The sequence below is a fragment of the Mesorhizobium sp. B3-1-6 genome (genome assembly GCF_006439555.1).
Classification (GTDB): domain Bacteria; phylum Pseudomonadota; class Alphaproteobacteria; order Rhizobiales; family Rhizobiaceae; genus Mesorhizobium.
This window is the reverse complement of sequence record NZ_VFTM01000001.1, coordinates 171,121-226,831: the sequence shown is the minus strand read 5'-3', so window position 1 is coordinate 226,831 and position 55,711 is coordinate 171,121. Positions and strand designations below refer to the sequence as shown.

Below are 55,711 nucleotides of genomic sequence, written 5' to 3'. Positions count from 1 at the left end.
CAATCATCCGCTCTTAGGGAACAGGAAATGCTGCACAATTCGGCTCGGGCAATCGACATGAGGCTGCATCTGCATTCGCAGACGGACCCGCGGCGGCACGAGCAGGATGGGCCGCTGATCATCTCGGGCGGCGACGGCGTCTATGTCCGCGATGATGCCGGAAACCGCTATATCGAAGGCATGGCCGGCCTGTGGACGGCGTCGCTCGGTTTCAACGATCGGAGGTTGGCCGCCGCTGCGGCTGCCCAATTCGCCAAGCTCGCCAACTACCATACGTTCAACCATCGTTCGAACGAGCCCTGCATCGACCTGGTCGAGCAGCTCGCGGCGGTCTCGCCAATTCCAGACTGCAGGATATTCCTGGCCAATTCGGGCTCCGAAGCCAACGATTCCATGGTCAAGCTAGCCTGGTACCATCAGGCGGCGCGCGGCAAGCCTGAGAAGCGGCGCATCATCAGCCGCAACGGCGCCTTCCATGGCAGTACGGTGATGGGCGCAGTGCTGAGCGGCCTGCCGCATATGCACCGCTCGTTCGGCATGAACACCGATGACGTCCTCTTTGGCGGCAAGCCGCATTTCTACCGCGAGGCGCGGGACGGGGAGAGCGAGGAGGCGTTCGCCGACCGGCTGATCGCCGAACTGGAGGCGATGATCCTAGCGGCCGGCCCCGAGACGATCGCGGCGATGATCGCCGAGCCGGTGATGGGGGCGGGCGGTGTCGTCGTGCCGCCGCAAGGTTACTTCCCCAAGCTGCGCAAGCTGCTCGACGAGCACGACATCCTGCTTCTGGCCGACGAAGTGGTCTGCGGCTTCGGCCGTACGGGCAATTGGTTCGGCAGCCAGACTTTCGGTTTCAAGCCCGACATGTTCTCGGTCGCCAAGGGTCTGTCCTCGGGCTACCTGCCGATCGCGGCGGTGGTCGTGTCGGACGCGACCTACCAGGCGATCGCGGACGAAGGGCACCGGAACGGCGTCTTTGGGCACGGCTTCACCTATTCAGGCCATCCCGTCGCCTCGGCCGTCGCCGCCGAAGCGTTGCGCATCTATCACGAGATCGATGTCGTCGGCCGTGCCCGGACGCTGGGCGCGCAGATGTTGGAAGCGCTTCGCAATGCGCTCGCCGACCATCCGATGGTCGGCGAGATCCGCGGCGTCGGCCTGCTGGCCGGCATCGAGCTGGTCGCCGACCGCCGCACCAAACAGGGTTTTCCGGCCGAGGCCAGGGTTGGCGCGCAGGTCGAACGCGCTTGCCGGCAACGCGGCATCATCCTGCGCAACATGGGCGACGTGTTGGCGCTCTGCCCGCCTTACATCATCGAGCCGGACCAGATCGACGAACTCGTCCGCGCGCTTTTTCTCGCCATCGAAGACACAAGGGAGAGCCTCTCGCTCTGAGGCTTGGCTGCTATGACAATCACCATCAGACAGGACAAAAGCATGTATCCCGAAGTCGAGCTTTTCATCGACGGCAAATGGGGACCGGCGGCTGGCGGCAAGACGCTCGAGGTTCGCAATCCCGCCACTGACGAAGTCATCGGCTCGGTTGCGGTGGCTGGCGCCGCCGATCTCGACCGGGCACTCGCAGCAGCCGAACGCGGCTTCAAGGTCTGGCGCAAGGTCTCGGCCTTCGAGCGCGGCAAGGTGATCCGAGAAGCCGCACGGCTGATGCGCGAGCGTGCCGGCAGGATCGCCGGCCTGCTCAGCCTCGAACAGGGCAAGCCGCTGAGCGAGGCGACGATCGAAGTTCTTGCCTCGGCCGATATCCTCGACTGGTTCGCGGAGGAGGGGCGTCGCACCTATGGGCGCATCGTGCCGGCGAGAGCCAGCAACGTCCATCAATTGGTCGTGCGCGAGCCGGTCGGGCCGGTCGCGGCGTTCACGCCGTGGAACTTCCCGGTGTCGCAGACGATCCGTAAGATCGGCGCCGCGCTCGCCACCGGATGCTCGATCATCGTCAAGCCACCGGAAGAAACGCCTGCCTCGCCCGCCTGCCTCGCCGACGCCTTCAAGGACGCTGGGCTTCCAGACGGCGTGCTTAATCTCGTCTATGGCAACCCGCCGGAGATTTCGAGCTACCTGATCCCGCATCCGGTGATCCGGAAGGTGTCCTTCACAGGCTCCGTCCCCGTCGGCAAGCAACTCGCGGCGCTCGCCGGCCAGCATATGAAGCGCGTAACGATGGAACTCGGGGGGCATGCGCCGGCGATCGTCTTCGACGACGCCGACCTCGACAACGCGGCGGCCCTGCTGGCGGCTGCCAAGTTCCGCAATGGCGGCCAGGTCTGCGTCTCGCCGACGCGTTTCCTTGTCCAGGAGAAATCCTATGCGCCGTTCGTCGACAAGCTCGTCGGCCATGCGCGCGCTATCAAGGTCGGCGACGGGCTGACCGAGGGCACCCGCATGGGGCCATTGGTCAATGAACGGCGGCTGCAAGCCGTCGAGGCGATGATTTCCGAAGCGGTGGCCGAGGGCGCCAAGCTCGAGACCGGCGGCAAGCGCATCGGCAACAAGGGCGCTTTCTTCGAGCCGACCGTGCTCAGCGACCTGCGCCCCGGGATGCGCATCATGAACGAGGAGCCATTCGGTCCGGTGGCGCTGGCGATGCCGTTCGCGACGTTCGACGAGGCGGTGGCCGAGGCAAACCGGCTGCCCTACGGGCTCGCGGCTTACGCCTTCACCCGTTCGCTGAAGACGGCGACCGAGCTTGGCGCGGAGATCGAGACCGGCATGCTGACGACGAACCATCTCGGCCTGGCGCTGCCGGAAGTGCCCTTCGGCGGCGTGAAGGACAGCGGCTACGGTTCCGAAGGCGGCTCGGAAGCGCTGGAAGCCTATCTCGTCACCAAGTTCATCAGCCAGGCGGGATTCTAGTGGTTCGCGCCTGGGCTAGGCGAACATCTCGGTGTGTTGTTCGAGCTGCAGGCGGGTGCGACGGATGTGGCCGTAGAGAATGAGGCCGGCCTGTTCGCCGTCACGCCGCTTCAGCGCTTCAAGGATCAGTCGATGCTCGTGATGCACCGCCGCCATGCCGGCCTTGCCGACCGATGCGGCGAAAGCGCGGCGGTATTGCTGGGTGGTGTTCCAGAATTTGTGGATCATCTGGGTGAGCTGAGGCATCCGCGCGCCCTCATAGCTCAGGAGATGAAACTCGCGGTCGAGCTGCAGGAACTCGTCGATGCCGTCAGCGGCCTCGATGCGCGAGACGAGGTCTTCCAGGCGCGCAAGCGTTTCGGGCGAAAGGTTGGCGCTGCTTTCGGACAGCGCCAGCGGCTCCAGCCGCTCGCGGATCTTGTAGATCTCGATGCATTCGGCGCGGTCGAGCTTGGAAATCCAGGCGCCGCTGTTGGGCACGAGGATGACCAGCCCCTCGCTTTCCAACTGCCTCAGCGCCTCGCGCACCGGAATGCGGCTGATACCGTACTCTTCGGCGAGCTCCTCCTGGCGGACGCGGCTGCCCGGCCGCAGCCGCCCCGACAGGATGGCGTCGCGCAGCGCATCGGTGACTCGGCCGCTGGCCAGGGCGGCGCCGTTGCCCTCGGTTCCGCCGCTTGTGCGTCTGCCGGCCATGATCTCAATTCCCCGCATCGTGTCGATCCCGAAGATGTTAGTGCATCGGCGAGCGGGTGGGAATCGGCACGAACCAACCAATCACAGGTGAGGGCTGGCGGGATGCCAGAGCCGGCGGTCCGTCTCGCGCTCATAGGCCTTGCCCTCGGGGAAGGAGACCAGCTCGAGCTGCATGCCCCAGGGGGTCAGGAAATAGACCCAGCTCTGACCGGCGCTCGGCCCCTCGATGCGCACCGTCGGCTCGCCGAGCACGCGCACGCCATGCGATCTGAGATAGGCGACAGCCTCGCCGATATCGTCGACATAGAAGGCGAGGTGGTGTCCGCCGACGTCACTGTTGCGGGGCTGGGCGCCGTTCCGGCCGGGGGCGGAATATTCGAAGATCTCGAAGTTGGAGCCGTGACGGCAGCGCAGGAATTTGAGCCGCTTCATCACCGTCCGGGGGTGGACGTTGAGATGGGTTTCCATCCAGTCGCCGTCGGACTGGAAAGGCCCGAGCTCATAGAACGGCTCGCAGCCGATCACCTCGACGAAGAAACGGACGGCTTCGTCGAGATCGGGCACGGTGAAACCGATATGCTCGGTGCCGCGCAGTCCGGGCAGGCCTTTCATGGTATCCGTCGCTTCCATGCTCATGATCGGTACGATGTCTCGCAACTCCTGCGGAAACGTATCCAATTGATGATCGTTGGCAAGAGAAATAGCCGTTCTGGCCGAATAAATCGAAGTCATTGTATCCAATACTAGCGCCGCTTTGGAGGAGGTTTGCATGCACGACAGGACAGAATACGATCCCGCATTGGGCATAGCCTTCGTCAACGGAAGCTACGTGCCGCTCGCCGAGGCCATGATCCCGATCACCGACCGGGGTTTCGTCCGGTCCGATTCGACCTATGACGTCACCCATGTCTGGAAGGGCCGCTTTTTCAGGCTCGACGATCATCTCGAGCGCTTCCTGGCTTCCATGCGCGGCCTGCGCATGAGCCTGCCGCTGTCCAAGGCGGAAATGGCCGATATCCTCGTCGAATGCGTGCGCCGCAGCGGACTTCGCGACGCTTATGTGCAGATGACCTGCACACGCGGCGTGCCGCCGGCAGGCACGCGCGATCCGCGGCTTTGCCAGAACCGGTTCTATGCCTTCGCGCAGCCTTTCGTCTGGATCGCCAATGACGAGCAGCGCCGCGACGGGCTGAAGATGGTGGTGAGCTCGGTGCAGCGCATCCCGCCCGAATCGCTCGATCCGCGCATCAAGAATTTCCACTGGCTCGATCTCACCATGGGCATCTTCGAGGCCTACGACAAGGACGCCGTCGTCGCCGTGCTCAACGATGGCAAGGGCAATGTCACCGAAGGCGCGGGCTTCAACGTCTTTTCGGTGAAGGGCAATGTCATCGCGACGCCGGACCGCGGCGTCTTCGAGGGCATGACGCGCCGGACGGTGATCGAGATGGCCGGCGAAGCAGGCGTGACCTGTGAGGTGCGGCCGCTGCCGATCGAGGAACTGCGCGACGCCGACGAGATCTTCATCTCGAGCTCCGCCGGCGGCATCATGCCGGTGACGGTGCTTGACGGCCGCATCTACGGCAACGGCAAGCCCGGACCGATCACCAACCGCATCCACGATCTTTACTGGGCAGCACACAGGGCGGGTCCGCTCTGCACGCCGGTCAGTTACGAGACGGCCGCATGAGCGCGCAAGCGCAACGCGTCTTCCTGGTGACCGGCGGCACGCGCGGTATCGGCGCGGCCTGCGTCGAGCGGCTGGCGGCGGATGGCGCGCGGGTCGTCTTCACCGGGCGCGACCGGGCCGCCGCCGATGATGTGATCGCCGCGGTTCCCGGCGCGGTCTTCGCCGCCGGCGACGCGACCAGCGAGGCCGACTGCAAGCGGGCGGTCGACGTCGCGCTGGAACTCGGCAGGGGGTGTATCGCCGGCCTGGTCAACAATGCCGGCGCCGGCGGGCGCGGCGCCTTCGACCAGACGACGCTCGACGATTGGAACAGGACGATGACGGCCAACGCGACCTCGGCATATCTGTTCACGCGTCATGCGCTCGCGGGCCTGCGGGCCGCGCGCGGCGCCGTGGTGACGATCTCGTCGGTGGCCGGCCTGGTCGGCGAGGAAGGGCTTGCGATCTACACCGCCTCCAAGGCAGCGCTGATCGGCCTGACACAAGCGCTGGCGCTCGAATACGGCTCGGAGGTGCGCTTCAACGCTGTCTGCCCAGGTCAGATCGCCACGCAGATGATGTCAAAGACGCTGGCCATTCCGGGCCGGCGCGAGAAGCTGGAAAAGCGCATTCCCGCGGCGCGCCTCGGCACACCGGAAGATGTCGCGGAGGCGGTCGGCTGGCTGCTGTCTCCCGCGGCGGGCTTCGTCAACGGTGCGGTGCTCAGCGTCGACGGTGGCGAGACCGCCGGCTTCATGACGCCGCGCGACGATCCGAAGGCCTGACTTTCAGCCAAGCGGCCGACCTTGGTCGGCCATCGCCTGGCGCAAGCCGCGCTCGATATCGGCGGGCCGCGCGCATGCGGCGGCCTCAAGAACCTTGGAGATACTAGGCGAAGCCTCGCCGCCATGGACACGCTGGATCGGCTGGTCGAGCCAGTCGAAGCAGCGGTTCTGGATCTCGGCGGCGAGCAGGCCGCCATAAGACGTGCCGCGCGCGCCTTGCTCGACCACCAGCACATTGCCGGTCTTGCGGATCGAAGCTTCGATGGTCTGCCAGTCCAGCCCGGCGCGATCGAGCGAGCGCAGGTCGATGATCTCGGCGTCGACACCGAGACGTTCGACCGCTTCAAGCACTGGCCGCACCATGGCGAGGTAGGTGAGGATCGTCATGGCCGTGCCCTGGCGCACCACCTTGGCCTTGCCGAGAGGGATGAAGTAATCGAGGTCGTCGATCGGCGCCGGTCCGGTCGAATTGTAGAGATCGACATGCTCGATGACGAGCACCGGGTCCTTGCAGCGCAGCGCGCTGTTCATCAGACCGACATAGTCGAAGGGCGTCGAAGGGGCGACGATGCGCCAGCCGGGCGAGGTGGCGAAGATGCCGGCCGGATCCATGGAGTGCTGCGAACCGTAGCCGGTGCCCATGGCGACCTTGGTGCGCAGCACCAGCGGCACGTCGATATCGCCGCCGAACATGTGGCGCGCCTTGCCGATCTGGTTGAAGACCTGGTCGGCGGCCACCCACATAAAGTCGGGGTACATGAACTCGACAACCGGAATATAGCGTCCATCCATGGCGATGCCGCCGCCGAGGCCGGTGAAGGCGGCTTCGCTGATCGGCGTGCCGAGCACCCGGTCCGGGAAAGCGGCGGCAAGACCGCGCGTCGCGCCGTTCGTACCGCCCTTCAGCCGATGCACATCCTCGCCCATGATCACGATCCGGTCGTCCGTCGCCATGCGGCGCTGCATGACATTGGCGACGGCCTCGATGAATTTGGCGCTGCCGTCGATCGCGCCGCCGAAGGTTTCCAATTCCTCGGTGCGCGTCCTCGCGAATTCCGAGAGGTCGCCGCGTATGCCGTGGTCGCGGAAACCTTCGTCGGGCCAGAGCGCGGGCTTGATGCGGTTCTTGCCGTCCACCTGCTCGACGAGTTCGGCGGCGACATCGGCCATCAGCCCAAGCGCGCGTTCGCGCAGAGCGGCAACGCCCAAGCTGCCGATGATCTGACGCTGTTCCATTTCGCTCGCCAGCCGGTCGAGCGGGTCGCGCGCCCGCCAGGCCGCTTCCTCCGCCTTGTCGCGATAGCCGAAGGCGCTGCCGGGCAGAGGACCGTTCTGATGGAAGTAGCGATAGACGTCAGCCTCGATGATGGCCGGCCCGCCGCCGTTGCGCATTAGCTCCATGGCTTCCTTCGTCGCAAGATAGACGGCGAGGGGATCCATGCCGTCGACTTTCCAGGCGGGAATGGCGAAGGCCGATCCGCGTGCCGACAGGCGCGGCTCGGCGGTCGCTTCCTCGACATGGGTCGAGACGGCATAGCGGTTGTTCTCGATGAAGAAGCAGAGCGGCAGCTTCCAGGCGGCGGCGATGTTCATCGTCTCCAGCACCGAGCCGATATTGACCGCGCCGTCGCCGAAATAGGCAAAGGCAACGTCGCCTTTGCCTGCCCGCTTGTGCGCCCAGGCGGCACCGGCCGCCAGCGGCACGCCGCCTCCGACGATCGCGTTGGTGCCGAGATTGCCGGCCTCGGCCCAGCGCAGATGCATCGAGCCGCCGCGTCCCCGGCAAAAGCCTTGCGCCAGGCCGAGGATCTCGGCGAGCGACCTCTTGGCCAGACCGCGGATTGCCGATGAGAACTCCGCCGCGGGCAAGAGGCCGTCGGGCGCGATATAACGGATCGACTTGGCGAGAAACTGGTGATGCGCGCGATGGGATCCATTGATCTGATCGCCAGCGCGCATCAACGCGGCCGAGCCGACGGCGCCGCCTTCCTGGCCGACCGCGGAATGGGCCGGACCGTGCACTAGGCCATGGCCGGCGAGCTCCAGCACTTTCTCCTCGAAGGCGCGGATCAGATGGGCCGAAACAAGCATCGATTCCAGCGCGGCCGGATCGGCGTCGTCCCAGTCGGCGCGTGTCGTGCGCAGTTCGCGCCAGGGGGCTGATGGGGCCAATGTTGCGTAGTCGGGCATCAGGACTTCCTGGCGGGCTCGTGACTGGGTCGAGAAGCGTATTGGATACGATAGAGACGTTTATTGCCTTTTGAAAGGCAAAAAATGGCAAAATAGGTTTGCCATTGGATACAATGAATATGTCAGCTTTCGTCGCGGTAGGCGCGCGGGTGCAGACCGGCCTTGAATGCTGCGCGTCGGCGCCGTCAGTCCGCCTCAGGCGCGAGAATGCGTGTCACATGTTCGGCAATCGCCAGGCTGGCGGTCAGGCCGGGGCTTTCGATGCCGAACAGATTGACCAGCCCGGCGCTCCCATGGGTCGTCGCATCCTGGATGACGAAGTCGCTGGTTTCTTCGCCCGGGCCGGAGAGTTTCGGCCGAATGCCGCTATAGGCCGGCTGCAGGCTGTCGTCGGCCAGATCCGGCCAGTATTTGCGGATCGCGTCGTAGAAGCGGTTGCCGCGCGCCGGATCGACGCGGTAGTCGAGCGTGTCCGTCCATTCGACGTCGGGCCCGAACCGAGCCGTGCCGCCGAGATCAAGTGTCAGGTGGACGCCAAGCCCGCCCGGTTCAGGCACCGGATAGACCAGCCGCGAGAAGGGCGCCCGGCCCACCACCGAGAAGTAGTTGCCCTTGGCGTAGCGAAGCGTCGGCAAAACCCGCCGGTCGAAGCCTTCGAGCGAGCCCGCCAGCGCAACGGCGCCGAGGCCGGCCGCGTTGACGAGGCGCGACGTCGCGATCTCGAAACCCTCGCCGCTTGCCGTGTCCATCGTCTGGAGCACGATGCGGCCGGCATCGATGCGGCCCGAAACGATGCGCGTGTTGAGCGACAGCATGGCGCCGCTTTTCTCGGCGTCGCCGAGCAAGGCGAGCATGAGCGCGTGGCTGTCGATGATGCCGGTGGAGGGCGATAACAGGGCTTTCGTGCAATGAAGCGCCGGCTCCAGGGCTTGCGCTTCAGCGGCGGAAACGAAGCGCAAATCTTCCACGCCGCAGGCTGCGGCGCTGGCCCGGATCGCGGCAAGCACGGGTTCCTGGGCCTCGTCGGTTGCGACGATCAGCTTGCCGGAGCGCCGATGCGGGATCGCGCGTTCCGCGCAGTAGCGGTAGAGCATGTCGCGGCCGGCGACGCAGAGCCGGGCCTTCAGCGATCCTTGCGGATAGTAGATGCCGGCATGGATCACTTCCGAATTGCGCGAGCTCGTCTCGGTGCCGATGGCATCCGTCGCCTCGACGATGAGCGTGTCCAGGCCGCGCGCGGCCATCTTGCGCGCAATTGCAAGACCGACGATGCCGGCACCGGCGACGATGCAGTCGATCTGTTCCATTCTCAGCCTGCCTTGGCCGTGTCGGCGGCGCGCCTGCTGAACAGCCGTTCGAGAATCACGTTTCCGCCCTCGGTGATGTCGGCGATGATCGCATGTTCGGCGGCATCGGCATCCTTCCTTTCGACCGCGGCGAGCACCGCGTGGTGATTGTCGATCATGGCGCGGCCGCCTTCATGATAGGATTCCGCAATCAGGGGACCCATCTGCAGCCACAGCCGATTGAGGATGCCGCGCAGCACAACCATGTCGCCGATGTCGGCAAGCGCGAAATGGAAGGTCTGGTTGAGCTCCAGCGCTTCCGTCCAATTCCTCTCGGTAATGGCGCTTTCGTTGCGGGCAATCAGATCGCGCAGCCGCTCGACATCCCTGGCCGTCGCCTTGAGCGCGGCCTCGCGCGCGGCGAGGCCTTCGAGCTTCAGCCTGATCTGGCGGATCTCCCGATAGCGTTCCAGCGTGATGATGGGCACGCGCACCTCGCGCGCCGATTTCTGCACCAGCGCCTCGTCCTGGATAAGGCGCAGGATCGCATCCCGCACCGGCGTGACGCTGGTTCCGAGCGACTGGGCGAGGTCGCGGATGGTCAGCCTGGCATCCGGCGCGAAGCGTCCCTTGACCAGCGCCTCGGTGACGCGCGCATAGACGGTCTCGCCGAGATTTTCGCGCTCGAGCGTTTCGAAACTGAAGCTCGCCATGCCGTTCCCGTCCCGCTTTTTGGCCGCCGGCCCAAAAGGGCTTGACAGTATATCTTATAAGAAACATGATGCATCAAACAGCATAAAGCAAGAGGGAACTGCGACCCTTGGACGAGGGGCAGGGCAATTCCCGCTTGGACGCCTGCAGACAGGAGCCGTCATGGACGCCAGACCGAATTCCCCCGAAGCCCGCGACATCCGCTATCACCTGCATGGCTATACCAATGCCCGCAAGCATCAGGAGACGGGTCCGCTGGTCATCGAAAAGGGCGATGGCATCTATGTCGAGGACATTGCAGGCAATCGCTACATCGAGGCGATGGCGGGCTTATGGAGCGTCGCCGTCGGCTTCTCGGAAAAGCGTCTGGTGGACGCTGCGACAAGGCAGATGTCGAAGCTGCCCTTCTATCACGACTTCGGCTCGAAGGCGCATTCGCCGCTGATCGACCTTGCCGAGCAGCTGGTGCAGATGGCGCCGGTGCCGATGAGCAAGGCCTATTTCACCAATTCCGGCTCCGAGGCCAACGATACCGCGATCAAGATGATCTGGTACCGGTCGAACGCGCTCGGCCAGCCGGCGCGCAAGAAGATCATCAGCCGCAAGCGCGGCTATCATGGCGTCACCATCGCCTCGGCGAGCCTGACCGGGCTGCCCAACAATCATCTCTCCTTCGACCTGCCGATCGCCAATATCCTGCACACGTCGACACCGCATCATTGGCGCGACGCCCAGCCCGGCGAGAGCGAAGAGCAGTTCTCCGCGCGGCTCGCCGACGAGCTGGAACAGCTGATCCTTGCCGAGGGGCCCGAAACGATCGCCGCCTTCATCGGCGAGCCGATCATGGGCGCCGGCGGGGTCGTCGTTCCGCCCGCCGGCTATTGGGAAAAGATCCAGGCGGTGCTGTCGAAATACGACATCCTGCTGGTGGCCGACGAGGTCATCTGCGGCTTCGGCCGCACCGGCGAGATGTTCGGTTCGCAGACCTTCGGCATCAAGCCCGACATCATGGTGCTGTCGAAGCAGATTTCCTCCTCCTACCTGCCGATCTCGGCGCTCATCATCAACGACAAGGTGTTCGAGCCGATCGCCGACGAGAGCGACCGCATCGGCACCTTCGGCCACGGCTTCACCGGCGGCGGTCATCCGGTCGCCGCGGCCGTCGCGCTGGAGAACATCAAGCTGATCGAGGAGCGCGACCTGGTCGGCAATGCGCGCAAGGTCGGCGCGCATCTGCAGGCGCGGCTCAACAAGCTCGCCTCGCATCCGCTGGTGGGCGAGGTGCGCGGCATTGGTCTCATCGCCGCCGTCGAGCTCGTCGCCGACAAGGCAAGCAAGGCGCCGTGGGGCAAGCCAGCGGCGCTCGGCGCGCTGGTCAACGGCTTTCTGCAGCAGAACGGCGTCATCTCGCGCAATATGGGTGACGCGATCGCCTTCTGTCCGCCGCTGATCATCACCGAGGCGCAGGTCGACGCTTTGGTCGATGCATTCGAGCGATCGCTCGACGCCGCCCTACCGCAGGTTCATCCGCGGGGCTGAGCCAGCCTATGGCAGTCGAAACGCCCTGTCGGGTGACGGTCTATCGCGCATTGACACATAAGATATAAGATGTAAGTTGCAAATTACGCGACCTGAATAGGCTGAATGGATACATTTGCACGAAATTCAACGTTTGAAGTTTGAAATGCCAACGAAGAAGTGGAAGATTGGATACAAAAATGATCGGGCTAAACCGGTCGATCGGGTAAACAACTCCAGGCCCCCCAAGGGCAGCTGTTCAAATGGGAGACTGATATGAGTGGATTGAAGAAGTCACTGGCTTTGGCGCTGTCGGCGACGGTGCTGTCGGCCGGAATGGCGCATGCCGCCGACTGGTGGCCGTTCAAGATCGCCTCGGCGAAGGATGGCGACCTCAAGAACGTGGGAGAGATCGAATACAAGCCGCTCGACAAGGCAGAGAAGCCCTGGAAGCTCTGCGTGCTCTTCCCGCATCTGCAGGACAGCTATTGGGTGTCGGTGGACTACGGCATCGTCGAGGAGGCCAAGCGCCTGGGCGTCAAGGTGACGGTGCTGCAGGCGGGTGGATACACCGCGCTGCCGAAGCAGATCTCGCAATATGACGACTGCGTTGCGGCGGGCGCCGACGCCATCCTGATCTCGGCGATCTCGGAAGCCGGCGTGGCAGCCAAGATCAACGAGGGCATGGGCAAGGGCATCGTCAACATCGCCGTCGCCAATCCGATCCTGGAAACGCCGATCACCGCCCGCATCACGCCCGACTTCTACCAGAAGGGCTTTCAGACCGGCGAGTATGTGAAGAAGTATCTCGGCGACAAGCAGGGCACCGCCGTGGCGTTCCCGGGCCCGCAGGGCAGCGGCTGGGCCGAAACTTACATGAACGGCTTCCGCGACAGCACCAAGACCGGCAACATCAAGCTGGTCGGCGAAATGTTCGGCGAGGCCAGCGTGCCGGCGCAGCTCAAGCTGGTCGAGGATGCGCTGCAGACCCATCCGGACGTCAACGTCATCTGGGGCGGCGCGCCGACGGCGGAAGCCGCGATCGGTGCCGTCGCCGACGCCGGCCTGAGCAACGTGACGATCATGTCCTCCTACGAGAACCAGACCATGCTGAAGGCCGTCAAGGACGGCTCGGTGCTGGGCTTCGCCACCGAGTATCCGGTTATCATGGGACGCATCGGCGTCGACCTCGCGGTTCGCGCGCTGGAAAAGAAGGATCACGAGAAGGTCCTGCTGGTTGCCCCCGGCATCGTTACCAAGGACAATGTCGACAAGATCGACACGACCCAGATCTTCGCGCCGGACAACTGGCGCCCCGAGTTCTCGGTCGAATAGCGTAGCCGCTTACGCGGCCCGCACATCGCGGTTGGATCGCGATCCTCCCGGCCTGGCCGCTTCGTCGGAAGCGGTCAGGCGACTTAGCTCGCCAGCCTTGGGTTTTTGGATGCTGGAAGTTACAGGATTCACCAAGAGATTCCGCGGCATCGCCGCGCTCGACAATGTCGACTTCTCCCTCAATGAGGGCGAGGTCCACGCGTTGCTTGGCGAAAACGGCGCCGGCAAGTCGACGCTCATCAATCTCATCGCCGGTACCTTCCCGTGGGCGGAAGGCGTCTACCGCATCAATGGCCGCACCATCACCAGCCTGACGCCGCAGGTGGCGCAGGAAATCGGCATCGCCGCCGTTTTCCAGGAATTCAGCCTGGTGCCCGACCTCACAGTGGTCGAGAACATCTTCCTCGGCCGCGAGCAGTCGTCCGGCCTGTTCCTCAAGCGCAAGCAGATGCGGCAGGCGGCGGCGGAGCTGCTGGACAGTCTCGGCTTCCATCTGCCGCTCGACGAGAAGGTCGCCTTCCTGTCGCGGGCGCAAAAACAGATGGTCGAGATCGCCAAGGCGTTGCGCATGCGGCCGAAGGTGCTGATCCTCGACGAGCCCACGGCCTCGCTCACCGATGGCGAGGCGGAAAAGCTCTTCAATGCCGTGGCGCTGCTGAAAGCGCGCGGCGTCGGCATCATCTATGTCTCGCACCGCATGAGCGAGATCCGCAATCTCTCCGACCGCGTCACCGTGCTGCGCGGCGGCAAGAAGATCGGCACGGTTGTCACCGCCGAAATTTCGGACGAGGGCCTGATCGAGATGATGGTCGGCCGTCCGGTCGAGCAGCTGTTTCCGAGGATCGAGCACAAGCCCGGCCCAGTCAGGCTCGAGGTGCGCGACCTTACAACCGAGAAGCGCTCCGTCATCGGTGCTTCCTTCACGGCGCGGGCGGGCGAGGTGGTCGGCCTTGCCGGTCTCGTCGGCTGCGGGCGCAGCGAACTTTGCCGCGCCGTCTTCGGTCTCGAGACCATCGAGGCCGGCGCGATCATGCTGGGCGACAAGGCGGTCGAGCGGCCGACGCCCACGTCGATGCTCGCCGCCAATGTCTGCTATTTCCCGGCCGACCGCGGCTCGGAGGGTCTGGCGCTGGCGCGCTCGGCGCGCGAGAACGCAACCATGAGCTCGCTCGACCTGCCGGAACTGTCGTCCGGGCCGGTGCTGAAATTCTGGCGCGAGAACGAGACTATCAAGACGCCGCTCGCCAATCTTGCGCTCAGACCCATGGCGCCCGAGCGCAAGGCGTCCGCCTTCTCCGGCGGCAACCAGCAGAAGCTGATGCTGGCGCGCGGGCTGATGAAACCGTTCGACGTCTACCTGTTCGACGAGCCGACCGTCGGCATCGACGTCGGCGCCAAGGCCGATGTCTACAACCTCATCAAATCGCTGGTTGAGGCCGGCGCCTCGGTGGTGGTCTCGACATCCGAATTGCCGGAGCTGATCAATCTCGCCTCGCGTGTCTATGTCATGCATGAAGGCAAGGTGGTCGCCGAGCTTGCCCAGCACGAGCTCAGCGAAGCTCAGGTCCTGTCCCACTATTTCGGAGGGCGCGCATGAGCTCGGAAACGGCGACCATCACCGTTGCCAACGCGCCATCGCATCGCGCGAGCCGGCTCGACCGCTTCCTCATGCAGGGCGGCATCGTCATCACCTTCCTGATCGTGGCGGTGGTCGCGACCGCGCTGATCGAGCCGCGCTTCCTCAACCGGCTCAACCTGCTCAATGTCATGCGCAATTTCGCGCTGCTGCTCATTCCGTCGCTGGCGCAGATGCTGGTGATGACGGCCGGCGGCTTCGACCTTTCCGTCGGCGCGGTGGTGGCGGCGACCTCCGTGGTGACGGCTGCCGTGATGCTCGTCGGCAGCGGCTATTTCCCAGGCATGGAGCTGGTCGTCATCCTTGCCTCGCTGGTCATCGCGCTCGGTGCCGGCGCGCTTGTCGGGCTGGTCAATGCCGGGCTTGTGGCGACCTTCTCGCTCTCACCCTTCATGGTGACGCTGGCGATGATGTCGGTGCTGATGGGCATCGCGCTCTATTTCACGCAAGGCATCCCGATCTATGGCGTGGCCGACTCCTTCATCGCCAATGTCGGACGCGGCCAGTTCCTGGGCCTGCCGATCGTGCTCTGGGTCGGGTTGGCGGTGCTTGCCGCCTGCATCGTCATGCAGCGCTTCACCGCGCTCGGCCGCCATATCTATGCGGTCGGCAGCGACCAGCGCTCGGCGCGCTTGTCGGGTGTCGCCACCGGCCGCACGCTGATGGCGGCCTATATGCTTGCCGGCCTGCTCGCCGCGCTCACCGGCTTCCTGATGACGTCGCGGCTCGGCTCCGGCCAGTCGACGATCGGCGGAACCCTGGCGCTCGAAACCATTGCCGCCGCCGTCATCGGCGGCGTCTCGCTGCGCGGCGGCGTCGGCCGCGCAGAACTGGTGGCGCTCGCAGCGCTGTTCCTGTCGGTCATCGCCAACGCGATGAACCTGGTGCAAGTCGACAGCAAGTACCAGACGCTGGTGCTCGGCGCCGTCTTGATCATAGCCTTGGCCATCGAACGGCTTCTGCTGAGGAAGCGGCAGTCATGAGCATGGAGGCCAAGACACAACCGATGGCACAGAGCTCCGGCCTTTCGCTGAAAGAGATCTTGCGCGCGGCGCGCCTGCCGATCGCCATTGTCGTTGTCCTCATCCTGTTTGGCCTGGTCGAGCCGCGTGTTCTGTCCCTCGGCAATTTCCGCAACATCGCGCTGCAGGCGAGCTATCTTGCGATCTTCGCCATGGCGCAGACTATGGTGCTTCTGACGCGCGGCTTCGATCTTTCGCTCGGCTACACCGTCTCGCTGGTCAGCGTCGCCGCCTCGATGGCGATGGTGGCAATGGGCGGCGGCGATGTCTCGATCCTCTACGGCGTCGGCGCCGCGGTGCTGATCGCCGGTGCGATCGGCCTCGCCAACGGCGTGCTGATAGCCGGCATCGGCATCAACCCGCTGGTGACGACGCTCGGCATGGCCAACATGGTGCTGGCCTTCGCCTCGACGATCAGCGGCGGCTTCCCCGTTACCGGCCTGCCGAAGAGCCTCACCGCCGAATTCGCGCAGGGATCGCCGCTCTCGATTCCGATGCCGATCTGGATTGCCGCCCTGGTGTTCGTGCTCTTGTTCCTCGTGCTCAAGGCGACGCGCTTCGGCCGCAGCCTCTACATCATCGGCGCCAATCCAAGGGCGGCGGTCGCGGCGGGCATTCGCACCGTGCCGGTGCTGGTGCTGGCCTACACGCTATGCGCGCTGCTTGCCGCGCTCGGCGCGCTTCTGCTCACCGCGCGCACCGGCTCGGGTGAGCCCAATCTCGGCGGCAATCTCACATTGGAGGCGATCGCGGCCGCCGTGGTCGGCGGCGTGCGCCTCTCCGGCGGGGAGGGTGGCGTGGGCGCGGCCGTGCTCGGCGCGCTGTTCGTCACCGTGCTCTCCAACGGTATGAACCTCGTCCAGATCGACGGCTATCTGCAACAGATCTGCCTGGGCGTCATCATCATCGTCAGCCTGATCGTCAATCGCGACGAAGCCAGGCGCTGATACTCCAACCTCTTCGGGAAGCTCGTATGGCCTATCAAGTTTGCATCGATATCGGCGGCACCTTCACCGACTGCCTTGTCTCGAACAGCAAGGGCGAGATCGCCATCTTCAAGTCGCCGACGACGCCAGGCGAATTCGAAAAAGGCTTCATCAACGTGCTGCATGTCGCGGCTGAGGGCTATGGCCTGAGCGGCGCCGACTTCATGAAGCAGATCGACCTCGTCGTGCACGGCTCGACCGTGTCGACCAACGCGCTGGTCGAGCGCAAGACGGTCAAGGTCGGCCTCATCCTGACCGCCGGTCACCAGGACATACTGGTGTTGCGCGAAGGTCCGCGCAAAGGCGCTTTCCAGTGGCGGCTGAACTATCCCGATCCCTATGTGCCGCGCCATCTCACCAAGACCGTCGCCGGCCGTATCGATGCCCGCGGTCGCGAGCTCGCGCCGCTTTCGCTGGATGACGTCCGCAAGGCCGCCACCGAGTTTCGCGGTCTCGGCGTCGAGGCGATCGCCGTCGGCCTGCTGTGGTCGGTGGTCAATCCGGCGCATGAGCTCGCCGTGCGCGAGATCCTGAACCAGGAGTTGCCTGGCATCCCGGTGACGCTCAGCCATGAGATCAACCCGATGCCGCGTGAGTACAAGCGCATCATCGCGGCCGCGATCGATGCTTCCATCAACCCGATCGTGCGCACCTATATCGAGAAGCTGAAGACGGCGCTCGACGAGGAAGGTTTCGAAGGCGAGCTGCTGCTTGCCAACTGCGTCGGCGGCATGATGCCGTTGGCCGACATGATCCGGAAGCCGATCTACAGCGTCATGTCCGGTCCGACGCTGGCGCCGATGGCGGCGCTGGCGCTTTCGGACGAGCCCGACATCATCGTCGGCGACATGGGCGGCACGACCTTCGACGTCTCGGCGCTGCGCGACCACCAGATCATCGTCACGCCCGACAGCATGATCCACGACGATTCGCTTGGTATCCCCAAGGTCGACGTGCGCTCGGTCGGCGCCGGCGGCGGCTCGATCGCCTTCGTCGACGAAGGCGGCCTGCTGCAAGTCGGTCCGCGCAGCGCAGGCGCCCGACCGGGTCCTGCCTGCTACGGCCAGGGCGGCACCGAGCCGACAGTGACGGACGCCAATGTCGTGCTCGGCATCGTCGATCCGGATTATTTCCTCGGCGGCAAGATGCAGCTGAAGCGGGAGCTGGCGGAGGCGGCGGTCGACAAGATCGCGACGCGGCTCGGCGTATCGCGGCAGGAGGCGGCCTACGCGATCTACACCACCAGCAATCACAACATGGTGGCGGCGATCGAAGAGATCACGGTGCGCGAGGGCATCAATCCGCGCGACTCCTTCTTCGTTTGCGGCGGCGGCGCCACCGCCATCCACATCGCCGAGATGGCCGACATCCTCGGCTTGAAGCGCTACATGGTGCCGCGCTTCATGGCCGGCCTCAGCGCTTTCGGCGGCCTGATCTCCGACATCCGCTCCGAAGAGAGCGCGGTGCTGCTCACCTCCGATGCCGACTTCAACGTCGCCGGCGTCAACGATGCGCTGAAGCGGCTGAAGCAGGCCGGCAACAACTTCCTCTCCGAAGCCGGCGTCGCGGTGGAGAATCGTCAGTTCGAGTTCTCCTTCCTCGGCCGTTACGAATACCAGTCCTTCGAGATCGAGGTGCCGTTCGAGGCAAAGGACGGCATGGTGTCCGAGGGCGATCTGCCGGGTCTGGTCGAAGCCTTCCACAAGATGCATGAGCGCATCTATTCGATCCGCGCCGACAATGACGTCGTCGAGTTCACGGCCTGGAAGCTGCGCGCCATCGGCAAGCGCTCCGGCCAGGACATCTGGCAGAAGAACACGCTGCCCGACCAGGTCGGCGCCATCGACCTGAAGGCCAAGCGCGGGATCTACCAGCAAGAGAGCGGGCGTGTCGAAACGGTGCCGGTCTACGAACTTGCGCAGTTGCGCGCGGGTGCGCAGGTTGCCGGCCCCTGCCTGGTCGAGGCCGAGACCTTCACCGCCTATCTCAAGGACCAGCACCAGGGCCAGATCGACCGTTACGGCAATCTCGTCGTGAACATCGCCTAGTCAAATCTACACAAGGGAACGATCCTATGGACTCCATCAACAGGCTCGAACTCGACGTCGCGGAACGGCGGGTCGACCCCTTTCTGATGTCGGTGCTGAAAAGCCGCTTCGAGGCGATCGTGCGCGAGATGACGCTGGTCGTCATGCGCGCCAGCCGCTCGGCCGTGATCAAGAACGCGCGCGACTTCTCCTGCGCCATCCTGACCTATGATCATCGGCTGGTCTCGGTCGAGGACGCGCTGCCGATCCACGTCATGTCTATGGACATGGCGACGCGGCCGCTGACCGACCTGTTCGACGACATCACGCAGGGCGACATCTTCCTCAACAACTGCCCCTACACCGGCGGCACCCATCACGCCGACCTGATCATGGCGATGCCGGTGTTCTTCGACGGCGAGCCGCTGTTCTGGGTCGTGGCGCTGTCGCACCACGCCGATACCGGCGCGCCGGTGCCGTCGACCTATCTCCCTTTCGCCAAGAACATCTTCGAGGAGGGGATGCATTTCCCTTGCGTGCGCGTCGCGCAGAATTACGAGGAGAAGAAGGACATCCTGCGCATCGGCACGATGCGCAACCGCGTGCCTGACATGTGGCTGGGCGACGTGCGCGCGCAGATCGGCGCCTGCCGCACCGGCGAGCGCCGGATCGGCGAGCTGTTCGCGCGCTATGGCCGCGACACCATCCTCGGTTTCGTCGAGGACTGGTTCGACTACGGCGCGCGCTGCGCCAAGGCGGCGATCGCGAAGCTGCCGGCCGGCAGCTACAGCTACGAGACGCGCCATGACCCGGTGCCCGGCGTCGCCGACGAAGGCATACCGGTCAAGGTGACGATCAATGTCGATCCGGAAAAGGGCGAGATCGTCGTCGACGTGCGCGACAACATCGACAATGTGCCGGGCGGCCTCAACCTGTCGGAGAATACGGCAACAGGCTCCTGCCGGATCGGCGTCTTCAACAATCTCGACGAAAGCATCCCGCACAACGAGGGCGCGAAGTCGCAGATCAAGGTGCTGCTGCGCGAGGGGAGCGTCGTCGGCAAGCCGAAATATCCGGTCGGCACTTCGGTCGCCACCACCAATGTCAACGACCGCCTGATGATCGCCGGCAACTGCGTCTTTTCGCGCATGGGCGCGCCTTACGGCCAGGCCGAGAGCGGCTCGCACCTGCCGGCCGGCGTCGGCGTCACCTCCGGCGAGGATCCGTTCAAGCACGGCAAGTCCTATGTCAACCAGGTCTTCGTCGGCTATGCCGGCGGCGGTGCCCGCCATGGCTTCGATGGCTGGCTGACCTATTGCGGCCCGGCCAATGCCGGCCTCATTCAGCTCGACTCGGTCGAAGTCGACGAGTCGATGTATCCGATCGTCATCGAGCGTCGTGGCGTGCTGCCTGGATCGCAGGGTTTCGGCGAGTTCGAGGGCGCGCCGGCGACCGGCGGCGTCTTTTATCCGCTCGACCACGACATGACGATCGTCTACGCCGCCGACGGCACCAGCTTCCCGCCGCGCGGCGTGCTGGGGGGCGGCGACGGCAAGGAGAGCGAGACGATCAAGGTCCGGGCCGACGAGAAGATCGTGTTGCCGGCCTTCAGCGAAGAGACGATCGAGAATGGCGCCCGTATCGAGTTCACCGCCTGCGGCGGCGGCGGTTACGGCGACCCGCTGAAGCGCGATCCGAAGCGTGTCGCGGCAACCGTCAATCGCGGCTGGCTGAGCCGCGAGGATGCCGAGACGGTCTACAAGGTGGTTCTGGTCGATGCCGACGAGCCTGGCCTGCTCAAGGTCGACGAAGCCCGTACAGCCGCCCTCAGAACGGTTTGACTCCAAGAGGCCCGGAACAGGTCCGCAAGAGACCTCGAATTCCGGGCCGGTGGTGGTTGGAGAGGGAGCGCCTGCCCGGCGGTGTGCGATGCATGACGACCGACCCGTGCCGGGCAGCGGCCTGCCACCGATAGACGCTGCTCTTCTGCTCCTGGCAGCAGCGATCTATGGCGGCATCTTTCCGGTCAACCGGCTGGCCGCCGAGACGCAATGGCCGCCTGTGGGTTTCGCCTTTGCCCAATCGCTTGCGGCAGGCGTGATCCTGGCGCTGGCGGCGGTAGCCGCCGGCGGTCGGTTCGCCGTCACCGTCGGGCAGATGGGCACGTACCTGATCATGGGCGGCCTGGTGGTTGGCCTGCCGATCGGCATACTGGTGTCGGCCGCTCCGCATGTCGATGCCTCGGTGCTGACCCTGGTGCTCTGTCTTTCTCCCATATTCACCCTCGCCATTGGCGCGCTGGCGGGCCTTGATCGCTTCGATTGGCGCACTTTCGCCGGCATGATGCTCGGAGTGGCCGGCGTGGCTGTCCTCGCGCTGCCCGGTGTAGGCGTTGTCGGCTCGGACGGCATCGTTTGGTTTCTGGTGGCCCTCATTGCCCCGGTCATGTTCGCTGCCGCCAACAACTGCGCCAAATGGCTGCGCCCCGAAGGTGCGTCCTCCGTAATGATGGCGGCCGGAACGTTGCTGGGAGGGGCCGTCGTTGCCGGCGTCGTCATGCTTGCGCTTGGCGGCGCGGCGTTGCCTTCCGAGTGGACGGGCAGGACCGCGATGCCGCTCGTCCTGGCGACGGCGATCAATGCCGTCTTCTTCGTCCTGTTCTTCGTATTGGTCGCTCGTATCGGGCCGACGCGCTTTTCGGTCTTCAACTATCTGGCCGTGGCCGCCGGCATCCTCTGGAGTCTGGCCGTCTTCGACGAACGACCGGCCGCCTCGTTCTGGGTGGCCCTGTTCCTGATGCTTGCAGCCATGTACCTGGTGCTGTCGCGCAAGCTCGACTGACCATCTGGTTACCGCTGGTCGGCCACGGCCTTTCACATGATGCCGAAGGTCTTGTAAGCCTCCACCGCGCTCATTCCCTCGCGGATCGCCTTGGCGACGCGTTTTTCTCCGCGGACTTTTTCGAGGGCCAGGCGCACCACCTCTTCCTCGGCTTCAGCGGGGACAACAAGGACACCTTCCTTGTCGCCGAACAGCAGTGTTCCCGGCTCTATGCGCACGCCGCCGATTTCGAGCGCGCAGCGATAGTCGACGACCTTGCCGCGCACGCCCTGGTCCTGCGCGTAATAGCCGGTGCAGAAGCAGGGAAATCCCAGCGCCTTGATGCCATCCGTGTCGCGGGCGAAACCGTCGACCAGCGCGCCGCGCGCGCCAAGGATCTTCGCACGCGTCGACATCAACTCGCCCCACAACGCGTAGCGGGGCGAGGCGCCGCTGGCGACGTAGATCTCGCCGGGCTTCAAATCGTCGAGCGCTTCGAACATCAGCCCGAACGGCTTGCTCATCAGTGGGTTGTGCGTCGGTCCGTTGGACGGAAAGATATCGGTCTCGAGCACGGGCATGGCCCTGCCAAGCAATCGCGTGCTTTCGTCAACGGGCTTGAATAGCGGCGGCAGGAACTGATGCTGCAGCCCCAGCGTGTCCATCACGTCGCCGACGACCGCGACGAAGAGCTCCTTCTCGAACAGGCGGTACATTTCGGCGTCGTCGGCATAGAGGCGCGTCGATCTGGTCATCAGGCTTGCATCCGGATGTTGGTGGATTGAATGGTCCGCGAAGGTCCCAGCGCTGCGGCATTCTGCACCAGCGCGCGCATATAGCCGAGCGCAAAGGCCTTCCCCGCGTGCCAGGGCGCATCGCAGGACATTTCCGGCGTGTGGTCGGGGATGATGACGCCCTCATAGTTTTCGTCGCGCAGGATGCGGACGATCTCGGCCATGTCGATGTCGCCGTCGTCGACGAAGGTCTCGTGATAGTTCGGCACCTTGCCGCGCACGTTGCGGAAATGGATGTAGCCGATGCGCTTGCGTCGGGCGAAGCGCCGGACATGCCCGTAAATCTCGTCGGCGCCCGGCATTTCCTGCAGCGAGCCGAGACAGAGCTCCAGCCCGTTGGATGGTGAGTCGACGATGTCCATCAGCCGGTCGTATTTCTCCGGCCGGTTGACGAGCCGCGCCGCGCCCCGCAGCGCTTCGGCCGGCGGATCGTCTGGATGCGCGGCGAGCACCACGCCGGCTTCCTCGGCTACCGGAACGACTTCCCGCAGGAAGGCGCCGAGCCGCTGCCAGAGCTCATCGCTGCTCACCGTCACCGGCGCGGCGGCCGGTCGGCCGGCGCGGTAGCGCATGTTCCAGACCACGCCGTCGGGGAGGGGCAAATCGGGGTCGATGGCCGCAAGGTCGAGCCCAACCGACATAGCCTCGCCGCGCGCGAAGGGCCCGCGCGACCAGCCCCAGACACCGGCGATGGAGAAGTTGTAGCCGATGCACGGGATGCCGGCGCGGCCGGCATCGCGGATAAGCCGCTTCAGTCCTTCGATCTGCTTCGCCCGGTCGGGACCATCGAGCAAAATATCGGACCAGAAACGCGGCGAGAAATTCTCGATCGCGGCGATTTCCAGCCCGTTGTCGCGCACGGTCCTGACCAGGCCGGCGAAGTCCTCGTAGTTCCACAGCGCATCGGTGGAGCAATCGCCCCAGCCTTCCGTCTCGCTGCCGGCCGACAGCGAAGGATCGCGCCCGCGAAAATAGTTGGTGAGGTGAGCAACGATGTGGGTGGCGCCCGCCTGGCGGGCGAAGCGGAAATTGTCTGGAGTCAGCGACTCCCGGTAAAGGCCAAGTCCGATCTTCATGGTCATTTCACGCCAATGCCAGCGGTCAGGCCGCCATCTATTTTGTAGTCCGCGCCGGTGCAGAAGCCGGCCTTGGAAGAGCACAGAAAGGCGATGAGCTCCGCCACTTCCTCGGGCTCGCCGATGCGGCCGAGCGGATGGGCCGCGCCGAAGCGCCTGTAGGCTTCCTCGACGTCGGCATCGCTGCCGTTTTCGCCACGCGCGGCCTTCTCCAGGATCGGCGTGCGGATCGAGCCGGGGCTGACCGAATTGACCCGGATGCCGGCGGCCGCATAGTCGAGCGCCAGCGAACGCGTCAGCGTGTGGATGGCGCCCTTGGTGGTGGCATAGGCGGCGACGTTCTGCTGGCAGGCGAAACCCTGCACCGAGGCGACGTTGACGATCGCCCCGCCACCGCGCTTGATCATTTCCGGGATGCCGAAATGGGCGGTCAGATAGATCGAGCCGACATTGACCGTCATTGCCTTGTTCCAGGTTTCCCAGTCGGTCGTCGTCGCGGTTCCATAGGGATGGACCGCTGCCGAATTGACGATCACGTCGAGGCCGCCGAAGCGCTCGACGCCGACAGCGACGGCGTCGCGGACCTGGTCTTGCACGGAGACGTCGGTGTCCACGACCAGCGTGCCGGCCCCTGAACTTCCTAACTCCGCTCGCATCGCGGCATTGGCCAAGCGGTCGATGCCGCAGGCGACGATCGCGGCGCCGCCGGCGGCAAGGCGCCTGGCGGTCGCGAGACCGATCCCGGTCGTCCCTGTCACCAGCGCGACCTTGCCTTCAAAATCCTTCATTGCGGGAACTCCTTCATTCACGTGTCGGAAGCCGGCTCTTCCGGCAGGAATCGCAGGGCGAAATCGAGATGGCGGCTCACCAGGTAGGCGTAAGCCAGCCTGTCGCGTGCGCGGAGCGCGGCGATAATCTCGCCATGCGCGGCGCGGGTGTCGGCCAGCACCGGGCGCATTTCCTTGCCGATGGTCATGATCCGCAGGATCACGGGCGACAGGAAGGAATACATGTCGGTGAGCATGCGGTTGTCCGCCAGCCCGATCAGCGCCCTGTGGAAATTGAAATCGTTCTCGGCGGCTTCCTCGATCGAGCGGCTGTCGACGATCCGGGCATTGATCTCATCGAGCGCCTCTATCTGCTCGCTCGTGGCATTGAGCACGATGTGGTCGCCGATGCCGACCTCGATGATGCGCCTAAAACCCTGGATGTCGGCAAAGGACGAGCGCGAAACATCCATGTGGGCGGCGAAGAAATTCTGGATGGCGATGCTCTGCCCGTCGGCGAGCACCGCGCCGACGCGCGGTTTGGGCTCGATCAGTCCATAGGTGCGGATGGTGCGCAACGCCTCGCGCACCGTGTTGCGGCTGGCGCCGGTGATCTCGCTGAGCTCGCGTTCCGTCGGCAGCACGTCGCCGACATTGAGCTGTCGCGCGCGAATAAGGTCGAGGATCCGTCCTGCCGCAGTGTCGACCGCGGAACTGCCGCTGGCGCGGCGGGCGGCGACGTTATCGCGCAAGGCTTGCGAATTTTCCGGCATCGATCCTCCTAATTGTTGGACCAACATATCGTATGATCTGAGGAAAACAACCGGTTTTGGGGTTGATGTTGGCGAATTTTCGGGGCTTTCCCCGAGAGGTCAGCCATTCGTGAGCGCCAAATTTTAATTTGACTCCCGTTGTGGTCCAACAATAAGTTGCCGACTTCTCACGGAGGAAAGCGGCAAATGGAACAAACCTGGCGCTGGTACGGTCCGGACGATCCGGTGACCCTCGATCATGTCAAACAGGCGGGGGCGACGGGCGTGGTCTCGGCCCTGCACGGCATCTATGACGGGCGCGTCTGGCCGCTAGAAAATATCCTCGAGCGCAAGCGGATCATCGAGGCGGCAGGACTGACCTGGTCGGTGGTCGAGAGCATTCCCGTCCACAACTCGATCAAGATCGGTTCGCCGGAGCGGCTCCGCTATGTCGGCTTCTACAAGGATACGATCCGCGCGCTGGCGAAGGCCGGCATCGCGACGATCTGCTACAACTTCATGCCTGTGGTCGACTGGACCCGCACGGATCTGGCCTACCGCCTGCCGACGACAGGTTATGCGCTACGTTTCGATGCGATCGATTTCGCCGCCTACGACCTGTTCGTACTGAAGCGCCGGAATGCCGAGGCCGGCTACACGCCTGCCCGCATCGCCGAGGCGGAAGCGCGGCTGAAGGAGCTTAGCGACGAGAAGATCGACGGGATCGAGCGCAATCTCATCGCCGGCCTGCCCGCCACCGAGCGCGCCTACAACCGCGACAGCTTTCGCGAGGCCTTGGCCGACTACGATGCGATCGGGCCGAAGGAATTGCGCGAGAACCTGGCCTGGTTCTTGCGCGAGATCATTCCGGTGGCCGAGGAGGAAGGGGTGCGCATGTGCATCCATCCCGACGATCCGCCGTTCTCGCTCTACGGCCTGCCGCGCATCGTCTCGACCGCCGAAGATGCGCGCTTCATCCTCAATGCCGTCGACAGCCCGGCCAATGGCCTGACCTTCTGCACCGGCTCCTACGGCACGCGCGCCGACAACGACATCGTCGCCATGGTCAAGGAGTTCGCCAGCCGCATCCATTTCGTCCATCTGCGCAACGTCACCATCGAGGATGACGGCTCTTTCCACGAGGCCGAGCACCTCGAGGGCGGCACCGACATGGCGCATGTCATCCTCGCGCTGATGCAGGAGGAGGCGCGCCGTCGCAAGGAAGGCCGCGCCGACTGGCGCATCCCGATGCGGCCGGACCACGGGCATCTGCTCGCCGACGACATCGGCAAGACCAGGATCAATCCCGGCTACTCGCTGATCGGCCGGCTGAAGGGCCTCGCCGAATTGCGGGGCATCATGCGCGCCGTCGAGCGATTCGGGCTAGTTTGAGACGGTTTGCGTATGTAAAAACTATTTGCTCAGGTAAAAATACCTGCTAGTGGTTTGCGGACCGGGCACATGCCCGGTTTGCAGGGAGGAATTGCCGGATATGACAAGACTGCGCGGTCTTGCGTGGGATCATCGACGTTGCTGGGGTCCGCTGGATGCCAGTGTCGGGCCGTATCGCGCCGCCAATCCCGGCCTGGAGATCGAATGGGACCGGCGCAGCCTCTATGAATTCGGCGAGGGCGCGCTCGGCCCCGTGCTCTCGGCCTACGATCTGGTCGTGTTCGACCATCCCTTCATCGGCGACATCGCGCAGGACGAGCTGATGGTGCCGTTCGACGCTTATCTGTCGGCGGAGCAGGTCCGCTTCTTCGAGCAGGATTCCGTCGGTCCGTCCTGGCGGTCCTACGAGAAGAGCGGGCGCCAATGGGCATTGCCGATCGATGCCGCCTGCCACGTCGCCTCGTATCGCCCGGACCTGCTGGAACGCTACGCACCGGTGCCCCGCACGCATGAAGAGGTGGTCGCGCTCGGCCGGCTGGCGCGCAAGGAAGGGAAATGGCTCGGCCTGCCTTTCGTGCCGACGGACGCCATGTGCCTGCTGTTGACGCTTGGCGACCCACAGGAGGACGGCGAGCAATTCATCGCGACGGACATGGTCGAGCAGGTCGTCGGGCAATTGCGCGAGCTTGCGGCGCTGTCGCATCCGAACTCGTCCGGTTGGAATCCGATCCGCTGCTACGACCACATGGTCGCGCATGACGACGTTGTCTATGTGCCGTTCGCCTTCGGCTACGTGAACTATGCCGCGAAGACCGACAGGCCGTATCTGCGCTTTGCCGACGTGCCGACCCCGCGATCGGCCGGCGCCCTGCTCGGCGGCGCCGGCATCGGCGTCAGCGCCCAGTCGAAGCACAAGCAGCAGGCGATCGACTACGCGCTGTTCCTATGCTCGCCCGACTATCAGCGCGGCGACTATGTGAAGTCGGGTGGACAGCCGGGATCGCTGGCAGCCTGGAAGGACGCCGAAGTCAATCGTCTCTGCGCCGATTTCTTCTCCTCGACGCTGCGCACGATCAGCTCGTCCTATCTGCGTCCGACACATCCGGGCTTCATCGCCTTCTTCCGCGAATGCGCGCCGCGCGCGGCCGCGGCCATAGCCGGCGACATCGGCGCTGCGGAGCTCGCCAACCATGTGAACCGCCTCTATCGCGAAACCAGGCAACCGGAACGGAGCGTTGCGTGATGGCTGCCGGTATTGCCGAAACGCTCGAGGAAAGCGAAAGCGGCCGCAACGGATATCGCGTGCCGGCGGTGGAGAAGGCGCTCGACGTGCTGGAGTTCATGGCCTCCAGCGCCGATGCGATGACCCAGACCGAGATCGCGACCGGCCTCGGCAGGTCCATCCACGAAATTTACCGCATCCTGCTTTTGCTGGAGAAGCGCGGCTACATCTTCCGCACGCAATCGGACCGCTTCCGGCTGTCGCTGAAACTGTTCGAGCTGGCGCATATGCATCCGCCGGTGAACAGGCTCGTCGAATCCGCGCTGCCGGCGATGCGCGAATTGACCGCCAATGCCGACCAGAGCTGCCACCTTGTGGTGCGTGAAGGGCAGAACGCGCTGGTGGTGCTGCAGATCGATTCACCGCTGCCGATGCGCTATTCGGTTGCGCTCGGATCGCATTTCCCGATCCTGGAAACCAGTTCCGGCGCGGTGCTGCTCGCCCACTCGAACCGGGCCGAGCGCGACCGCATCGTCGAGCGCATCGTCGCCGCCGGCGAAGGCCAGGGAACGCGCGAGGAAATCGAGGCACGGCTGAACGAGGTGGCCAGGCTCGGCTATGAGATGCGCGCGTCGCTGGCCGTCGAGGGCTGCACCAACATCTCCATGCCCGTGCGCGACCATGTCGGCGCCGTCATCGCCGCGCTTACGGTCCCGCTGCTGCCGCAGAAGGCGGCGCGCTTCGACCGTCAGACCGTTTTCGAACGAACCCGGACAGCCGCCGAGAAGATATCGGCCGCGCTCGGCTGGGGCGAAGCCAACAGCTCTTCACGTGCCGACCCGGAACGGCGGGATTACCCGTTCAGCGACTGAGACAAACGAAAACCCTGGGAGAGAAAAAATGCACTGGTCCAAATCAATCCTGCTCGCATCCGCGGCCATGCTGGCCATCGGCGCGGCGGCGGCGCATGCCGAGAACATGCCCAAGCACATCGGCTACGTCACCAACTACGCCACGCATGAGTGGTACCAGAATGTCATCAAGGGCATGAAGGCGCATGGCAAGGAACTGGGAATCGAGGTCGAGGTGCAGGACGCCAATCTCGACATAGCCAAGCAGGTCGCCGCGGCCGAAGACTTCATCGCCAAGGGCGTCGACGTGCTGATCATCACCCCGGTGAATGAGGAAGGCGTGGTGCCGCTGCTGCGTCAGGCCAAGGCCGCCAACATCCCGGTGGTGCTCGAGGGCAACCCGGTCAAGGGCATGACCACGATGGTCGCCATCTGCGACTACGACACCGGCTATTTCTCCGGCGTCGAGGCCGGCAAATATGCCAAGGAAAAGCTCGGCGGCGTCGCCAAGGTGATGAATGTCGGCCTGCCGTTGCTGTCGGCGACGGTGCTGCGTTCGCAAGGCTTCATGGACGGGCTGAAGACCATCGTCCCCGACGCGGTCATGGTCCACGACCTTGACGGCGGCGGTAATCCGGACCGCGCGCTTGAAGTGTCGTCGGCCGCACTCGCCAAGAATTCCGACATCAACATCATCTACGGCATCAACGATTCGTCCTCGCTGGGCGGCCTGCAGGCCTGGAAGGCTGCCGGCAAATCGCAGGACGGCCTGCTGACGGTCGGCACCGGTGGCGAAGGACTTGCCTTCATCAACGCCATGCAGAACGAGCCGTCCTACCGCATCGAGGCCGCCATGTTCCCGGAAAAGGAAGGCTTCACGACCATCGACGCGGCGGTCAAGCTGTTCAACAACGAGCAGGTGCCGGAGCACATCGTCAGCCCGACCGCGCCGATGACTGGCGACGAGTGGAAGAAATACTATGATTATGACGGCACAACCCGCACTATCAAATGGGATGCCGTCAATGCGCTCCAGCCGCCGGCAAAGTGCATGAAGACCTCGGCCGACCTGAAGAAATAGGTCGATCGACACGGTCCTTCCCGCGTCGCGGGAAGGACCACCAGCCAGGCGCCGACGGCCAGCGAAAACACGGCGCCGGCGCCTGACCTTAGAGCCGGATGATTTCAGGTCTGTTCGACCTGAAATCTGAATCCGTCTCTAAATCCGAGAGATAGAGCATGATGTCGTCCGAAAACCGCTTCACACTTTTCGGCATCATGCTCTAGCGACGGGAACGGACTGATATGAGCGAGCTTACACACGCTTCCGCGCAGAAGCGTTTCATCGGCGGCCAGCTTCTCGGCAGCAGCCAGCTGGTGCTGGGTGGCATCCTGGCGGTGCTTTGCATCGCCATATCGATCGCGGCACCGCAGTTCTATTCGGAGGCCAACATCATCGCCATCCTGCGCCAATGCGCGCTGGTGCTGATCGTCGCCTCGGGCATGACCATGCTCATCATCACGGCGGAGGTCGACCTGTCGGTCGGCGCCTCGCTTGCCTTTGTCGGCTGCATCGGCATGGCGGTGCTCAATTCCACTCACAGCCTCGCGCTCGGCATGCTGGCGGCACTCGCCTTTGCCGGCGGCGTCGGCCTGTTCAACGGGCTCGTCGTCACCAGGCTCAGGGTGAATTCGCTGATCGCCACCATCGGCACCATGATGATGCTGCAGGGTGGCGTCTATCTGTTCACGCGCGAAGCGGTGCAGAACCACAATCAACTGGCAAGCTTCACCGATCTCGGCGCCGGGTATGTCGGCGCCGTGCCGGTCCCCGTCATCCTGGCGGCGCTGATCTTCCTTGTTGCCTATGTGACGCTGCGCTTCACCACGCTCGGCCGCTATCTCTACGCGGTCGGCGCCAATGAAAAAGCGGTGCGCCTGTCCGGCCTGCGTTCGGAACGGCTCAAGCTGCTGGCCTTCGTCGTCACCGGCCTGTGCGTCGGCGTTGCCGGCATGATCCTGTCGTCGTTGATGAATGCCGGCCAGCCGACCGCCGGGCGCGGCTTCGAGCTGACGGTGATCGCCGCCGTCATTCTCGGCGGCACCAGCCTGCTCGGCGGCCGCGGCTCGCTGTTCGGCACGCTGCTCGGCGTGCTGGTGCTGAAGGTGATCGACAACGGCATCATCATCCTCGGCTGGAACCAGGACCTGCAGATGGTGGTGCCGGGCATCGTCATCATCCTGGCGACCTATCTCGACATCATCCGGAACAAAGCCAATGTCCGTTGATTTCCTTCATCCCGGCGAAGGCGCGGCCATCGACACGAACGTGTCGGCGCTGGAGATGCGCGGCATCGGCAAGCGGTTTCCGGGCGTGGTGGCGCTGGACAATGTCGACTTCACCCTGGAGCCCGGCAAGATCCATGCCCTGATGGGTGAGAACGGCGCCGGCAAGTCGACGCTGATCAAGATCATGGCAGGCGTTTACGGCAAGGACGCCGGCACCATCCGCATGCGCGGGCGCGAGGTCGATATCAAGTCGCCGCGCGACAGCCTGAAGGAGGGCATCAAGGTTGTCTTCCAGGAGATCGCGTTGATCTCCGAATTCACCGTCGCGGAGAACATCTTCCTCGAAGGCTATCCGACCGGCAGGACCGGCTCGATCGACTGGAAGAAGATCCGCGCCGACTCGGCGGCGCTGTTCAATCGCATCGGCTTCAACGTCGATCCGGCGGCGCGGACGGGATCGCTGCCGGTGAGCCAGCAGCAGATGGTCGAGATCGCCCGCGCGCTCGCCCACGAGGCGCGTGTCGTTGTGATGGACGAACCGACATCCTCGCTGACGCCGAACGAAGTCTCGCTGCTGTTCACCGTCATCCGCCGCCTGGCATCGCTCGGCATCGCCGTGGTCTATGTCAGCCACAAGCTCGACGAGGTGTTCGAGATCGCCGACACGGTGACGGTGCTGCGCGATGGACGCCACATCTCCACCAAGCCGATCGGCGAGCACACCAACGACACGCTGATCCAGGACATGATCGGCCGCCGCATCGACAATCTCTTTCCCCGTCAGCGCGGCGTGGCGGGCAGCAAGGTGGCGCTCTCCGTCGAGAAGCTCAGCACGGCGAAGAAGCTCATCGACGTGTCATTCGAGGCGCGCGCCGGCGAGGTGCTCGGTTTCTTTGGATTGATGGGCGCCGGCCGGACCGAGCTCGCCAAGGCGATCGTCGGCTACGATCCGATCATTTCGGGCACCATCACGGTCGACGGTCAGCGCCTCGCGCCGCACGACACGCGCACCGGCGTGCGGCTCGGCATCGGCCTGCTCACCGAGGACCGCAAGAGCGAAGGCCTGATGGGCGAGCTGCCCGTCTACCAGAATGCCAGCCTCGCCTCGCTCGGCGCGTTCGCCCGATTGGGCTTCGTCGACAAGGCGAAAGAGCATCAGGCGGTGCAAGACTATGTCGACCGCTTCCGCATCAAGACGCCCAGCCTGTTCCAGCAGATCAAGAATCTGTCGGGCGGCAACCAGCAGAAGGTGCTGATCTCGCGCTGGCTGATGCGCGGCCTGAAGGTCATCGTCGTCGACGAGCCGACACGCGGCATCGATGTCGGCGCCAAGTCGGAAATCTTCGCGCTGATCGACCGGCTCGCCGGCGAGGGCCTGGCGGTCGTCATGATGACGTCGGAGATGCCGGAGCTGCTCGGCCTCGCCGACCGCATCGCGGTGATGTGCGAGGGCCGCCTGACCTCGATCATGTCGCGCGAGGAAGCCACGCAGGAAAAGATCCTCAATGCGGCGATCGGATAGAACCATGGCGCATCGCCGCAGCACTTCTTGCGATACGCGCCATTCCCTTGGAGGAGGCAAGCGATGAGCCTTGCAAGCACGGCTTCCGCAAAAGACCGGCCATCCATGCTGGCGCGGCTCTTTGCCCGGCAGGAACTGGCGCTGCTCGTCTGCCTGATCCTGGTGCTGGCGTTCTTTTCCGCGACGGTCGAGAATTTCTTCTCCGTGCGCAACATGACCAACGTGCTGGGCCAGGCCTCGCTGGCGCTAACCGCCGGCATCGGCTGCGCCATCGTCTTCATTTCCGGCGAGGTCGATATCTCGATCGGCTCGCTGCTGGCGACCATCGCGCTGCCGCTGATCATCATCATGAACGATACCAATTCACTGTTGCTCGGCGTCGGCGGAGCGCTGCTGTTCGGCCTGATCATCGGTGTCGTGAACGGCTATCTCGTCGCCTATGCCGGCATCAACTCGCTGATCGTGACGCTCGGCACGATGTTCATCATGCGCGGCGGCGTCTATCTCTACACCGGCCAGCGCGCGATTCCCGACGACGCCAGCCTCGACAGCTTCATCGCGCTGTCCGACGGTCGTCTGTTCAACATCATCCCGTATTCGGCGGTGATCGCCATCATGCTCCTCGCCGCCTTCGGCTACATGATGCAGCACCGGCCGTTCGGGCGGCAGATCTACGCCGTCGGCGGCAACCAGGAAGTGGCGCGGCTGGCAGGCTACGACGTACGGCGCGTCAAGTTCATCTGCTTCATCATCAGCGCGCTGCTGGCGACGGTCGCCGGCATCATCCTGGCGGCGCGTGTCGGCTCGGCGCAGCATACGGCGGGGCTCAACTTCGAATTCCAGGTCGTTGCGGCGACGGTTCTCGGCGGCGTGAGCCTTGCCGGCGGCATCGGCAGCCTGACAGGGATGGCGCTGGGCGTGCTCATCCTGCAGTTCCTGTCGAACGGCCTGCGCGGGCTCGGGCTGCCGACCGAATGGCAGCTTGTCATCACCGGCATGATCATCATTGCCGCGGTCGCCTTCGACGAAGCGAAGCGCCGGCGCGCGAATGGAGGCTGACATGGCTCGTCTTGAAGGAAAAACCGCAGTCATCACCGGTGCGGCCGACGGCATCGGCCACGCGATCGCCGAGGCGATGGCGCGGGAAGGGGCGCATGTCTTCCTCGGCGACATCGCCGACGAGGCCGGCGAGGCGTTCGCCGCGGCACTTCGCGCGGCCGGCCGCCGCGCCGACTATGTCCATTGCGACGTCTCCCAGGAAGCCGATATCGCCGGCCTGATCGACAGCGCGGTGAAGAAGACCGGACATCTCGACATCCTGGTCAACAACGCCGCCATCGCCATCGGCGGCATGCCGGTGCACGAGATGACCGACGAGCAATGGCACCGGCTGATCGCGGTCAACCTGACCAGCGTGTTCCGCGGTTGCAAATACACGCTGCCGCACATGATCGCGCAGAAGTCGGGATCGATCATCAACATGGCCTCGGCGCAGGGCCATATCGGCCTCGACGGCTGGACCGCCTATGCCGGCGCCAAGGGCGCAGTGATGGCGATGACGCGCCAGATGGCGGTGGAGTTCGGCCCGATGAACATCCGCGTCAATTCGATCTCGCCCGGCACCATCAACACGCCGATGAACGACAGGCTGATCAAGGCGATCGGCGGCAGCCTCGCCAAGGCCTGGGTCAAGATGCATCCGCTCGGCCGCATCGGCGAGCCTTCCGAAGTGGCCGAGGCCGCCGTCTATCTCGCCTCCGATGCCGCCGGCTTCACCACCGGCACCGACCTGCGCGTCGATGGCGGGCTGACGGCGGCACCCCGCTACGTTCCCGAACTGCTTTGAAAACGAAACGAGACATGAAATGAACAAGGCCCTCGAAGGCGTCCGTATCCTCGATTTCAGCCATCTGCTGCAGGGGCCGTTCGCCACGCAGCTGCTCGGCGACATGGGCGCCGACGTCATCAAGATCGAGCGCGCCGGCGCCGGCGACATGTTCCGCGGCATGACCTTCTTCGCCAAATGGGTCGGGGGCTCCGAGAGCCCGAACTTCCTCGCCTGGAACCGCAACAAGCGCTCCATCGCGCTCAACCTGAAAAGCCGCAAGGTGCACGCCATCATCATGGAGATGGCTCGGACCGCGGATGTCGTGGTGCAGAACTTCCGCCCCGGCGTGCTGGCCAAGCTCGGCTACGGTTACGAGGACTTCAAGGCCGCCAATCCGCGCATCATCTACTGCTCGGGTTCGGGCTATGGCGAGGAGGGGCCCTACGTCGAGCGCCCCGGGCAGGACATGCTGATCCAGGGACTGGCCGGGCTGATCGCCAACACCGGCCGCGGCGACCAGGCGCCGGTTCCCGCCGGTGCCGGCCTCGCCGACCAGATCGGCGCCATGAACATGGTCTACGGCATATTGTCGGCGCTCTATTATCGCGAGAAGACCGGCAAGGGCCAGAAGATCGAGGTCAATCTGCTGGCCGGCCTGCTGGCGCATCTCAACCAGGAATATGTCGCCGTGCTCAATCTCGGCGAGGATTTCGTGCGGCCGAATTCCGGCATCGGCCATCCTGGCATGCAGGCGCCGTTCGGCATCTACGAGACCAGGGATGGCGGCTATGTGTCGATCGCCATGAGCCCGTTCAAGACGCTCTATGAGGTCCTGGAAGCGCCGCAACTCGCCGTCTACGACGATCTCAAGACTTTGTTCGACAAGCGCGACGAGGTGTTCGAGAAGGTCAATGCCGAGACGAAGAAATTCGCCACGCAGGACCTCTTGGCGCGGCTGCTCAAGGCCGACATCTGGTGCGCCGAGGTGAAGGACATTCGTCGCGCGGCGGAAGACCCGCAGGTCACGCATATGGGCATGATCACCAGCTACGATCATCCGCGCGGCGGCAAGGTGAAGGTGGTGGCGCCAGCCGTCAAGATGAGCGAGACGCCCGCGACCATCGAGCGACCGGCGCCGTTGGTCGGCCAGCATGGCCGCGAGATCCTGGCCGAGTTCGGTCTGTCGAAGGACGAGATCGCTGCACTCGAAGCGTCGGGCGACATGACCGTGGACGCGGCCTGAGGATGGGCGCCTACCAGACACTCACGGTCGAAACCCAGGGCCGGGTCGCGGTCGTCACCTTCCGCCGCGCCGACCAGCTCAACGCCATGAACCGGATCATGCAAGGTGAGATCACGGAGGCGTTCGAGGCTCTCTCCTCCGACCCCGGCGTCGGCGCGATCGTGGTGACAGGCGAGGGGCGCGGCTTCATGGCCGGCGCCGACATCAAGGAATACGGCGCCCAGACCGCCGCCGAGTTCGACACGTTCCAGGCTGCCGGGACGCGCATGTATGCGGCGATCGAGAACAACCGTAAGCCGGTGATCGCGGCGGTCAACGGCTTCGCACTGGGCGGCGGCATGGAGTTGGTGCTGTGCTGCGACATCGTGATCGCCAACCAGTTCGCGAAACTCGGCCTGCCGGAAATCAAGCTCGGGCTGATCCCCGGCGGTGGCGGCACGCAACGCAGCGTCGCCAAGCTCGGCCGCAACCGCGCCAATCTTCTGCTGATGACCGGCGCCATCGTGCCGGCCTCCGAATTCGTGAGCGCCGGCCTGGTCAACGAGATCGTCGATGTCGAAAGGCTGATGCCGCGCGCGCTGGAACTGGCCGGGACGATCGCCGCCGAGCCCGCCGCCGCGATCGAAGGCCTGAAGGCCCTGACGGCCCATGCCGTGTCCGGCGATCTGGCGGATGGCCTCGCCATGGAGCGCAACATATTGGGTGGCCTCTACCGCAGCGAAATCGGCCAGCGGCGCGTCAAGGAGTTCGCCGAGAGGAGCGCCGTGAAGAAGGCCGGCTCATGAGTGGCGACGACAATCGCGGCCTCGGCTGGGCGCATGGCGCGCTGACCGTGCAGCGGCTCGGCGCTGTGACAGATCGCAGGTCAGTTTCCCTGGTCAAGCCGAACCGGCCCCGCTTCACCGATATCGAGGGGCTGGCGGCGATGGTCCGCGACGCCGACGCTTTCGGCGTCGGCGGCCACCACTTCGCCCGGCTGCCGATCGCGTTGCTGCGCGCGATCGCCGGGTCCGGCGTGAAAGATTTGCGCTATGTCTCCTGGGCCGGCGGGCTGCCGCTCGAGCTGCTGCTCGAGGCGGGCGCGGTGGCGGAAATCGAGCTGTGCTTTTCCAGCCTCGACATCTTCGGGCTGCCGCCGAGGTTCCGCGCGGCGGCCGAAAACGGCGCGATCCCCGTCCGCGACTGGACGGCTCTGGCCATGATCCAGGCGCTGCGGGCGGCACAGCAGAACCTGCCGTCGATGCCGTTCCAGTTGCCTCAGGGTTCCGACATGCTGGCGCGCGTGCCGGGTGCCGTCGCCAGGCCCAATCCGCTTGCCGGCACCGAGACGGGGTTCGTCCCACCGCTCAGGCTCGATACGTTCATCGTCCATGCCCAGCGCGCCGACGAAAGCGGCAATGTCGAGATCATCGGGCCGCGGGCGCTGGACTTCGCCATGGCGGGCGCGGCGCGCCAGGTGCTGGTCACGGTCGAGGAGATCGTCCCGGTCGGAGCGCTGCGGCGGGACGGCCGCCAGAGCGTACTTACCCGCAATCAAGTTTCGGCGATAGCGCTGGTCCCGGGCGGCGCCTATCCGGCCTCGTGCCTGCCATTCTACGTCACCGACTATCAGGCCTTGTCGGAGGCGTTTGCGGCGAAGGACGCAGCTTTGTCGGACAAGCTCGACCTGCCTGCTGACGGCCTGCCGGAGCGGCTTCAAAAAGCGGCCAAGGTCACCGCCGAAACGGTCCTCGCGATGCCGGTGCCCGCACAGGGGAACGGGAAGGCAACCGTCGACGAGATCGTCGCCGCCCGCATCGCCGCCGAGCTCGACAATGAGAGCTTCGCCAGCGCCGGGGCCGTATCGCCGCTCGCCAACGTCGCCTACCGGCTGGCCAAGGCGACGCACGCGCCGGACATGATCATCGCGACGATGAGCTGCGGCCACCTCGACATCGCGCCGAGCCCGATGGTGCTGTCGCTGATCGAAAGCCTCGATTGCGAGACAGCCGTGGCGCATGCCGGCGGCGACGACACCTATTCGACCTATTACCAGGCGGGCGCCGTGACGCATGAGATCGTCGGCGCGGCGCAGGTCGACCGGTACGGCCGCGTCAACACCATCGCGCTCAGCAAGCCGAGCGGCGGCCTCATCCGGCTGCCAGGGCAAGGCGGCATGGCCGACGTCGCCAACATGCATCGCGACTACTTGCTTTACGTCCCGCGTCATTCGGTCCAGTCGCTGGTGGACGCGGTCGAGATCGCAAGTTCCGCCCGCGGACTGCTGACGCCGGCCGAACGCGAGCCGATGGGCTATCGGACAGGCAAGGCGCTGGTTTTCACCGATCTCTGCATCTTCCGGCTCGACCAGACATCGCGGGAATTGACCGTCGTCGAAACCATGCCAGGCGTTACCCAGCAGCAGGTCCGTGACGCCACCGGGTTCGAAGTGACATTCGATGCCGATTGCCGCGAGGTGCCGGTGCCCTCCAGCGATACGCTCGCCGTGTTGCGAAACCGCATCGACCCGCTTGGCCTGCGTCGTCTGGAATTCGTCAGCGCCAAGGAGCGTGGCGCTCTGATCGCCGAAATCCTCGCGGCCGATCGCGCGATGGTCGAGCGCTGCATCGCCGCGCGGACGTCGTCCGCCGCAAGCTGAGGAGCGTTCCATGGCAAAGCCGTTGCTCGAGATGTCGGCCGCCCGTGTCTTCTTCGACGGCATCTTCACCAATCCACGCGTCGCGCATCCGGAGGGCGTGGCAGTCCATCGCGACGGATCGATCTGGTGCGGCACCGAAACCGGCGATCTGCTGAGGCTGGCGGCCGACGGCGGCTCGGTCGAGCGCATGGGCGGCACCGACGGTTTTCTGCTCGGCATTGCCTTCGACCGTGCCGGCAACTGCTTTGCCTGCGATCTCAGGCATGCCGCGATCTTCCGCTGGGATTCCGTGACAGGTCGCATGGAGCGCTTCGCTTCGTCCGGTATCCGCGTGCCCAACTATCCGATCGTCGACGAGGCGAGAGGCTGGCTCTTCGTTTCGGACAGCGTCGGCCAGGACAATCGCTCGGGTATCTTCCGTTACGATCTCAGGACGGGCGAGGGCGGCCTGTGGTTTCAGGAGCCCATGTCGTTCGCCAATGGCATGGCCATGGCGCCGGATGGCAACGGCCTCTACGTGGTGGAAAGCAACGCGTCTTGCGTCAGCTTTGTGCCGATCCTTGGCGACGGCAGTGCAGGGGCCAGTGAGGTCGTGGTCGAAGGCGTGCGCAACGTTCCCGATGGTGTGGCCTTCGCTCGCGACGGCTCGCTGCTGATCTCATGCTACGAGCCGAGCCGCATCTATCGCTGGCGAAAGGACAGCGGTCTCGAAGTGCTGATCGAGGATCCGTCTGCGACGACGCTGGCGCATCCCACCAACATCGCCTTCAAGGGCGACAAGCTCTACACCGCAAACCTTGGCCGCTGGCACATCACCGAGATCGATCTGGCCGGGATTCCGGGCTTGAGCGGCGCCTAATCGGCAAGAGACACAAGGCGATACCGCCAAGGGCCAAGGTATCCTTCGGGCCATCATCGGCAGGCAGGCTCAAGCGCGCGTGTCAGGTCGGGTTGTGGCGCCGATCCGCCGGAAAAGGAAGCTTTCATTTCCCTTGGGCGCTGCCTCCGCCTGCGCAGCGTCGGTCAGTATCGCCATTCGTTTGTGGATCGGTGACTTGATGCAGGCCGGATCGGTAGCCGCGGCATCGCCGGCAATCGCCATCGCCTGGCATCTGCATCCACCCCAATCGACCTCGCGCCGTTCGCAGCTTCGGCAAGGTTCCTGCATCCATTCGGTGCCGCGGAAGGCGTTGAATGCCTCTGAATCGGTCCAGATTTCGGCGAGCCTGCGTTCTCCAAAGCGCTCGAAGCGGAGCGAGGGAATCGTCTGCGCGGCATGGCACGGCAACACGGTGCCGTCGGGAGCCACCATGAACGCGTCGCGCGCCCAGCCGCCCATGCATGGCTTGGGATAGATGGCAAAATAATCTGGCGTGACGAAGTCGATGTCCATGATGCCGGCAAGCCTTTCGCGCTCCGCCGCGACAATGTCCGCCTGCCGGTTGACCGCTGCCAGGTCGGGCATCAGCCTGTCGCGGTTGGCGAGCGCCCAACCGGCATATTGGACATTGGCGATCTCGATCCGCTCGGCATCCAAGGAGAGGGCCAGATCGATGAATTCCGGCACTTCCTCGATGTTGTGCCGGTGGACCGGCGCATTGATGGTGAGGGGCAGCCCGGCCGCGCGGGCGCGGTGCGCCGTCTCCAGCTTCTTCTCATGGCTGCCCTGGTGATTGCCGATACGGTCGGTGGTCGCCGGACGGGCGCCCTGGAAGCTCAGTTGCAGGTGGTCGAGACCGGCTTCGGCAAAGGCCTCGATACGGCCCTCGGCGATGCCGATGCCGGCGGTGATGAGATTGGTGTAGACGCCACGTGCCGAAAGCCCGGCAATCAATTGCTCGAGGTCGCGGCGCAGGGTCGGCTCGCCGCCGGAAAGATGCACCTGCAGCACGCCGAGATCGGCGGCCTGCGAGAAGAGATCGAGCCAGGTCTGCGTGTCGAGCTCGCGATTGGCCTTCAGCAATTCGAGCGGATTGGAGCAATAGGGGCACTGCAGTGGGCAGCGATGCGTCAGTTCCGCCAGCATGCCGATCGGAGACAGAATGGGCTCGCTCATAGCTTCACCAAAAGCTTGTCCGACCATTCCTGCAGGAAGGCGATGACGTCGGCCGCCACGTCCTCCGGGCCTGCGTCATAATCGGCCGCAAGACCGGCGATGATGCTGTCGACGGTGGACTGGCCGTCGCAGCGGCGCAGTATGTCGAGGCTGATCTCGTTCGGCCAGAATACCTTCTCCGGCGAAAGCACGGCGAAGGCCTGCCGCACGGGATCGTACTGGATGCGCACATGCTTGGGCAGCGATGGCGCCGACCGCAACGACACAATGGCTCTTTCGCGCAGCGCCATCATAAGGCCTCCTCCGGGCGGAAGGCGCCGGGCGGGATGTTTCCCGGCGCGCCGTAGGCATGCTGGAGAGCATCGAGCATGGCCCAGAGTATATCGCATTTGAACACCAGCGCATCGATCGCCTGCTGCTGGCGTTCGGGCGTGTCGGCGTGGGCCATCACGTAGGCGAGGGCGAAGTCTGCGTCGCGCGAGGCCTGTTCGGGCCGCCGGCTGAAATAGGCCAGCGTATCCTCGGTGATGTAATCGTATTTCGCAAGCATCGCCGGCACCCGCTCGCCGATAATGCGCGGCGAGAACATCTCGGTCAGCGACGACGCGACCGCCTCGAGCAGCGTCCGGTTCGTGCAGAACGACAGGTAGGCGCCGACGGCGAAGCGGGTCGCCGGCAGCGCCAGCCCTTCGCTTTTGACCGCTTCAGCATCGAGCCCGAGCGAGGTCGCCAGATGCAGCCAGCGCGCGATGCCGCCGCTCCAGCCGTCCTCGCCGTCATGGTCCTCGATGCGTTTGCGCCAGGCGGCGCGAAACGCCGGATCCTCGGCATGCGCCAGGATCATGGCGTCCTTGCGCGGAATGACCGCCTGGTAGCAATATCGGTTCAGCGCCCAGGCCTGCATTTCGGCTTTCGACAGCGCGCCGCCGGTCATTCTGTGATGGAAAGGATGGCGGTTGTGATAGCGCTCGTCACCGACCTGCCGCAGCACGGCCTCGAGCTCGCTCTTGGACAGGCCGCCTCCGGCCGCGTCGCGGAAATCGCTCAAAATTCCATCTCCATGCCATCGCTGGCGATTTCCCAGCCAGCCGCCCTGACCGCCGCGTGTTCGGCGGAATTCTCGTCCAGAACAGGATTGGTGTTGTTGATATGAATGAAGATACGGCGAGCGATCTTCACATCGGCCAGGCCGGCAATCGAACCCGCTTGTCCGGACATTGCGATATGCCCCATGCGCGCGCCGGTTTTCTGGCCGACACGCGCCGCGATCATCTCGTCGTCCGTGTAGACGGTGCCGTCGAACAGAAGGCAGCCGGCATTGGCAAGGCGCGCGCGCAGCGCGGCATCGATGCGCGCGCAGCCCGGAATGTAGAAAACGGCGCCGCTGCCGTCGGCCCCGCTGATACGGACCCCGATCGTGTCGCCCGTGTCGGAGCTGAAGTCGGCATCGGGATCGCCTCCTTGCTCGAGATAGAGCGCGACCTTCCCGGGCACCGGAAAGCTGCCGACGACAACGCCGGTCGGATGGCCGTCCGCGTCGCGGATCGCCATTTCCTCCGTTGGCGCCAGGAGACGCCGCGGCACGATCACCGGATCGAGGACATTGAAGATCGAATTCGCCTCCAGCGTCGCCAGCACCTGTGCCGTCGCATAGATCGCGAAGGGCTGTCGTTCACGCAGGCTGAGCAGGCCGGCGATATGGTCCACGTCGGCATTGGTCAGCACCACCGCGCGGATAGGCGTCGAGCGCAACGGTGCGTCGGCCGCGGGCTGCAGCTCGGGCGCCTGCGCAATCTGCTGGCGGATGTCGGGCGATGCGTTGAAGAGAACCCAACCCGTCCCGTCCGCCGATGCGGCAATGGATGATTGGGTTCGCGAATGCACGCCGAACATCCCGCTGCGAGCCGCGCGGCTCAGGCGGTGATTGCAGTTCCATTGCGGAAAGCCGCCTCCGGCCGCCGATCCGATGATCTTCACGCGCATGGCAAATGCGTGCTCTGCGGCCAGTCTGACCGGCTTGTCGGCGTTAGACAGCTTTGTATCCGCGTTGTTTCCCGCTGCAAAGCCTGCGGCGGGGTGCATGCCCCTGCTGCCAGGGACATGCACCCTTGCGGCCTACTTCCTGGGAGGAATTTCAGCAGGCAGATACCGCGAAATTTCGAAGCCCGCAGCGACTTGGCACAGGGTCGGTTTCTTCCAGCTCTTCTTCATGGCATTCTCCTCTTCTGCCAGCCCGAAGGGGCCGGTCATGTCATTGACGCCATTGCGGGCGGTGCAATGGCTCGTCCATCACTTCACAAATGGACAAATGAAACACTGGGTTCTCAAACAACTAAAGAAAACTATCTGCCTCGAAGATCGGTTCCTTCCCTCCATCGCCGTTTTCGCGCCGATCGCGTTCACCCCGGCGCCGCCGTGATCGGGTTGTCATGTTCGTCGATCAGCGGCACGTTGTAGTCGAGCAGGAGCTTGTTGATCTCCGCCTGGTTCTCGCGGATCACCTTGTTGAGCATACGCTTCCATTCCTGGTCGGATGGGCGCACGCCCATGGTGATGCGGTAGGACATGCGCGAACCGGTCTTTTCCTTGACCAGCGGAACGATCGTGACATTGGCGCCGAGCTGCCTTGCGTAGTAGCCTGCCATCGGCCCCCACAGGATCGCCGCGTCGATCTTGCCGGCAAGCATGTCCCTGAGCACGACTTCTCCCATCGACGGGGTGACGCGCGTATCGACGGCCAGCGGGTAGATCTTGGCCGTTCGCAAGAGCTTGTTGGCGGCCATGTTGGCGGTCGGCGGCGTGCGTTCGACGACGCCGATCCTCTTACCGGTGAGTTTCGGATCCTCGATCGTCTCGACACCCTCGAGATCATCGCCCTTCGGGTGCACAAGCACGTAGGAGGAGCGATAGTAGGCGTTGGTGTTCTGCACCAGCTCGTCGCCCTGGGCATAGCCCATGATGATGTCGCATCGGTTGGCGGCAAGCGTGTTGCGCACGAAGCCCATGACGGTCGGAAACCATGTGTAGGCGACCGACTTCCGCCCTGTCTTCCTGGCGACCAGCTCGGCCAGCTTGTTTTCGAATCCCTGACCGTTCTGGTCGGTGAAGGGCATGTTCGAAGGATCGGCGCAGACGCGCAGGATGTCGGGGTCGACCAGTTCTCCCGCTGCGCCAAGGCCGGCGCCTTGCGCCCAGGCGGCCGACGGCAGCAAGGCAAGCGCGCCGAGCAGGGGCAGAACGAAACGTGGCTTCGATGCAACCCGGCCTGTCACGTCATCCCCCCATGCAGGATTTTTCGGCATCCTTGGCCGCTTGGGGTTTGTCCTCGTGCTTGGGCGGCCTGCCGCGCGGCGCGGCGCCGTCGGCGCGGGCGCGCAGATAGACGTAGAGGTCATCCAGGTAGCAATAGACGTTCTTGTTGTCACCAAAGGCCGGCATGACATTCTCCTTGCCGTTGGCGGTGTTCTTGCGGCCCTGGGCGACGATCGAGAGGAAGGTAGGGTAGTCGATTGTCTTAAGGCTGTTCGCCAGGGCCGGGGCATAGGTCGAACCCATGCCGTCCTGTCCGTGGCAGACATGGCAGTCCGAGTGATAGCGGCGATAGCCGCTGAAGGTGTACCAATCCACGGTTCCGTTCTCGATCTTGTAGGTTGGATTTCCATCCGCATCCAAATATTTGCCGCCCTCGTCCTTCACCGCCTTGGCTTTGTCGGCGCTGTCCTCGGCCTGCGCCGAAGTCGGGCCGGCCAAAGGCAGAAGGGTCAGGGCGAGAACGGAAACTGCGATGCGGATGGACATTCAGACACTTCCTTATTTTGCCAAGGACGAAGGTTGCCGTCGCGAAGCGGCGTTGACCGGTGTTCGGGTGTGCTGCAGATCGAGAGCCCGGCCGTTGCCTGCGGATGATCCGGGCTCTCGATCTTTCAGCCTTCGGTCTTAAGGTTTTCCCGGGATATCAATCCGGAAGACCGAAGACGGTGAGCTGGCCGCCCAGCGTCGTGTAGTCGGCGAGTGCCGCGTAGCCACCGACCGCTCCGAGACCGGCCGTTCCAACGACCGCGGCCTGATCGCCCTGCGCGCGGCCCTGATCGACGGCGCCATGCCAGGCGGCGGCGTTGTCGGGTGACAGCAATCCGCCGGCGAGGCCGATACCTGCCCATCCGCCGACACCGGACAGAACGGCGATGTACTGCTTGCCGTCATGCTCGAAGGGCGTGACATTGCCGATGATGCCGGACGGGGTCTTGAACTTGTAAAGTTCCTTGCCGTGCTCATCGACTGCCTTGATGTAGCCTTCGAGCGTCCCATAGAAGATGACGTCGCCAGCGGTCGCCAGAGCGCCCGACCACACCGAGAACTGCTCGGGCTTCGACCAGACGATCTCACCCTTGGCGGCATCCCAGGCAATGAAGTTGCCCATGTTGCCGTCACCGCCAGGCGCCGGATACATCGACACCGTGGCGCCCACATAAGGCTGGCCGGCCGTGTAGCTCACCTTATACGGCTCGTAGTCCATGCAGACGTGGTTGGTCGGCACATAGAACAGCCCGGTCTTCGGCGAGTAGGCGGCCGGCTGCTGGTCCTTGGTTCCAAGCGCTGCCGGGCAGATACCCGTCGAGTTGGTGTCTTCGCCGTTCTGCTGCGTCGAATATTTCGCCACGACCTGCGGGCGGCCGTATTCCTTGCTGTTGGGGTCCATATTGACTTCGGTCGCCCAGTTAACCGCCGGGTCGTACTTCTTGGCGACGAGAAGTTCGCCGTTGGCGCGATCCATGGTGTAGGCGAAGCCGTTGCGGTCGAAATGCACCAGCACATCGTGCTTTTTGCCTTTGACCTCCATGCCGTCGACGAGAATCATCTCGTTGATGCCGTCAAAGTCCCATTCGTCATGCGGGGTCATCTGGTAGACCCATTTGGCCACGCCGGTGTCGGCATCGCGGGCGAAGATGGTCATCGACCAGCGATTGTCTCCGGGGCGCTGGACCGGGTTCCAGGTCGAGGGATTGCCGGTGCCATAGTAGACGAGGTTCAGCTTGGGATCATAGGAATACCATCCCCAGGTCGTGCCGCCGCCCGTCTTCCACTGCTCGCCTTCCCAGGTATTCGTGCCGGAGTCCTTTCCCACCGGCTTGCCGAGCTGCGTGGTCTTCTCGGGATCGAGCAAGGTGTCCGCATCCGGACCTTCCGAATAAGCCTTCCAGGCGAGCTTGCCGTCTTTCAGATTGTAGGCGGCCAGCCAGCCGCGGACGCCGAATTCCGCGCCGGATACGCCGACGAGGACCTTGTCCTTGATGACCACCGGCGCCGATGTGCCGGACTCACCCTTGCCGCCGTCGGTCTGTTCGCCATTCTTGACCGACCACACGACCTTGCCGGTCTTGGCATCGAGCGCAACGACTGTGGTGTCGGCCTGGTTGAGAATGATCTTGCCGTCTCCGTAGGCGACGCCGCGATTGACCGTGTCGCAGCACATGATCGGAATGACGTTGGTGTCTTGCTTGGGTTCGTACTTCCAGAGGATCTTCCCGTCATTGTCGAGATCGAGGGCGAAGACGGTGTTCGGGAACGGTGTGTGAACATACATGACGTTGCCGATGATCAGCGGTCCGCCCTCGTGTCCGCGCAGCACGCCGGTCGAGAAGGTCCATTTGACCTGCAGGTTCTTCACGTTTTCCTTGGTGATCTGCTTGAGCTTGGAATACCGGGTGTTGGCGTAGTCGCCAGTCTGCATCACCCAGTCTTTCGGATTTTCGGCCATCTTCACGAGGTCTTCGTTGGCTGACGCTGTATAGAGTGCGCCAAACGACAGTAGCGCGGCGGTTGTTGCGATGTAGGTGGCTTGAGTAAGTGCGCGCATCAAATTCCTCCCATGTTGACAACAAGAAATCGGCAATCAAGCTCGCAAGAGCTTGTTCAGGCGATTGGTATTGGGAAGTATTTCCGGCAGCTGTCACGACCTAAACTGAAAGTAGCAGAGGAACTTTCCTATCCTCTACCAAATCAGCCTAGCCTGCACCCGCCCGGTTGGCCTACGAAAGACTGCCGCCGCTCCCTTGTTACAGCGATGTCCTTGAAGCCGGAAACAGGGTAAGGCTATGTCATTGCAAAATGTCAGGCAAGGAAAAACCCCCGCCTGAATTGTGCGCTGCAGCATTTATCTAGTGCGACGCAATATAAAATTTAGAGAAAAAGACATTCAAAATTTCACCATGGTTAGAAGTTTAAAATCGAATGATTTCATATGCAATATCTAATATGATCGTATTATAGGCGTGATAAACTTCTAAGTATATTTCTAAATATTCTTGTGTCTCGTTTCGCTTGATATCTCTGGTTGTCCGCATTGATCTGGCTATGAAAAAATACTCGCTAAGATGGGCGCTGGGACGAGCCGTGAAGCTGCTTTGGAGAGCTGCCGTCGGTGGGCAAGGCATTCCTCCTTTGGTCCTATACCGGGGCGGTGAGAACTTGACCGGGCTTGCGGCATGCCGCCAACTGGGCACGATGGTGCTGCCTCGCTGCAGCGCGCGCGGGCAACAGGAGGAATTTCTCATGGTCAGATATGTTGGATTTTCGATCCTTCCGCTCCTCTTTTCGCCGGCAATGGTCCTTGCAAACCCGGCCGGCGCCGCGGGGGACTACCCGACGGCGACGATTGTCGACTACGTGCTCGGCTGCATGCAGACCAACGGCCAGACGCGTCAGGCGCTGGAGAGTTGTTCATGCTCGATCGACGTCATCGCCTCGATCCTCCCTTACGACCATTATGAGAGGGCCGAGACCTTCAAGAGCCTGTCCCTGACGACAGGCGAGAATGCAGGTCTGTTCCGCGAAAGCGCGCCGGCGAAAGCCGCGCGGACGGAGCTGAAGCAGGCGCAGGCCGAAGCCGACGTGCGTTGCTTCTGAAGCATCCGGGAAAGTCCGCAGTGGTTTTCCGTCCGGAACTGCATGGACCGGGGCGGTCAGGCCACGCCCGGAAATTTCTGATGGAACGATCGCAAAAGGCCGTTCGTCGCCTCGGGGCCGCGGTGTTGCCGGGGGAGCCCTATGTCGAAAACGCCGAGTACGTGCGAGGGCCTCGGCGCAAGCACGATGATGCGGTCCGCCAGCGTCAGCGCCTCGGTCAGGTTGTGTGTCACCATCAGGGCGGTCGTGGGCCTGGCCGACCAGACGTCGAGAAGCAGGCGCCGGAGTTGCCCGGCGGTCCGTCCGTCGAGCGAGACGAAGGGCTCGTCGAGGAACAGCACCGCCGGCTCGGTCGCGAAGGCGCGCGCAAGCGCCGCCCTTCGCGCAAGGCCTAGCGAAAGCTCCGCCGGATAGAGCGAGCGCATGCCGGCGAGACCGAGCGTGTCGAACAGCGCGTCAAGATTTTTCGCGCGCAGGTCTTTCGGCAGCGCCAGCCTGACATTCTGTTCCACCGTGCGCCAGGGCAGCAGGGTGGGTTCCTGGAACACGGCGGCTATGCGGTTCGAGCCGCCTTCGGGCAGCTGGAAAGAACCGGAGAACTGCCTGTCGATCCCAAGCAGAATGCGCAGCGTCGTGGTCTTGCCGCAGCCCGATGGCCCGAGCAGGCAGGCGAATTCGCCTTGTTGGACCTCGAAGGAAAGGTTCTTCAGCGCCATGACCGAGACGCCCTGCGCGGACCTGAAGGTTTTTTCGGCGATGTCGACCCTAAGCGGAGCGGCGGCGCCAACGGGTTGCATGTCGTTCAACGGGCTGCACCAGAAGAAGTTCGATCACGAGCATCACCGCCACGAATGCCAGCGTGTAGGCAAGAATGGCGGCGACGTCGAAAAGCTGGAAATAGAGGTGGATCTGAAAGCCCACGCCGTTGGAGCGGCCGAGCAGTTCGACCACCAGAACGATCTTCCAGATGAGAGCGATACCGGAGCGCGAGGCCGCGGCCAGATAGGGCTGCAATTGCGGCAGCAGGATATGGCGAAGGCGGTCGAGGGGACCGAAGCGGTAGACGGCCGCCATTTCGGCGTAACTCGGGTCCAGCGCCCTGGCGCCCTCGCGCATGGTCACCACGACATTCGGGATCTTGTTCACGGCGACCGCGCCTATCGCCGCCGCCTCGTTGAGGCCGAACCAGATATAGGCCAGCACGATGACCACCAGCGCGGGGATGTTGAGGAACAGGATGACCCAGGGGTTGAAGAACCGGTCCGCGCGGCGGTAGCTGCCGAGGAGGATGCCGATCGCCGATCCGACGATCATCGCGACGAGATACGCCGCGGCGACCCGGCCCAGCGTTGCGCCGAGGTGGTAGAAAAGGTCGCCGCTCGCCGCCTCTCTCAGCAGCACCTGCCAGACCTCACCTGGTCCCGGAAAGGCGGGACTCGGCCAGGTATTCGCCGCCAGGCTCCACAGCAGGCCAAGCCCGAGCAAGGAGACTGTCACCGTCAGCGCGGGCATCAGCGTCGCAGCGGAGCCGGAACGGCTGGAGATGCCGGCCGCTTCGCCGAGCGTGCGATCGCCACCGTCTCTTGCGGTCATTGCGGCGGCTCCCGCCAGAATGTGCCGGGCGCCATCTCCGGCGCGCTGCCGACCAGCTTTTCGCCGCCGATTCGGGCCAGCACCCGATAGAGCCTGCCGGCATCGACCGCCTCCTCGGCGACCGGCCGCCTGGGGATGCCCTCGCGGTAGCGTTCGCGCAGCTTGGCCAGCTCCTTGCCGTCCGCGCGGATGACCGGCGCGAGGCGCAGCCACTCTTCGTCGGACCTTGCCAGCAGATCCTTGGCCTGCGCGGAAGCCTTGAGGAAGCCGCGGGCGGCTTGCGGATTGTCGTTGGCCCATTTGTCGTGGAAGACATAGCCAAGCGCGGATACCGGACCCGATGCTCCGAGCGCCATCTGCGCGTCGCCGGCGCCGATCAGCCGACGAAAGCCGTCGGCCTCGAGCCTGGCGCAGAAGTGCCAGAAATTGAGCGCCGCATCGAGCTCGCCCTGAATGGCCTTTTGCGAAATCAGCGGCGGCGCGCCAAAGACGACATCGCTGACCGCCGGCAGGTCGATGCCGTGATCGCGCCTGGCCAGCGCCTGTATCAGCAGCCAGCTCTTGTCGATGGCTCCGCCGGCGACGCCGATCTTCTTTCCCTTGAGGTCTGCGATCGTGCGGATCGGCGATGCGTCCTTCACCATGATCGCCCCGACGGCGGTCGAATAGGGGGCCAATGTGACGTCGCCGCCCTCCGAGCGCTGGCGCGAGACCCACAGCCAATCGGTCACGATCATGTCGATCGCGGCCGCCAGCATCGCCACATTGGTCGCATCCTCCCCGGCGAAATTGATGACGTCCAGATCGATCCCGTTGGCGGCGTCGAACTTGTGCTGCTTCAGCGTATCAAGCTCCCAGCTCACCGTGCCGAACTTCAGCACGCCGATGCGAAGCTTGGACGCGGCGGAGGCGGCAACGGCGTGTGAGCCGAGAACCGCCGCCGTTCCAAGAGCCGCCAGACGGAGCGCTTCCCGCCGCGAAATCATGATGCGTCCTCCCGGGACTGCAACAAACCAGGGGCGCCGGTCAGATTGCCCGGTCCTTCGTCGGGAAAGCGCATTTCCAGCGCCTGACCTTCAAGGCCGGGTGTTCCTGCGACCATTTCGCGATTTCGCTGGGCGCCAGCATCATGCATTGGAACAGGGAGCCGCGGCTTTCAAAATAGAGATGCTCGTCTCGGCAATCGCCGGGATTGGCACTCAGGCAAACCGTCAATATGAGGTCGACCATATTCATTCAGCACCTCTTGCGCGCGCGAAGACGCCCGCTCTGGCGAAATGCCGCCGCCCCCATTGCCTGGGCAAATCTCAGCCTGGATGAAACCAGCCTGACCGGTGTCCCGAGGTGCCCTTGGGAATCCAGAACGGCCTGAAGCTACGCGCTCGCCCCAGGACCGTCAACAAAGTCGAAAGTACAGGATAGGCTCTCTCGGGTGCGGCAGTCTGGACCTTCGTATGATTGACTTCCGCCATCCGCCGGTTAGCTTTTTGCTCGTGCCGGGGATTTGACGATTAATGAGGAATTGCCATGCGCGCTATCGCATTTTTCGCCGCCATATTCCTGGTTACTTTTATTACGGACCAATCCTACGCGCAGGATGCGGCGGCAGGCGAGAAGGTCTTCACCAAATGCAAGGTCTGCCACGTCGCGGACAAGGACCAGAACAAGGTCGGTCCGTCTTTGAACGGCGTCATCGGCCGCACGGCCGGCACGCATCCGGGATTCAGCTATTCCCAGGCCATGGTCGCGGCCGGAAAGTCCGGCGTCAAATGGGATGAGCCGACGCTGACGACCTATCTCCATGATCCAAAGGCCATGGTGAAAGGCACGAAGATGGCGTTTGCCGGCCTCAAGGACGACAAGGACGTGGCCAACGTCATCGCCTATCTCAAGCAATTCTCGAAGTGACGGCCTAGAGCGGTTCAGCGTTGATAGAATCGCCGAGCCGCTCTACGCGGCGTCACGCAGCCTCCGCATGGCGGAAGGCAGATCGAGCAGGCTGTCGCATACGAGGTCCGCGCCCAGCTCCTCGACGGGGACATGGGTGTAGCCGCCGCGCAGCAGAACGACCGGCATGCCGGCCGCGCGCGCGGCGCCGACGTCGCTGATGCTGTCTCCAACCATCAGCGCCTCGTATGGTTCGACGCCAAGCTGGTCGAGCGCCAGAAGCAAAGCGTCAGGCGCCGGTTTCAGGTTTGTCACGGCATCTCCGCCGACGATCGCGCCGAGATATTCCGTCAAGTGGAAATGCAGCAGGATTTCGCGCGTCGCCAATTGCGGCTTGTTGGTGGCAACGCCCATGGCCGTTCCGTTCAGATGGAAGTGGGTGAGAACTTCCCTGACGCCAGGCATCAGCTTCGTCAGCCCGGTCAGATGTCTGCGGTAGATCGGCGCCATGTCGCGATTGGCTTCCTCGAGAACGCTGCCGGTAAGCGGCGACCCCGAGGCGGCGAAAGCGCGCTCGACCAATTTCATGACACCGCCGCCGATCATCGCCCTGACCCGATCCACGCTGAGCGGCGGCAGATCGCGGCCGGCCAGCAACTCGTTCACGGCCGCCGCGATGTCGGGCGCCGAATCGATCAGCGTGCCGTCGAGATCGAACAGGATCGCCCTTGGCGACCCAAACGGCTTGCTTGCGCCTTTCATGCGGCCTCCTTCCATTTGATCGAGCAGCCGATCGAAGCGATCTGGTCGCGCGGTCCGTTACCGGTTCGGGCAACCTGCTTCATCGCCTCCAGCAGATCGCGTCTCAGCCCAGGCGGTCCGGCCTCGCGTCGCGATGCATCCAGCCGGCCACGATATTGCAGCGTCAGCTCGCCGTTGAGGCCGAAGAAATCCGGGGTGCACACGGCGCCATAGGCGCGCGCCACCGCCTGCGACTCGTCATGAAGATACGGGAAGGTGAAGGCGTTCGCCCTGGCGAAGAGCTTCATGTTGTCGAAGCCATCGTCAGGATAGGCGTCGGCATCGTTGGCGTTGATAGCAACAAAGCCGATACCCTCGGCCTTGAGGTCGTCGGCGTCGCGCACGATGCGCGAAATCACCGCCTTCACATAGGGGCAGTGATTGCAGATGAAGGCGACGACCAGCCCGTTGGGCCCGGCCTGGTCGAAGATCGAATGCGATCTGCCGTCGATGCCGGGCAAGACGGCGTCGACGCCTTGCCAGCCGAAATCGCAGACCGGTGGGATTGCCGCCATGTCATCCTCCGCAAGTGGTTCACGCGGCTCGCCGGACCGCTCCGTCGGCCGCCTGTCTGATCGCGCCAATATTGGCGCGATAGGCGGCCTCGGCGCCACCCTTGAAAACGGCGGAGCCGGCGACGAGCACATTGGCGCCGGCCGCGGTAACAAGGGGAGCCGTCTCGGGCGTGACGCCGCCGTCGATCTCGATGTCGATCGGACGCTGGCCGACGAGCGTCTTGACACGCCTGACCTTGTCGACGACCGCCGAAATGAAGGCCTGACCGCCGAAACCCGGATTGACGGTCATCAAAAGCACCAGGTCGAGCCGGTCGAGGACATATTCGATGACGCTTTCCGGCGTCGACGGGTTGAGCGACACGCCGGCCTTCTTGCCGAGGTTCCTGATCGCCTGCAGCGAGCGGTCGAGATGCGGCCCGGCCTCGGCGTGCACCGTGATGATGTCGCAACCGGCGTCGGCGAAGGCGGCGAGATAGGGATCGGCCGGCGCGATCATCAGATGACAGTCGAAGATCTTGTCGGTTCGATCGCGGATCGCCTTGATCACCGGCGGGCCGAAGGTGATGTTGGGCACGAAATGTCCGTCCATCACGTCGAGATGGATCCAGTCGGCGCCTGCCCGCGCGACCGCTTCGACCTCGTTGCCGAGCCGCGAGAAATCCGACGACAGAACGGAAGGGGCGATGATGGTTGTTGCGGTCATTTGCCTTCTCCTTCCCCGGGCTTCACTGCGAACACCCGGCTGGCGGTGATGTCCTCGGCGGAGATCGTCGACAGCGCCTTGGCGTCGAGCGGTCCCCTGGCGCTCTCGAACAGGCGATTGGCCTGCCGCAGTCGTGTCCGGTCGAGCGCGTTGCGGATCGAGCGGGCATTGGCGAAATGCGGTTGCGCGCGGCGGCGCGCGATGTAGTCGGCCATTGCGGCGATTGCCTCTGTGTCGAACAGGTAGTTTTGCTTTTCGAGCATTTGTTCCGCGATCCTGAGAAGCTCGTCGTCGGAATAATCGGGAAAGTCGATGTGGTGGGCAACGCGTGAACGGAATCCCGGATTGCTTTCGAAGAAGCGATCCATGCGCTGTGCATAGCCGGCGAGGACGACGACGAGATCGTCGCGCTGGTTCTCCATCACCTGCAGCAGGATCTCGATCGCTTCCTGGCCGTAGTCCCGTTCGTTCTCGGGGCGATAGAGATAATAGGCCTCGTCGATGAACAGCACGCCGCCCATCGCCTTCTTCAGGATCTCCTTGGTCTTCGGGGCCGTATGGCCGATATACTGGCCGACCAGATCGTCGCGGGTAACCGAAACCAGATGGCCCTTGCGGATATAGCCCAGGCGATGCAGCAGGTCGGCCATGCGCAGCGCGACGGTTGTCTTGCCGGTGCCCGGATTGCCGGTGAAGCTCATATGCAGCGTCGGCGTTTCGTGCGCGAGGCCCATGCGGCGGCGGGCCCGCTCGACCAGCAGGAGCGCCGCCGTCTCGCGGATGCGTCGCTTGACCGGGGCGAGCCCGATCAGATCGCAGTCGAGCTGGGCCAGGACGTCCTTGACGCCGGACGTCTCGAATTCCTCGCGCAGATCGATCGCCGCCGGGACGGCGGCTTGCGGCACTTGCGTTTCGGCTAAGGCTGGCGCCGACATGGTATTTTCCTCCTGTCGCGATGATCAGCCGTATCTCGCCCCGGCCGGCCTGTCGGCCGCGTAGGGCTTGGTGGTGTAGCGGATCATGCGGCCCGCGGTTTCCTGCCTGTCGAGCCGGTAGCCGGGTTCCTCGGCCGGGCGGTTCACGATGAAGGAGAGCTTCACCGATTCCCAGCCCTGCGAGGAATCGAAGGCGACGACGCGGATATAGCGATCGCCATAGAGCTTGCGGCATGCGTTGAGCTCCATCATCAGCGCCGCCGCGTCCGGATTGTCGAACATCGGGTGGCCCCACATGTCCCAATAGGTGTTGCGCGGGTGCGGGTCGTCGGTGAACTCGAGGCTGACGGCCCATTTGTTGTCGATGCAATACTGCACCTGCGCGCGGATCTGATCGTCGGTCAGGTCGGGCAGGAAGGAAAAAGCCCCTTGGGTTATGCGCATTGTCTGTCTCCTTATTCGGCGGCTGTTGCCACCGGAACGAAGTCCGGCGTGTCGGTCGAGGCGTAGTTGAATGTCACGTCCTTCCAGACGTCGAGGGCCTGTCGCAGCGGCAGGCATGAGCGGGCGGCGCGCTCGAGGATCTCAGGCCCTTCCCGCAGGTAGTCGCGACCCTCGTTGCGGGCGAGGATCATCGCTTCGAGGGCTACCCTGTTGGCGGTGGCGCCGGCCGAGATCCCCATCGGATGGCCGATCGTGCCGCCGCCGAACTGGAGCACCACATCCTCGCCGAGCAGCTCGATGAGCTGATGCATCTGGCCGGCATGGATGCCGCCCGACGCCACCGGCATCAGCTTGTTGAGCGATGCCCAGTGCTGGTCGAAGAAGATGCCGTTCTCCAGCCGCATCGGGTTATGGTCCTCGCGGCAGATATCGTAGTAACCCCTTGTCGTCGCCGGATCGCCTTCCAGCTTGCCGACGACGGTGCCGGCATGGATGTGATCGACGCCGGCAAGCCGCATCCATTTGGCGATGACGCGGAAGGAAACGCCGTGCGACTTCTGCCGCGTGTAGGTCGAGTGGCCGGCGCGATGCAGGTGCAGGATCATGTCGTTCCTGCGCGCCCACTTCGCCATCGACTGGATCGCCGTGTAGCCGATCACGAGGTCGATCATGACGATGTTGGAGCCGAGCTCCCTGGCGAAGTCGGCCCGCTCGTACATGTCCTCCATGGTGGCCGCGGTGACGTTGAGATAGGTCCCCTTGATCTCGCCGGTCTCGGCCTGCGCCTTGTTGACCGCCTCCATGCAGTAGAGAAACCGCTCACGCCAATGCATGAAGGGCTGCGAGTTGATGTTTTCGTCGTCCTTGGTGAAATCGAGCCCGCCTTTCAGCGCCTCGTAGACGACACGGCCGTAATTGCGGCCGGAAAGGCCGAGCTTCGGCTTGACGGTGGCGCCGAGCAGCGGGCGGCCGAACTTGTCGAGGCGCTCGCGCTCGACGACGATGCCGGTCGCCGGACCCTGGAAGGTCTTCACATAGGCGACGGGAAAACGCATGTCCTCCAGCCGCAATGCCTTCAACGGCTTGAAACCGAAGACATTGCCGATGATCGATGCCGAAAGATTGGCGATCGAACCCGGCTCGAACAGGTCGAGATCGTAGGCGATATAGGCGAAGTACTGTCCGGGCGCGTTCGGCACGGGGTCGACCCGATAGGCCTTGGCGCGGTATTTTTCGCTCGCCGTCAGCCGGTCCGTCCAGACCACAGTCCAGGTTGCGGTCGAGGATTCGCCGGCGACTGCCGCGGCGGCCTCAATCGGGTCGACGCCGTCCTGCGGCGTGATCCTGAACACCGAGATTATGTCGGTGTCCTTGGGCTCGTAGTCGGGCTCCCAATAGCCCATCTTCTTGTATTCCATCACACCGGATCTGTAGCGGTCCTTGCCGGTCACGGTCTCGGATTTGTTGGACATGAGTCTGGTCCTTTCCTTGCTTGGCGGACCGCCGCTCAGGCGGCTTTCGCGGTTGCGATCTGCGGGTCGAGCTTTCCCGCGGCGTAGCGCTTGGCCATCTCGTCCATGGCGATGACCTTGATCCTCGAGGCGTTGCCCGCGGTGCCGAAGCGTTCGAAGCGATCGCGGCAGAGGTCGCGCAAGGCGTCCATGGCGGGCTTCAGGAATTTTCGCGGATCGAATTCACGCGGATCCTGCGTCGCGACGCGGCGGAACTGCCCGGCCATGGCCATGCGGCAATCGGTGTCGATGTTGACCTTGCGCACGCCGTAGCGGATGCCGCGCTCGATCTCCTCGACCGGAACGCCGAAGGTCTGGGGCATCTCCCCGCCGTACTTGTTGATAATGTCCTGCAGCTCCTGCGGCACGGAGGACGAACCGTGCATGACCAGATGCGTGTTCGGCAGCTTCTCGTGGATCGCCTCGATCAC

53 protein-coding genes (1 of these 53 cut by a window edge) are annotated in these 55,711 nt (G+C 64.2%); 27 read left to right on the top strand and 26 right to left on the bottom strand.

Annotated features, from left to right (window positions below):
- Positions 1–27 precede the first annotated feature (27 nt).
- On the top strand, positions 28–1,395 hold the full coding sequence (locus tag FJ414_RS01040; RefSeq protein WP_140640398.1) for an aminotransferase: 1,368 nt from the start codon (positions 28–30) through the stop codon (positions 1,393–1,395).
- A gap of 42 nt (positions 1,396–1,437) precedes the next feature.
- Positions 1,438–2,871 carry an NAD-dependent succinate-semialdehyde dehydrogenase gene (locus FJ414_RS01035; protein ID WP_140640396.1) on the top strand — a complete coding sequence of 478 codons (1,434 nt, stop codon included), beginning with the start codon at positions 1,438–1,440 and terminating at the stop codon, positions 2,869–2,871.
- A 15-nt stretch (positions 2,872–2,886) separates the two neighbouring features.
- Here FJ414_RS01035 and FJ414_RS01030 read toward each other — a convergent pair whose 3' ends face one another.
- Together FJ414_RS01030 and FJ414_RS01025 are read right to left on the bottom strand one after the other, a co-directional pair.
- Positions 2,887–3,567: a GntR family transcriptional regulator gene (locus FJ414_RS01030; RefSeq protein ID WP_140640394.1), complete on the bottom strand. Its 681-nt coding sequence runs from the start codon at positions 3,565–3,567 to the stop codon at positions 2,887–2,889.
- A gap of 81 nt (positions 3,568–3,648) precedes the next feature.
- Positions 3,649–4,197 (bottom strand): VOC family protein, encoded by a 549-nt coding sequence (locus FJ414_RS01025; protein WP_210239622.1) that lies wholly within the window; start codon positions 4,195–4,197, stop codon positions 3,649–3,651.
- Positions 4,198–4,336: 139 nt separating this feature from the next.
- On the opposite strand from FJ414_RS01025, the gene FJ414_RS01020 reads away from it, so the two are divergent.
- Positions 4,337–5,257, top strand: coding sequence for an aminotransferase class IV (locus FJ414_RS01020; RefSeq protein ID WP_140640392.1), 921 nt, complete (start codon positions 4,337–4,339; stop codon positions 5,255–5,257).
- Positions 5,254–6,021: an SDR family NAD(P)-dependent oxidoreductase gene (locus tag FJ414_RS01015; RefSeq protein WP_140640390.1), complete on the top strand. Its 768-nt coding sequence runs from the start codon at positions 5,254–5,256 to the stop codon at positions 6,019–6,021. Before FJ414_RS01020 ends, FJ414_RS01015 begins: the two co-directional genes overlap by 4 nt.
- Positions 6,022–6,024: 3 nt before the next feature.
- Here FJ414_RS01015 and FJ414_RS01010 read toward each other — a convergent pair whose 3' ends face one another.
- From FJ414_RS01010 to FJ414_RS01000, 3 genes are all read right to left on the bottom strand, one after another.
- Positions 6,025–8,211 (bottom strand): dehydrogenase E1 component subunit alpha/beta, encoded by a 2,187-nt coding sequence (locus FJ414_RS01010; RefSeq protein ID WP_140640388.1) that lies wholly within the window; start codon positions 8,209–8,211, stop codon positions 6,025–6,027.
- A gap of 185 nt (positions 8,212–8,396) precedes the next feature.
- Positions 8,397–9,518 (bottom strand): NAD(P)/FAD-dependent oxidoreductase, encoded by a 1,122-nt coding sequence (locus FJ414_RS01005; protein ID WP_140640386.1) that lies wholly within the window; start codon positions 9,516–9,518, stop codon positions 8,397–8,399.
- A gap of 2 nt (positions 9,519–9,520) precedes the next feature.
- Positions 9,521–10,210 carry a GntR family transcriptional regulator gene (locus tag FJ414_RS01000; protein WP_140640384.1) on the bottom strand — a complete coding sequence of 230 codons (690 nt, stop codon included), beginning with the start codon at positions 10,208–10,210 and terminating at the stop codon, positions 9,521–9,523.
- 160 nt (positions 10,211–10,370) lie between these two features.
- Between FJ414_RS01000 and FJ414_RS00995 the strand changes: the two genes are divergently transcribed.
- The 8 genes from FJ414_RS00995 to FJ414_RS00960 all read left to right on the top strand — a co-directional run bounded on the left by FJ414_RS00995 (position 10,371) and on the right by FJ414_RS00960 (position 21,573).
- Positions 10,371–11,747, top strand: a complete 1,377-nt coding sequence (locus FJ414_RS00995) for an aspartate aminotransferase family protein (RefSeq protein WP_140640382.1) — start codon at positions 10,371–10,373, stop codon at positions 11,745–11,747.
- A 255-nt stretch (positions 11,748–12,002) separates the two neighbouring features.
- Positions 12,003–13,061, top strand: coding sequence for a TMAO reductase system periplasmic protein TorT (gene torT / locus FJ414_RS00990; protein WP_140640380.1), 1,059 nt, complete (start codon positions 12,003–12,005; stop codon positions 13,059–13,061).
- A 109-nt stretch (positions 13,062–13,170) separates the two neighbouring features.
- Positions 13,171–14,658 carry a sugar ABC transporter ATP-binding protein gene (locus FJ414_RS00985; RefSeq protein WP_140640378.1) on the top strand — a complete coding sequence of 496 codons (1,488 nt, stop codon included), beginning with the start codon at positions 13,171–13,173 and terminating at the stop codon, positions 14,656–14,658.
- Entirely contained in the window at positions 14,655–15,680 is a 1,026-nt protein-coding gene (locus FJ414_RS00980) for an ABC transporter permease (protein ID WP_140640376.1), read from the top strand. Before FJ414_RS00985 ends, FJ414_RS00980 begins: the two co-directional genes overlap by 4 nt.
- Complete coding sequence (locus FJ414_RS00975) at positions 15,677–16,666, top strand: ABC transporter permease (RefSeq protein WP_226892192.1); 990 nt, start codon at positions 15,677–15,679, stop codon at positions 16,664–16,666. The genes FJ414_RS00980 and FJ414_RS00975 overlap by 4 nt, the downstream gene beginning before the upstream one ends.
- A 26-nt stretch (positions 16,667–16,692) precedes the next feature.
- Complete coding sequence (locus tag FJ414_RS00970; protein ID WP_140640374.1) at positions 16,693–18,753, top strand: hydantoinase/oxoprolinase family protein; 2,061 nt, start codon at positions 16,693–16,695, stop codon at positions 18,751–18,753.
- A gap of 26 nt (positions 18,754–18,779) precedes the next feature.
- Positions 18,780–20,573 (top strand): hydantoinase B/oxoprolinase family protein, encoded by a 1,794-nt coding sequence (locus FJ414_RS00965; RefSeq protein ID WP_140640371.1) that lies wholly within the window; start codon positions 18,780–18,782, stop codon positions 20,571–20,573.
- A gap of 88 nt (positions 20,574–20,661) precedes the next feature.
- Positions 20,662–21,573 carry a DMT family transporter gene (locus FJ414_RS00960; protein ID WP_181181482.1) on the top strand — a complete coding sequence of 304 codons (912 nt, stop codon included), beginning with the start codon at positions 20,662–20,664 and terminating at the stop codon, positions 21,571–21,573.
- A 32-nt stretch (positions 21,574–21,605) separates the two neighbouring features.
- On the opposite strand, the gene FJ414_RS00955 is transcribed toward FJ414_RS00960, so the two are convergent.
- Genes FJ414_RS00955 through FJ414_RS00940 form a run of 4 tightly spaced genes read right to left on the bottom strand, consistent with a single transcriptional unit; the run spans position 21,606 to position 24,962 of the window.
- Entirely contained in the window at positions 21,606–22,307 is a 702-nt protein-coding gene (locus FJ414_RS00955; protein WP_140640367.1) for an RraA family protein, read from the bottom strand.
- Positions 22,307–23,422, bottom strand: coding sequence for a mannonate dehydratase (locus FJ414_RS00950; protein WP_140640365.1), 1,116 nt, complete (start codon positions 23,420–23,422; stop codon positions 22,307–22,309). Before FJ414_RS00950 ends, FJ414_RS00955 begins: the two co-directional genes overlap by 1 nt.
- Positions 23,423–23,424: 2 nt before the next feature.
- Positions 23,425–24,210, bottom strand: a complete 786-nt coding sequence (locus tag FJ414_RS00945; protein ID WP_140640363.1) for an SDR family oxidoreductase — start codon at positions 24,208–24,210, stop codon at positions 23,425–23,427.
- A gap of 17 nt (positions 24,211–24,227) precedes the next feature.
- The gene (locus FJ414_RS00940; RefSeq protein ID WP_181181481.1) at positions 24,228–24,962 is read right to left on the bottom strand and encodes an FCD domain-containing protein; all 735 of its coding nucleotides are present in this window, start codon (positions 24,960–24,962) and stop codon (positions 24,228–24,230) included.
- Positions 24,963–25,148: 186 nt separating this feature from the next.
- Between FJ414_RS00940 and uxuA the strand changes: the two genes are divergently transcribed.
- From uxuA to FJ414_RS00880, 12 genes are all read left to right on the top strand, one after another.
- On the top strand, positions 25,149–26,333 hold the full coding sequence (uxuA, locus tag FJ414_RS00935) for a mannonate dehydratase (RefSeq protein WP_140640361.1): 1,185 nt from the start codon (positions 25,149–25,151) through the stop codon (positions 26,331–26,333).
- 100 nt (positions 26,334–26,433) lie between these two features.
- The gene (locus FJ414_RS00930) at positions 26,434–27,576 is read left to right on the top strand and encodes an extracellular solute-binding protein (RefSeq protein ID WP_140640359.1); all 1,143 of its coding nucleotides are present in this window, start codon (positions 26,434–26,436) and stop codon (positions 27,574–27,576) included.
- Complete coding sequence (locus FJ414_RS00925) at positions 27,576–28,427, top strand: IclR family transcriptional regulator (protein ID WP_140640357.1); 852 nt, start codon at positions 27,576–27,578, stop codon at positions 28,425–28,427. The genes FJ414_RS00930 and FJ414_RS00925 overlap by 1 nt, the downstream gene beginning before the upstream one ends.
- 28 nt (positions 28,428–28,455) lie before the next feature.
- Complete coding sequence (locus FJ414_RS00920) at positions 28,456–29,487, top strand: sugar ABC transporter substrate-binding protein (protein WP_140640355.1); 1,032 nt, start codon at positions 28,456–28,458, stop codon at positions 29,485–29,487.
- 224 nt (positions 29,488–29,711) lie between these two features.
- Positions 29,712–30,695: an ABC transporter permease gene (locus FJ414_RS00915; RefSeq protein ID WP_140640353.1), complete on the top strand. Its 984-nt coding sequence runs from the start codon at positions 29,712–29,714 to the stop codon at positions 30,693–30,695.
- Positions 30,685–32,217, top strand: a complete 1,533-nt coding sequence (locus FJ414_RS00910; RefSeq protein ID WP_140640351.1) for a sugar ABC transporter ATP-binding protein — start codon at positions 30,685–30,687, stop codon at positions 32,215–32,217. Before FJ414_RS00915 ends, FJ414_RS00910 begins: the two co-directional genes overlap by 11 nt.
- Positions 32,218–32,280: 63 nt before the next feature.
- Complete coding sequence (locus tag FJ414_RS00905) at positions 32,281–33,276, top strand: ABC transporter permease (protein WP_140640349.1); 996 nt, start codon at positions 32,281–32,283, stop codon at positions 33,274–33,276.
- A 1-nt stretch (position 33,277) separates the two neighbouring features.
- Positions 33,278–34,063, top strand: a complete 786-nt coding sequence (locus tag FJ414_RS00900) for an SDR family oxidoreductase (RefSeq protein ID WP_140640347.1) — start codon at positions 33,278–33,280, stop codon at positions 34,061–34,063.
- A 19-nt stretch (positions 34,064–34,082) separates the two neighbouring features.
- Complete coding sequence (locus tag FJ414_RS00895; RefSeq protein ID WP_140640345.1) at positions 34,083–35,288, top strand: CaiB/BaiF CoA-transferase family protein; 1,206 nt, start codon at positions 34,083–34,085, stop codon at positions 35,286–35,288.
- 2 nt (positions 35,289–35,290) lie between these two features.
- The gene (locus FJ414_RS00890; RefSeq protein ID WP_140640343.1) at positions 35,291–36,073 is read left to right on the top strand and encodes an enoyl-CoA hydratase/isomerase family protein; all 783 of its coding nucleotides are present in this window, start codon (positions 35,291–35,293) and stop codon (positions 36,071–36,073) included.
- Positions 36,070–37,926, top strand: a complete 1,857-nt coding sequence (locus FJ414_RS00885; RefSeq protein WP_181181480.1) for a CoA-transferase — start codon at positions 36,070–36,072, stop codon at positions 37,924–37,926. The genes FJ414_RS00890 and FJ414_RS00885 overlap by 4 nt, the downstream gene beginning before the upstream one ends.
- Before the next feature lie 10 nt (positions 37,927–37,936).
- Positions 37,937–38,785, top strand: a complete 849-nt coding sequence (locus FJ414_RS00880; RefSeq protein WP_140640341.1) for an SMP-30/gluconolactonase/LRE family protein — start codon at positions 37,937–37,939, stop codon at positions 38,783–38,785.
- 69 nt (positions 38,786–38,854) lie between these two features.
- Here FJ414_RS00880 and pqqE read toward each other — a convergent pair whose 3' ends face one another.
- The 4 genes from pqqE to pqqB are packed head-to-tail and all read right to left on the bottom strand — an operon-like array spanning position 38,855 to position 41,965.
- On the bottom strand, positions 38,855–39,982 hold the full coding sequence (gene pqqE / locus FJ414_RS00875) for a pyrroloquinoline quinone biosynthesis protein PqqE (protein WP_140640339.1): 1,128 nt from the start codon (positions 39,980–39,982) through the stop codon (positions 38,855–38,857).
- The gene (pqqD, locus tag FJ414_RS00870; protein ID WP_246672262.1) at positions 39,979–40,272 is read right to left on the bottom strand and encodes a pyrroloquinoline quinone biosynthesis peptide chaperone PqqD; all 294 of its coding nucleotides are present in this window, start codon (positions 40,270–40,272) and stop codon (positions 39,979–39,981) included. Before pqqD ends, pqqE begins: the two co-directional genes overlap by 4 nt.
- Positions 40,272–41,030, bottom strand: a complete 759-nt coding sequence (pqqC, locus tag FJ414_RS00865) for a pyrroloquinoline-quinone synthase PqqC (RefSeq protein ID WP_140640335.1) — start codon at positions 41,028–41,030, stop codon at positions 40,272–40,274. The genes pqqD and pqqC overlap by 1 nt, the downstream gene beginning before the upstream one ends.
- Positions 41,027–41,965: a pyrroloquinoline quinone biosynthesis protein PqqB gene (gene pqqB / locus FJ414_RS00860; protein WP_140640837.1), complete on the bottom strand. Its 939-nt coding sequence runs from the start codon at positions 41,963–41,965 to the stop codon at positions 41,027–41,029. The genes pqqC and pqqB overlap by 4 nt, the downstream gene beginning before the upstream one ends.
- 97 nt (positions 41,966–42,062) lie before the next feature.
- On the opposite strand from pqqB, the gene FJ414_RS31290 reads away from it, so the two are divergent.
- Positions 42,063–42,401 (top strand): hypothetical protein, encoded by a 339-nt coding sequence (locus FJ414_RS31290; protein ID WP_181181479.1) that lies wholly within the window; start codon positions 42,063–42,065, stop codon positions 42,399–42,401.
- On the opposite strand, the gene FJ414_RS00850 is transcribed toward FJ414_RS31290, so the two are convergent.
- From FJ414_RS00850 to FJ414_RS00840, 3 genes are all read right to left on the bottom strand, one after another.
- Positions 42,382–43,254 (bottom strand): substrate-binding domain-containing protein, encoded by an 873-nt coding sequence (locus FJ414_RS00850; RefSeq protein ID WP_348639974.1) that lies wholly within the window; start codon positions 43,252–43,254, stop codon positions 42,382–42,384. The two genes, FJ414_RS31290 and FJ414_RS00850, sit on opposite strands and share 20 nt — an antisense overlap.
- Position 43,255: 1 nt before the next feature.
- Positions 43,256–43,780, bottom strand: a complete 525-nt coding sequence (locus tag FJ414_RS00845) for a c-type cytochrome, methanol metabolism-related (RefSeq protein WP_140640331.1) — start codon at positions 43,778–43,780, stop codon at positions 43,256–43,258.
- 157 nt (positions 43,781–43,937) lie between these two features.
- A complete protein-coding gene (locus tag FJ414_RS00840; RefSeq protein WP_140640329.1) occupies positions 43,938–45,839 on the bottom strand; it encodes a methanol/ethanol family PQQ-dependent dehydrogenase in 1,902 nt (633 codons plus the stop codon).
- 695 nt (positions 45,840–46,534) lie between these two features.
- Between FJ414_RS00840 and FJ414_RS00835 the strand changes: the two genes are divergently transcribed.
- Complete coding sequence (locus FJ414_RS00835) at positions 46,535–46,888, top strand: hypothetical protein (protein WP_140640327.1); 354 nt, start codon at positions 46,535–46,537, stop codon at positions 46,886–46,888.
- A 56-nt stretch (positions 46,889–46,944) separates the two neighbouring features.
- Here the strand turns inward: FJ414_RS00835 and FJ414_RS00830 are convergent, their stop codons facing one another.
- The 3 genes from FJ414_RS00830 to FJ414_RS00820 all read right to left on the bottom strand — a co-directional run bounded on the left by FJ414_RS00830 (position 46,945) and on the right by FJ414_RS00820 (position 49,470).
- Positions 46,945–47,685, bottom strand: a complete 741-nt coding sequence (locus tag FJ414_RS00830; RefSeq protein ID WP_140640833.1) for an ATP-binding cassette domain-containing protein — start codon at positions 47,683–47,685, stop codon at positions 46,945–46,947.
- A complete protein-coding gene (locus FJ414_RS00825) occupies positions 47,654–48,400 on the bottom strand; it encodes an ABC transporter permease (protein ID WP_140640831.1) in 747 nt (248 codons plus the stop codon). The genes FJ414_RS00830 and FJ414_RS00825 overlap by 32 nt, the downstream gene beginning before the upstream one ends.
- Positions 48,401–48,477: 77 nt before the next feature.
- A complete protein-coding gene (locus FJ414_RS00820) occupies positions 48,478–49,470 on the bottom strand; it encodes an ABC transporter substrate-binding protein (RefSeq protein WP_140640325.1) in 993 nt (330 codons plus the stop codon).
- A gap of 538 nt (positions 49,471–50,008) precedes the next feature.
- On the opposite strand from FJ414_RS00820, the gene FJ414_RS00810 reads away from it, so the two are divergent.
- On the top strand, positions 50,009–50,389 hold the full coding sequence (locus FJ414_RS00810; protein ID WP_140640321.1) for a cytochrome c family protein: 381 nt from the start codon (positions 50,009–50,011) through the stop codon (positions 50,387–50,389).
- A gap of 42 nt (positions 50,390–50,431) precedes the next feature.
- Here the strand turns inward: FJ414_RS00810 and gph are convergent, their stop codons facing one another.
- The 7 genes in view from gph to fba are tightly spaced (at most 35 nt apart) and all read right to left on the bottom strand, a layout consistent with a single transcriptional unit that may run on beyond the window.
- Positions 50,432–51,130, bottom strand: coding sequence for a phosphoglycolate phosphatase (gene gph, locus FJ414_RS00805; protein WP_140640319.1), 699 nt, complete (start codon positions 51,128–51,130; stop codon positions 50,432–50,434).
- Positions 51,127–51,684 (bottom strand): thioredoxin family protein, encoded by a 558-nt coding sequence (locus FJ414_RS00800; protein ID WP_140640317.1) that lies wholly within the window; start codon positions 51,682–51,684, stop codon positions 51,127–51,129. Before FJ414_RS00800 ends, gph begins: the two co-directional genes overlap by 4 nt.
- A gap of 19 nt (positions 51,685–51,703) precedes the next feature.
- The gene (gene rpe, locus FJ414_RS00795; protein WP_140640316.1) at positions 51,704–52,390 is read right to left on the bottom strand and encodes a ribulose-phosphate 3-epimerase; all 687 of its coding nucleotides are present in this window, start codon (positions 52,388–52,390) and stop codon (positions 51,704–51,706) included.
- The gene (cbbX, locus tag FJ414_RS00790; protein WP_140640314.1) at positions 52,387–53,325 is read right to left on the bottom strand and encodes a CbbX protein; all 939 of its coding nucleotides are present in this window, start codon (positions 53,323–53,325) and stop codon (positions 52,387–52,389) included. Before cbbX ends, rpe begins: the two co-directional genes overlap by 4 nt.
- 24 nt (positions 53,326–53,349) lie before the next feature.
- On the bottom strand, positions 53,350–53,769 hold the full coding sequence (locus FJ414_RS00785) for a ribulose bisphosphate carboxylase small subunit (RefSeq protein ID WP_140640313.1): 420 nt from the start codon (positions 53,767–53,769) through the stop codon (positions 53,350–53,352).
- A gap of 11 nt (positions 53,770–53,780) precedes the next feature.
- Positions 53,781–55,241, bottom strand: a complete 1,461-nt coding sequence (locus FJ414_RS00780) for a form I ribulose bisphosphate carboxylase large subunit (protein WP_140640312.1) — start codon at positions 55,239–55,241, stop codon at positions 53,781–53,783.
- A 35-nt stretch (positions 55,242–55,276) separates the two neighbouring features.
- A protein-coding gene (fba, locus tag FJ414_RS00775) for a class II fructose-bisphosphate aldolase (protein WP_140640311.1) crosses the window boundary here: on the bottom strand, positions 55,277–55,711 show its 3' end. Its footprint extends 645 nt past the window's final position; only the last 435 of its 1,080 coding nucleotides appear in the window; its start codon lies beyond the right edge, outside the window; the stop codon is at positions 55,277–55,279.

What these genes read in the sequence shown, in the direction of transcription:
- FJ414_RS01040 (WP_140640398.1), top strand. Translation starts at nt 28, where the DNA reads ATGCTGCACAATTCGGCTCGGGCAATCGACATGAGGCTGCATCTGCAT.
- FJ414_RS01035 (WP_140640396.1), top strand. Translation starts at nt 1,438, where the DNA reads ATGTATCCCGAAGTCGAGCTTTTCATCGACGGCAAATGGGGACCGGCG.
- FJ414_RS01030 (WP_140640394.1), bottom strand. Translation starts at nt 3,567, where the DNA reads ATGGCCGGCAGACGCACAAGCGGCGGAACCGAGGGCAACGGCGCCGCC.
- FJ414_RS01025 (WP_210239622.1), bottom strand. Translation starts at nt 4,197, where the DNA reads ATGGAAGCGACGGATACCATGAAAGGCCTGCCCGGACTGCGCGGCACC.
- FJ414_RS01020 (WP_140640392.1), top strand. Translation starts at nt 4,337, where the DNA reads ATGCACGACAGGACAGAATACGATCCCGCATTGGGCATAGCCTTCGTC.
- FJ414_RS01015 (WP_140640390.1), top strand. Translation starts at nt 5,254, where the DNA reads ATGAGCGCGCAAGCGCAACGCGTCTTCCTGGTGACCGGCGGCACGCGC.
- FJ414_RS01010 (WP_140640388.1), bottom strand. Translation starts at nt 8,211, where the DNA reads ATGCCCGACTACGCAACATTGGCCCCATCAGCCCCCTGGCGCGAACTG.
- FJ414_RS01005 (WP_140640386.1), bottom strand. Translation starts at nt 9,518, where the DNA reads ATGGAACAGATCGACTGCATCGTCGCCGGTGCCGGCATCGTCGGTCTT.
- FJ414_RS01000 (WP_140640384.1), bottom strand. Translation starts at nt 10,210, where the DNA reads ATGGCGAGCTTCAGTTTCGAAACGCTCGAGCGCGAAAATCTCGGCGAG.
- FJ414_RS00995 (WP_140640382.1), top strand. Translation starts at nt 10,371, where the DNA reads ATGGACGCCAGACCGAATTCCCCCGAAGCCCGCGACATCCGCTATCAC.
- torT (WP_140640380.1), top strand. Translation starts at nt 12,003, where the DNA reads ATGAGTGGATTGAAGAAGTCACTGGCTTTGGCGCTGTCGGCGACGGTG.
- FJ414_RS00985 (WP_140640378.1), top strand. Translation starts at nt 13,171, where the DNA reads ATGCTGGAAGTTACAGGATTCACCAAGAGATTCCGCGGCATCGCCGCG.
- FJ414_RS00980 (WP_140640376.1), top strand. Translation starts at nt 14,655, where the DNA reads ATGAGCTCGGAAACGGCGACCATCACCGTTGCCAACGCGCCATCGCAT.
- FJ414_RS00975 (WP_226892192.1), top strand. Translation starts at nt 15,677, where the DNA reads ATGAGCATGGAGGCCAAGACACAACCGATGGCACAGAGCTCCGGCCTT.
- FJ414_RS00970 (WP_140640374.1), top strand. Translation starts at nt 16,693, where the DNA reads ATGGCCTATCAAGTTTGCATCGATATCGGCGGCACCTTCACCGACTGC.
- FJ414_RS00965 (WP_140640371.1), top strand. Translation starts at nt 18,780, where the DNA reads ATGGACTCCATCAACAGGCTCGAACTCGACGTCGCGGAACGGCGGGTC.
- FJ414_RS00960 (WP_181181482.1), top strand. Translation starts at nt 20,662, where the DNA reads ATGCATGACGACCGACCCGTGCCGGGCAGCGGCCTGCCACCGATAGAC.
- FJ414_RS00955 (WP_140640367.1), bottom strand. Translation starts at nt 22,307, where the DNA reads ATGACCAGATCGACGCGCCTCTATGCCGACGACGCCGAAATGTACCGC.
- FJ414_RS00950 (WP_140640365.1), bottom strand. Translation starts at nt 23,422, where the DNA reads ATGAAGATCGGACTTGGCCTTTACCGGGAGTCGCTGACTCCAGACAAT.
- FJ414_RS00945 (WP_140640363.1), bottom strand. Translation starts at nt 24,210, where the DNA reads ATGAAGGATTTTGAAGGCAAGGTCGCGCTGGTGACAGGGACGACCGGG.
- FJ414_RS00940 (WP_181181481.1), bottom strand. Translation starts at nt 24,962, where the DNA reads ATGCCGGAAAATTCGCAAGCCTTGCGCGATAACGTCGCCGCCCGCCGC.
- uxuA (WP_140640361.1), top strand. Translation starts at nt 25,149, where the DNA reads ATGGAACAAACCTGGCGCTGGTACGGTCCGGACGATCCGGTGACCCTC.
- FJ414_RS00930 (WP_140640359.1), top strand. Translation starts at nt 26,434, where the DNA reads ATGACAAGACTGCGCGGTCTTGCGTGGGATCATCGACGTTGCTGGGGT.
- FJ414_RS00925 (WP_140640357.1), top strand. Translation starts at nt 27,576, where the DNA reads ATGGCTGCCGGTATTGCCGAAACGCTCGAGGAAAGCGAAAGCGGCCGC.
- FJ414_RS00920 (WP_140640355.1), top strand. Translation starts at nt 28,456, where the DNA reads ATGCACTGGTCCAAATCAATCCTGCTCGCATCCGCGGCCATGCTGGCC.
- FJ414_RS00915 (WP_140640353.1), top strand. Translation starts at nt 29,712, where the DNA reads ATGAGCGAGCTTACACACGCTTCCGCGCAGAAGCGTTTCATCGGCGGC.
- FJ414_RS00910 (WP_140640351.1), top strand. Translation starts at nt 30,685, where the DNA reads ATGTCCGTTGATTTCCTTCATCCCGGCGAAGGCGCGGCCATCGACACG.
- FJ414_RS00905 (WP_140640349.1), top strand. Translation starts at nt 32,281, where the DNA reads ATGAGCCTTGCAAGCACGGCTTCCGCAAAAGACCGGCCATCCATGCTG.
- FJ414_RS00900 (WP_140640347.1), top strand. Translation starts at nt 33,278, where the DNA reads ATGGCTCGTCTTGAAGGAAAAACCGCAGTCATCACCGGTGCGGCCGAC.
- FJ414_RS00895 (WP_140640345.1), top strand. Translation starts at nt 34,083, where the DNA reads ATGAACAAGGCCCTCGAAGGCGTCCGTATCCTCGATTTCAGCCATCTG.
- FJ414_RS00890 (WP_140640343.1), top strand. Translation starts at nt 35,291, where the DNA reads ATGGGCGCCTACCAGACACTCACGGTCGAAACCCAGGGCCGGGTCGCG.
- FJ414_RS00885 (WP_181181480.1), top strand. Translation starts at nt 36,070, where the DNA reads ATGAGTGGCGACGACAATCGCGGCCTCGGCTGGGCGCATGGCGCGCTG.
- FJ414_RS00880 (WP_140640341.1), top strand. Translation starts at nt 37,937, where the DNA reads ATGGCAAAGCCGTTGCTCGAGATGTCGGCCGCCCGTGTCTTCTTCGAC.
- pqqE (WP_140640339.1), bottom strand. Translation starts at nt 39,982, where the DNA reads ATGAGCGAGCCCATTCTGTCTCCGATCGGCATGCTGGCGGAACTGACG.
- pqqD (WP_246672262.1), bottom strand. Translation starts at nt 40,272, where the DNA reads ATGGCGCTGCGCGAAAGAGCCATTGTGTCGTTGCGGTCGGCGCCATCG.
- pqqB (WP_140640837.1), bottom strand. Translation starts at nt 41,965, where the DNA reads ATGCGCGTGAAGATCATCGGATCGGCGGCCGGAGGCGGCTTTCCGCAA.
- FJ414_RS31290 (WP_181181479.1), top strand. Translation starts at nt 42,063, where the DNA reads ATGCCCCTGCTGCCAGGGACATGCACCCTTGCGGCCTACTTCCTGGGA.
- FJ414_RS00845 (WP_140640331.1), bottom strand. Translation starts at nt 43,780, where the DNA reads ATGTCCATCCGCATCGCAGTTTCCGTTCTCGCCCTGACCCTTCTGCCT.
- FJ414_RS00840 (WP_140640329.1), bottom strand. Translation starts at nt 45,839, where the DNA reads ATGCGCGCACTTACTCAAGCCACCTACATCGCAACAACCGCCGCGCTA.
- FJ414_RS00835 (WP_140640327.1), top strand. Translation starts at nt 46,535, where the DNA reads ATGGTCAGATATGTTGGATTTTCGATCCTTCCGCTCCTCTTTTCGCCG.
- FJ414_RS00830 (WP_140640833.1), bottom strand. Translation starts at nt 47,685, where the DNA reads ATGCAACCCGTTGGCGCCGCCGCTCCGCTTAGGGTCGACATCGCCGAA.
- FJ414_RS00825 (WP_140640831.1), bottom strand. Translation starts at nt 48,400, where the DNA reads ATGCCCGCGCTGACGGTGACAGTCTCCTTGCTCGGGCTTGGCCTGCTG.
- FJ414_RS00810 (WP_140640321.1), top strand. Translation starts at nt 50,009, where the DNA reads ATGCGCGCTATCGCATTTTTCGCCGCCATATTCCTGGTTACTTTTATT.
- gph (WP_140640319.1), bottom strand. Translation starts at nt 51,130, where the DNA reads ATGAAAGGCGCAAGCAAGCCGTTTGGGTCGCCAAGGGCGATCCTGTTC.
- FJ414_RS00800 (WP_140640317.1), bottom strand. Translation starts at nt 51,684, where the DNA reads ATGGCGGCAATCCCACCGGTCTGCGATTTCGGCTGGCAAGGCGTCGAC.
- rpe (WP_140640316.1), bottom strand. Translation starts at nt 52,390, where the DNA reads ATGACCGCAACAACCATCATCGCCCCTTCCGTTCTGTCGTCGGATTTC.
- cbbX (WP_140640314.1), bottom strand. Translation starts at nt 53,325, where the DNA reads ATGTCGGCGCCAGCCTTAGCCGAAACGCAAGTGCCGCAAGCCGCCGTC.
- FJ414_RS00785 (WP_140640313.1), bottom strand. Translation starts at nt 53,769, where the DNA reads ATGCGCATAACCCAAGGGGCTTTTTCCTTCCTGCCCGACCTGACCGAC.
- FJ414_RS00780 (WP_140640312.1), bottom strand. Translation starts at nt 55,241, where the DNA reads ATGTCCAACAAATCCGAGACCGTGACCGGCAAGGACCGCTACAGATCC.